The following is a 55,019-nucleotide window of genomic DNA, read 5'->3' as shown; positions in this document are numbered from 1 at the left end:
GATCCGGATGTTCCCGTTCCCAGGGCTGAGACGACGGCGGCCCGCCGCCCCGTCGGGAGGGGTCGGCGGGCCGCGTCCGCGGAGGTGCCGGTCAGACCGGGTAGGCCTCGACGACCTGCACGTCTTCCTCTGTGATCTCGCCGTCCACGATGCGGAACGAGCGGAACTGGTACGGGTCGTCCTCGCCCTCGCCCTCGGCGGTGGAGACCAGGACGTAGTGGGCGAACGGCTCGGAGGCGTAACTCACGTCGGTGCGCGAGGGGTAGGCCTCGGTGGCGGTGTGCGAGTGGTAGACGATCACTGGCTCCTCGTCCCGGTCGTCCATCTCGCGGTAGAGCTTGAGCAGGTCGCCCGAGTCGAACTCGTAGAAGGTGGGCGAGCGGGCGGCGTTGAGCATCGGGACGAACCGCTCGGGCCGGCCGCTGCCGGCCGGTCCGGCGACCACGCCGCAGGCCTCGTCCGGGTGGTCGGCGCGGGCGTGGGCCACGATCCGGTCGCGGAGTTCTCGGGTGATGGTCAGCATGCGGGCCAGGATAGCCACGCCCCGGCGGCTGTCCGCCGGGGCGTCCGAGGCGCGGTCGGTCGGTGTCCACGTCCGGCCGGCGGGTGTCCGCGTCCGGGTGGTGGGTGTCCGCTTCCGGTCCGTGGCGCCGGGGCCGGGGCCGGGCCGTGGCGTCCGGGCCCGGTCAGCGGGCGTCCAGGCTCCCGTCGCCGGCGGGCAGGTTGCCGTCGCCGGCGGGCTGCCGGTCCGCGGCGACGTCGTGGAGGGCCCGCGGGTCGCGGCGCTTGAGCACCTGGTAGCCGACCACCAGCAGCACGGCCCAGCACGGGAAGACGAACAGCGAGATCCGGTTGTCCCGGTCCAGGCCGATCAGCACCACGACCAGGGCGAGGAAGGCGAGCGCGGCCCAACTGACCCAGGCGCCGCCGGGTGCCTTGAAGGTGGGCGCCGGCAGGTGGCCGGCCCGCCAGGCCCGGCGGTAGCGGATCTGGGAGATCAGGATCATCGCCCAGGTCCACAGGCCGCAGACCGTGGCGACCGAGGTGATGTACTCGAACGCCCGCGCCGGGACGACGCCGTTGAGCACCACGCCGATCCCCATCAGCAGACAGGAGACGGTGATCGCGAAGGCCGGGGTGCGGCGGGAGTTGAGCCTGGTGAGCCGTCCCGGGGCCTGGCCGCGCAGCGCGAGGTCGCGCAGCATGCGGCCGGTGGAGTACATCCCGGAGTTGCAGGAGGAGAGCGCGGCGGTGAGCACCACGAAGTTGATGATGCCGGCCGCCGCCGGGATGCCGATCTTGCCGAAGGCGGCGACGAACGGGCTGACTCCGGGCCGGAATTCGGTCCACGGCACGAGCGAGAGGATGACCACCAGCGCGCCGATGTAGAACAGCATGATCCGCCAGGGCAGGGTGTTGATGGCCCGCGGCAGGGTCTTCTCGGGGTTCTCGCTCTCGCCCGCGGTGACGCCGACGAGTTCGACGCCCAGGTAGGCGAACATGACGATCTGAAGGGTCATCACGGTGGAGCCGATGCCCTGGGGGAAGAAGCCGCCGTCCTGCCAGAGGTGGCCGAGCGACGCGGTGTCACCGGCCTTGCTGAAGCCGAGGGTCAGCACCCCGACGCCGATCAGGATCATGCCGATGATGGCGGTGACCTTGACCATGGAGAACCAGAACTCGATCTCGCCGAACAGCTTCACCGAGATCAGGTTGGCCGCGTAGAGCAGGACCAGGAAGGTCAGCGCACTGACCCACTGCGGTATGTCGGGCGCCCAGAACCGCACGTAGACGGCGGCGGCGGTGGTCTCCGCCATGCCGGTGACGACCCAGAACAGCCAGTACGTCCAGCCGGTCACGTAGCCGGCGAAGGGGCCGAGGAACTCCCGGGCGTACTCGGCGAAGCTGCCGGAGACCGGTCGGTAGGTGAGCAGTTCGCCGAGCGCCCGCATGATCACGAAGATCACCAGGCCGGCGACGGCGTAGGAGAGGATCAGGCTCGGGCCGGAGCGGGAGATCGCGGTGCCGGCGCCGAGGAACAGGCCGGTGCCGATCGCTCCGCCGATCGCGATCATCTGGATCTGGCGGCTGCCGAGCCCGCGCTCGTAGCCTTCGCCATCCGCCGCGCTGTCGACCCTTTCGTCGTACAACTTCTCGGCCACTGTGCACCGTCCTGGTCGGTCTCGGGGGTGGAGAAGTCGTACCACGCGAAGTTCGGACAGCGGTGTCCATCTGAGCGTTATTTGAGCATGACCTGGTATGGTTTGCCCGATTTTCATAAGAAATGCCCCGGCCAATCGTCCACATTCTGGACGAAACGGCCGGGGCTTGCCCGGAATCGGGCAGGATCGCTCTCCCGAGGGGCGGTTCCGCTCGGACTCAGTCCGCCATGGCCTCCAGCAGCGACTCCTGCAGAGCCCCCAGCCACAGGTACGCCATCACCAGCGGCTTGCGCTCGTCGCCGTCCGGCAACTCGTAGAGGCCGTCCTCGTCGTCCTCGGTGACCTCCAGCCGGACGCCGACGGCCAGCCGCAGGTCGTTCAGCGCGCCCAGCCAGCGCTGACAGTCGGGCACCGCCAGCTTGAGCACCCCGCCGTCGCCGAGGCCGTCCAGCGCCCGGACCACGAACAGCGCGTCGTCCCGCTTGCGGGCCCGCAGGTCCAGCTCGGTGAAGCGGCGGAACTCGCCGGACGCGACCCTGGCCTCCTCGTCCTCCGGCTTCCCCGGGTCGCCGTAGGCGTCCGGGAAGAGCCGGGCCAGCGCCGGGTCGGCGGGAGCCTCGGTCGGACCCTCGGCGAACAGCGCGGCCAAGGGGTCGCCACCCTCCCCGCCCGGGCCGGGGCCGATCAGCTCCAGCAACTGCACTTCCAGCGAGCGCAGGATGGAGGCCTCCCACTCGTCCAGCGCGATCGCCGCGCCGCCACCGCCGGCACTCTCGAACAACCCAGCCATCTGTATCGGTCAGCCCGTCTTCGTCGTCTTCGGTCGTACGGCCGGCGGTCCGGCACCCGTCGGGCCGGCCCCGGCCGCCTGTGCACCGGTCGCGCCGGCGCCCGTACCGCCGGCGCCGGTCGGTCCGGCGTCAGTCGTGCTGCAGCGTCGCCCAGAGGCCGTAGCCGTGCATCGCCTGGACGTCGCGCTCCATCTCCTCGCGGGAGCCGCTGGAGACCACCGCCCGGCCCTTGGTGTGGACGTCCATCATCAGCTTCCGGGCCTTGTCCTTCGGATAGCCGAAGTAGGCCTGGAAGACGTACTGGACGTAGCTCATCAGATTGACCGGGTCGTTGTGCACGATGGTCACCCAGGGCGTGTCCGGCTCGGTCACCGGCACCCCCTCGACCTCCGGGCGCTCGATCTCCACGGGCGCGACGCTCAAGCCGGGTCCTCCTCGCTGCACAGTCGTCCGTAACCCCTCATGCCCCATGCTGCCATCCGGGGGACACCCCGGCGATTCCGGCCCGGCACGCTCGCCGAGAAATCGTCACTCTGACGCTAAGTGGTAGTAGCATCATCCGTATGGACGCCACTTCCGTGCGCGCGGCCGGCTCGACCGCGCTGCTCACCGACCGCTATGAGCTCACCATGCTGCAGGCCGCCCTGCGCAGCGGGGCCGCGCACCGCCGCTCCGTCTTCGAGGTCTTCACCCGCCGCCTGCCGAGCGGCCGCCGATACGGCGTCATGGCCGGCACCGGTCGGGTCCTGGACGCCGTCGAGAACTTCCGCTTCACCACCCCCCAGCTGGACTGGCTCGCCGACCAGGACGTGGTCGACGAGACCACCCTGCGCTTCCTCGCCGACTACCGCTTCCGCGGCGACATCCACGGCTACCCCGAGGGCGAGGTCTACTTCCCCGGCTCGCCGCTGCTCACCGTCGAGGGCAGCTTCGCCGAGGCCGTGATCCTGGAGACGGTGATCCTCTCGATCCTCAACCACGACTCGGCCATCGCCGCCGCCGCCTCCCGGATGACCGCCGCCGCCGGCGGCCGCCCGGTGATCGAGATGGGCGCCCGCCGCGCCCACGAGCACGCCGCCGTCGCCGCCGCCCGAGCGGCCTACGTGGCCGGCTTCGCCGCCACCTCCGACCTGGAGGCCGGCTACACCCACGGCATCCCGACCACCGGCACCGCCGCCCACGCCTTCACCCTGGTGCACGACAGCGAACGGGACGCCTTCACGGCGCAGATCGCCTCCATGGGCAAGGGCACCACGCTGCTGGTCGACACCTTCGACCTGCGCGAGGCCGTGCGCACCGCCGTCGAGGTGGCCGGCCCCGAACTGGGCGCCGTCCGGATCGACTCCGGCGACCTCACCCTGCTGGCCCACCGGGTCCGCCGCCAGCTGGACGAGCTCGGCGCCGACCGGACCAGGATCATCGTCACCTCCGACCTCGACGAGTACGCGATCGCCGCCCTGGCCGCCGCACCGGTGGACGGCTACGGCGTCGGCACCAGCCTGGTCACCGGCAGCGGCCACCCGACCTGCGCGATGGTCTACAAGCTGGTCGCCCGCGCCGAGACCGAGGGCGGGCCGATGGTGCCGGTCGCCAAGCGCGCGGCCGGCGGCAAGACCAGCATCGGCGGCCGCAAGTGGGCGGCCCGCCGGCCCGACGCCGACGGCGTCGCCGAGGCCGAGGTGGTCGGCACCGGACCCGTCCCGGACGGGCTGCGCCCCCACCTGGTGCAGGTGCCGCTGGTGCTGGACGGCGAGACCGTCGGCCGGGAGCCGCTGAGCGCCGCCCGCGAGCGGCACGTGCGCGCCCGCGCCGCCCTGCCGCTGTCGGCCACCCAACTGTCCAAGGGCGACCCGGTGCTGCCGACCGAACTGGTCCTGCCCGCCGGGCCGGCCCACTGACCGGAGCCCGGGGCCGGGACCGGCCCACCGGACCGGCCCCGGGGACTTCCGCCCCCGCGCGCCACTCCCTACAGTCAACCGTAGAGTTCCCCGAGTTCCCCCGGAGCTCCCCGAGTACCCCCCGCGCCCGCCGCGGCCGGGCCGCGTACTCCCGAGGGCTCCCCCCACCGGGGCGCCGCCTCCCGCGGGCCCCCGAGATCCGAGGATGCGAGCCATGCACCGGGCACTGATCGTCGTCGACGTGCAGAACGACTTCTGCGAGGGCGGCAGCCTGGCCGTCGCCGGCGGCGCCGAGGTGGCCGCCGCCATCACCGACCTGATCGCCGAGTCCTCCCCCGGCTACCACCACATCCTCGCCACCCGCGACCACCACATCGACCCGGGCGACCACTTCTCCGCCGAGCCGGACTACGTCGACAGCTGGCCGCCGCACTGCGTGGCCGGCACCGAGGGCGTGGGCTTCCACCCCAACTTCGCACCCGCCGTCATCTCCGGCGCGGTCGAGGCGGTCTTCGACAAGGGCGCCCACTCGGCGGCGTACAGCGGCTTCGAGGGGCTGGACGAGAACAACCGCGGTCCGGTGGAGTGGCTGCGCGAGCGGCAGGTCGACCAGATCGACGTGGTCGGCATCGCCACCGACCACTGCGTCCGGGCGACCGCGCTGGACGCGGCCCGGGCGGGCTTCACCACCCGGGTACTGCTGGACCTCACCGCCGGGGTCGCCGCGGAGACCACCGCCGCCGCGCTGGCGGAGCTGCGGGCGGCCGGGGTCGAGCTGGTCGGCACACCGCTGGTCCGTCCGTAGCGGCTCGCGGGGGTGCTCGCGGGGGTGCTCGCGGGGGTGCTCACCGGGGGGTGTGTTCGCGGGGTCGTGCCCGCCGGGGCGTTCCCGCGGGGCCGCTCAGACCACCAGCAGCTCCACCACGTCCGTCCCGCCGGCCCGGTACGCCTCGCGCAGTTCGCCGCCGACCACGTCCGGGTCGGCGGCCAGCCGGGCCCCGCAGACGTACACCACGCGGACGCCCAGGTACTCCATCCGGTGCTGGCCGCCGCGCACCCAGGCGGCCTCGCCCTCGCTCACGCAGCGCAGCTCCGAGTCCACCTCCACCGCGACGCCCCGCTCCGGCCAGTAGAGGTCCGGGACGGCGATGTACGTACCGCCGCGCATCCGCAGCTCGGGGGCGCTCAGCGGCGCCGGCAGCAGCCACTCGTCCACCAGGCCCCCCAGCCGTTCCAACACCAAATCCCGCTCGGTGGCCAGCAGTTCGTCCAGCGCGGCACGCACCCGCGGCTCGCAGGTCAGACCGGAGTCGGTCAGCTCGGCCACCAACTCCCGCACCGTGCAGTGGTTCCCGGGCAGAGCGAGGGCCTCCCTCAGCACCTCGCGCACCGGGGCCGGGCCGCCCGACGGCTCCGCCGTCCACTCGACCAGCGCGTCGGCCACCGCCCGGGCCACCGGCGCACAGGCCAGCCCGTGCACCGAGCGGGCCACCAACTCCCGTTCGGTGCGCCGGATCCGGACCTCACCGACGTCCTTCAGCCGGCGCTGCCGGGGCACCAGGACGTCCACCCCCGTCACGGCGGGCAGCCGGGGCACGACGGTGAAGCCGTACAGCGCCAGCGCGGCCGTGCCGGTGATCACCGCACCCTCCCGGCGGCCCTCCTCGCGACCGTTCTGCGCGGCGTACAGCAGCGCGGCCCACATCCGCTGCTCGGGGGTGGGCTCGGCGGCCTGCAGCAGGTAGACCCTGGGCAGCATCCGCTGCCAGGGTCCACCCCGACGGCAGTGCTCGGTGATGATCCGGGCCGGCACGCCCCGGGCGCGCAACTGGCTCGCGGTGACGACGTTCTGCTGACGCTTCGCCAGCTCCTCCAGGGACGGCGGCGGCATCGGAATCCGGTAGCTCATGCCGACACCATCCCCAACCCCCCGGACCCGCGACCGGTACCCTGACGCACTGTTACCCAACCGTCGCGAAACCGGGATCAGCCCGCACTAAAGTCCTCATACCCTCACTCATTTGGAGTAATTGACGCTCATCAGGTTGTCATATGTGATCGAAAACGATCGTCGACCTGGTCGCCTGACCCAGAGTGACCAAAGGCATACGGCGAGGGATGCCCAAGGCGTCAATCCCGCCCCGGGGATTGCCTAGGCTTACGTCATGTCACGTGACGAGACCGCCGGCCTCCGCGCGGCCCAGCTCCGCCTCGGCCGCCTGCCCGGATACGTCCGCCGCCCGGACCCCGCCCGCCGCAGCGGCGAAAAGGGCCATACGTACAAGAAGGGCTGGGAGGTCCGCTTCACCGCCCGCAGTGAAGCCGAGATAGCAGAGATCCGCGACCTCGTGGTCGCCGCCGGGTTCGCCCCGGCCAGGCCCTTCTTCAAGGGCCATCAGCTCATCCAGCCCGTCTACGGCATGGCCGCCGTACAGGCCTACCTGGCCGCTAGACAGGCCGCCGAGGAACACGCCGCCCGGGCCGCCCTCGGCCGCCGACGACGGGCCCCGGGGCAGCCCGCCGGGGAGCACGCCCCCGGAGCCGTCACGGGCGGCGGGCACACCCCGGGGACGCACACCCCGGGGACGCACGGCTCCGGGGCGCTCTCCGCCGGTCCGCACGCCTCCGGGTCGCTCTCCGTCGGTCCGCACGCCTCCGCAGCGCACGCCTCTGCAGCGCACGGCTCCGGGGCGCACGCCGCAGGCGCCGCGCACCGGCGCGAGCGCGAGGAGGCCGCCGCCGGAGCAGCCGCGGCGGCTGCGGCCGCGGCCGCCGCAGTGGCACAGGCGGCCCGGCGACGGGCCGTCGAAGCCTTCCCGACCCAGGTCGAGCGGGACACCGCCGTCGACCGGATCACCCCCACGGAGGCCCGTACGACCTCCTGACCGGCGGCCGCTCCGCCCGCCCTCCCGCCCCGGCCGGTCCCGTTCAGGCCGGTTCCGTTCAGGCCGGTCCCGTTCAGGCCGCCGGGGCGCGGTCGATGTGCCCGGCGGCGCCCGGCCGCCACGGAACCGCCCCGACGCGCGGCGCGTGCCCGGCCCACCGCATCGGCCGTCCACCGCTTCCGCAGCGCGCCCAGTCCGCGCACTCCGTCAACGCCGTCAACGCCGTCAACGCCACGCGCACGACCGTCACCGTGATGACGACCGTGCCCCCGTCCGTGGTGATCTCCGCGACGATCGTGAGTGCGGTTGTGCGGGTGGTTGTGCGGGCGCAGGTTCGCGCCCTGAGCGTGGACGCCAGCCTCCTCAGGCCCTACGGTGTCACATCAACTGCCTTGCAGCCACAGCCGTCCTAAACGCTCTGACCAGCTGCGACACGCTCGCACCTACGAGTCCCCCGCCACTGCGCAGTACTGCCCCGCCGGCCCTCGCCGGCCACCTTCCCGGCCGTCCCGCCGCCGCGCCGCACCCGGCCGCCACCGGAACCGGCCTGGCGGCGGCGGGTTCCGGGCATTCCATCGGATTGGTCACCCAGCGCACCGAGGGCCTACCGTAGAGTGAGCACAGATGATCGACCGTCAGAAACCCATCTCCCTTTCCGAGAAGCCGAGATGACCAACCGTCACGAGAGTTCCGCCGAGCCGCCCCCGGGGCCCGGCGAGCCGGCGGACGTACCACTGGAGTTCACCGCGTTCTGCGAACTCCACCGCCCCCGGTACCTCAGCTATGCGCGCGTGTGGCTGACCGAGCACGCCGCCGCGGCCATCGCCGTCCAGCAGGCCTTCGCGGAAATCGCGGTGCACTGGCGGGAGTTGATGGGCAGCTCCAACCCGACCGCGCACGCCTGGGAAATCCTGCGCGGCACCGTCGCCGAACACACCCGCCGGGTGACCGCCGACCCGGACCGGCACCCGGCCGAGGACGACCTGGCGATCCTGCACTACGTCGTCGGCCTCGCCGCCCCCGAGATCGCCGACGTCATCGGCACCGACGCCGCCAGCGTGGCCGGACGGCTGCGCCGCACCATGCTGCGCGAGGCCTCCGGCTGGTGACCCCGCGCCCCCGCCGCCGCCCCCGGCCCGGCCTCAGACCCGTTCGCCCGTCACGTCGAACAGATGGTGCACCGGGTCGTGGATCAGGTACCGGGCGAACGACTCGACCGTGAACCGCGCCCCGTCGCTGCGGTTCCCGGTCCGCCCCCACTGCTCGCCGGCCACCCGCTCGAAGGCCCCTGCGAGCCTCTCCGCGGCCTCCGCCAGCTCCCCGGCCACCACCTTCGGGTCCTGCTCCCCGTAGCGCTCTGCGACGGCCGTGTCGTCCTGGTCCCAGTTCGGGAACAGCGGGTCCTCCAGGTCCAGCATCAGGCCCAGCCGGACCTCGAACAGCCGGAAGACGTCCCGGACGTGGCACGCGTACTCCAGGTCCGACCACACCCCCGCGGCGGGCCTGCGGCGCAGTCCGTCCGCCTCCCCCGCCAGCACCGCCAGCCAGCCCTCCGCATTGGCCCGGACCATCCCGGCAACGTCCTCCCGGACCACCCGCGGAGTGTCCAACCCGCAGTCGGGACACGGGCGTTCCAACACCCAGGTCCAGTCCTTGGTGTCCGGGACGATCCCGGCGTCGGTGCTGTCGGTGGCGGCGATCGACATGCTCTCGACCGGCATGCTCTCAGAAGTGCTCATGGGCCCAGCATCTCCACCACCCGACAAGCCCCACCAGTGGCAATGACGCCAGCGATCGCCGAAATGCTGCCACCCCCGGCGCACTCACCGGCGCATTCCCCCATCACGCGCCCACATCCCCGCGCGCACTCCAGCCCGGTGCGCACCCGCACGACGGGATCAAATACGTGGACGAACCGGAACCCGGCCCGCCATCCTGGACGCCATGACCGCCGACACCACCAACCCCGCCGACCTCGCCGCCCTCGCCGTGAAACCCACCCTGCACGGCCCCACCATCCGGCTCGTCCCCCTCGACGAACGGCACACCGACCCGATGTGGGAACTCTGCACCGACAAGACGACCAACCGGCTCACCGGCACCCGCACCGCCTTCACCCGCGACCGGATCCACCAATGGTGCGCCACCCGCCCCGACCAGCCCGACCGCCTCGACCTCGCCGTCGAGGACCCCACCACCGGCCGCTTCCTCGGCGAAACCGCCCTCACCGACGTCGACCCCGACAACTCCTCCGCCAGCTTCCGGATCGCCCTCACCCCGGACAGCACCGGCCGCGGCATCGGCACCGAGACCACCCTCCTGGTCCTGCGCCACGCCTTCGAGACCATCCGCCTCAACCGCGTCCACCTCGAAGTCTTCGAGTACAACGAACGCGCCGCCCACGCCTACCGCAAATCCGGCTTCACCCTCGAAGGCCGCTCCCGCCAGGCCCACCACTGGGACAACCGCTACTGGGACATCCTCCAGATGGCCGCCCTACGCGACGAATGGCTCGCCACTCACTGATACGACCCCCCACCAGCCGCCCCCCGCCGCCGCGCCCGCACCACCAGCGCCACGACGCCACCGACCACCAACACCAAACCCCCGGCCGCCACCCCCACCACGACCCCCACCCCGCTCCCGCCGCTCCCGCCACCATCCGCCCCCGGGGCGACAGCCTCCTCCGAAACCCCATCCGTCGGATCGTCCACCGGCGGCGCCCCCTGCGACTCCTTCCGCCCCACCAACGGATTCTCCCGAGGCCCGTTGTCCACGGCAGGATTCGCCTCCAACGCCTTCGCCGGCGCCAGAACCCCGAACCCGTACCGGTCACTCGGCACCGCCGAACCGTCCGCCGGAGGAGTGGCCGTCTTGATCATCCGATTGACCACCTGCCCCGCAGACAGGTTCGGGTACTTCGCCCTGATCAACGCCGCAGTGGCGGACACGTAGGCGGTCGAGTCCGAGGTGCCGTTGCCAACCCCGTACCCTGCCGAGGACTTCGCGCTAGCCCGGTAGATCTCCGCCCCGGGAGCCGTCAGCGTGGTCTCCGGTCCGTATGTGGACTTCTCCCACAGATGTCCCAGCCGGTCCACCGCTCCAACTGCCAGCACACCCGGAAAGGCGGCCGGGTACTCAACCGGCGCACCCTGTTGTCCGCTGTTCCCGTTCGACGCGACGAGGACCACGTCGTGGTCGACGGCGTACTTCACCGCTGTCCTGGTCTCCTGGTCGGTCCCCGAATAACCGCCGATCGACATGTTGATCACCTTGGCACCGCGGTCCACCGCGAACCGGATTCCCTTTGCCAAGCCACTCTGCGCCACGGTGTCATTGGGGGTCCAGCTCACCCGCACTGGAAGGATCTCGACCTTGGGTGCCAGTCCCATGATTCCCGCATTGTCGCCGTGCCCGTGGCCCGCGATGAGGCTGGCCATCCCGGTGCCGTGACCATCCTTGTCGACCGTGCCATCGCTGCCTTCTCCGGAGAAATCAGCACCGGACAGGACCTGTCCGGTCAGATCCTGATGATCCTTCATGACACCGCTGTCGATGACAGCTACGGTCACACCGCTGCCCTGCGATACCGGCCAGAGCGCACTGTCTGCTCGGTAGCTGGCCAGCACCCATTGCGCGTCACGGGTGCTGTCCGCACAGGCCGGCCCTGCCCCCATCACGGCGACCAGGCCGCCAACTGCCAGCGCAGCCGCCCCACGCCGAAGCCGCCAGTCTCCCAAGGCCGGTCACCCCACTCAGCACAGCGGTAGCCCTGTGGTCCGCGAACCACGAGGGCTCCGATCGAATTACCTGGTCTCCAGAAGAACCAGGGTCATTTCACCACGTTCGTGTTGGTGGACTCCCCTGACGCCCAGGTCTCCTCGTCCTCCACCAGGTAGTCCGGCCGCTTTCTGGCCTTCTCCTTGTCCTTGGCAGGCCCGTGCGGCCCACCGAATGGAACTGCGGACCCCGAGGATGCTCCAGAGGTACCTGTCGACTCCGCCCGAATCCGGTTGCGCTGCCCCAGACCGGAACCGCCCTCGGTGAAAGCCTTCTTGCCCCCCGGGGTCGCTTCACCCACAGATCCCTTGCCGCCTGGTAGCGCTCGTCCACCGTCGCCGACCACAGTGCCGCCCGTTCGGCCGGCTCCGGGGCCGACCAGGCCGGGAGTGCCTCCGTGAATGCCCTCAGCGCTCCGTGCGGCGCCACCACGAACGTCGGCCGGCCCGCCCCGCTGGTCATTCCGGCCGATCGTTCCCCGTTCGGCGGGTGTCTGCTTCTCTCGTCCGCCGTCGAACATGCCGGGCGCCGGTTCTCCCTTTCCGGGGCCGAGCCACGTGGGACCGGCACCGGTCTGTGCTCCAGCCGCGGTGGGGGTCGGCATACCCGTAACACCGACCGGCGACGGCGCAGCCGCCGTGGGCTTCGAAACGGTGTTCACGCCATTGACGGCGGTTCCCGCTCCATAGTTGGCCTCTCCGGGCTTTCCCGGGGCCTTGGCCGTTCCGCCCTTGATCCCTGGTTCCGGGGCGATCGGAGTGCTTCCTGAGGCCGTCGCCGGCTTAGAAGCAGCACCGCCACTGCTCACGTTGCGGTTCTGGGGAGCCGTCGAGGCATTCGCGGACTTACCGGCGGTCCCCCCAACCGAATGCAGGTTGCCGGCACCCATACCGGTCATCAAACCGCCCGCCGCAACAAGTGCGCTCTGATCGCTGGCAGTCTGGTCGGAAAAGTCGTCCCGTCCCCCGGGATTCACCGGCGGCCTCTTCGCATCCAGTGGCGGCGGGGGCTTCAGGGCCGGGGTGGCGATGCGGTAGTGCATGGCGAGGGTTTGCATGATGGCGGCCGCTTCGGCCTTCTTGCGGTCGGCGAGGGGGAGGTGTTCGTCGTCGTCGCCGAAGAGGGCGTCGCCGACGGTGTCCTTGACCTTGTCCCAGTTGCCGGGTTCCTCGGGCATGTCGCGCTTGGCCTTGGCCATGGCTTCGGAGGCGGTGTGGAGGATGTTGGCGGCGTCGTTGGCGTAGGCGGCGGCGTTGTTGATGCTGGCGGCCAGGGTGAGCATGCGGGTGTGGAAGGCGTCGCTGGTGGTGCCTTCCCAGGAGGTGGCGGCTTCGGTGCTGGCTTTGGTGAGGGTCTGGCGGATCTGTTTGAGGGTGTCGGCGGCCTTGCGCCAGGGGTCTCCGGCGGCCATCACCGCGCCGGGGTCGAGGGCCTGTGCCATGGTGCGGAGCTGGGCGTGGCTGTACTTGGTGAAGTCGGTGTAGACCACGGGCGGTCGGCCTCCGTTCGGTCCGGGCGGGCGGCGGTCAGACGGTGGCGTTGCCGCGGGTGGACGGGGTGAGGTTCTGCTGGGCCGCGGCCTGGCTGCCGGCGGAGGGGTGGGCGACGGACCAGCCGTCGTCGCCGAGTTTGAGTTTCGCGGCGGCGTGCTGGTCCTGCTCCTCGTAGTTGGTGGCGGTGAGGTCGGCCTTCTGCTGGGCCTCGTTCACGGCTTCCTGGAGCTGGTTGAGGACGTCGCGCAGCGCGTCCCGCATGGTGCCGTAGCGGCCGTGGATCTCGGTGGCTTCGGCGAAGGTGCCGAAGGCGTTCTTGCCGATGCCGCTGCGGCCGTGGGTGTCGCTGCCGTCGGCGTGTTTCTGGAAGTCGGCGAGCAGCAGCCGTACTTGGCCGGCGAAGGCGCGGAGTTGTTCGACTTCGATGCGGTAGCCCTGTCCGGCTCCGCCGGTCGATCCGGTTCCGGTGGTCCCTGATCCCATTTCGGCGCCTCCCCCGTGCGTCCGTCCCTGGCGGTCGGGGCCGGGCCCCGGTGTCTCATGTCTAACACACCGGGCCCGAATCCCGCCCGGGGCTTGGTCAGTTCGCGGTCGTCCCGGTCCGTCGGGCGTCGGTGAGGGCGCGTCGGCAGAGCGAGTCGGCGTGCCGGGTGGTTTCGGGGAGGCGGTAGTGGCGGGCGAGTTGGAGGGTGGTGCGGACGGCGGTGTCGAGGCCGGTGCGGTGGCCGACGGAGACGAAGACGGGTTTCACGCCTTCCCTGGTGCGGACGGCGCGGCCGACCTCCTCGCCGGTGGCGGGGTCGGTGAGCGGGGTCCAGGAGCCGCGGGGCGCGTCGGGTTCGTGGTGGTCGAAGGTGAAGGGGGTCTTGGCGACGCCGAGGGTGCGCAGTCCGGTGAGGACGCCGAGGTGGCTGGCGAGGCCGAGGCGGCGGGGGTGGGCGAGGCCGTAGCCGTCGCAGACGACGAGGTCGGGGGTGCGGGTGAGTGCGGCCAGTGCGTCGAGGACGGCGGGGAGTTCGCGGAAGGCGAGGAGTCCGGGGACGTACGGGAAGGCGATCCGGCCGACGGCGGTGGCCTGTTCGACGACGGCGAGGGTGTCGGGGTCGAGCAGGACGGCTGCGGCGGCGACGAGGTCGTGGTCGTCGTCGTAGGCGACGTCCACGCCGGCGACGAGCGCGTCGGGGCCCGGGTCGCCGGGGGCCGGGTCGCCGGGGCCCTTGTCGTCGTGGGCCTGGACGAGCGGGCGCAGCCGCTCCTGTTCGGCGAGTGCCTCGGCCTCGGTGGTGGGCCAGTCGGCGGGGATGGGCATGGTCGGTTCCCCCGGGTGCGGTGGTGTGCGGCGGTGCGTGGTGTCGACGGGTTTCGCCTCACCGTACCGACCGGGCCGGACGACCCCGGGGTGAGCCCGTGCGCCCCCTGTGCCCCCGCGTTCGGGGGCTAGCCTGGACGTACCCGTCTCCCCGCGGGGTAGGACCGCTGGAACCCGGCACCATTCCCGCCCGTTTCCCCCGACGTGCGAAGGACCTCCGCCATGCCGCGCCCCTCCGTCGCCCAGGTCTGCCTCGGCTCGTTCACCGTCGTCGCCACCACGGTGGTGCTGCTGGCCGTTTCGGGTGCTTCGGGCGTCCTGGCGGTCGCGGTGCTGGTGGGGTTCGCGCTGGTGCTCGGCACCGTGGTGACGGTGCTTTCGATGTCCGCCGCCACCGCGAGGGCCGCCACCGCGGGGGCCGCGACTGTGGGGGACGCGACCGTGGAGGCGGGCGCCGCGGACCCGGCGCGGGCGCCCCGCCCCGCTGCGGCCGCCACCGGGCACGCGTACGCCCGGCAGCGCTGATCCGCCGCCGGGCGCCGGTGTGTCCTGCGCCGCCGCTCAGACCTCCGTGGTGACCACCACGGTCTTCGCGGCCTTGTCGTGCAGGCATTGCCGGTAGGGCTTGTCGAAGACGCCGAAGAACCCGTCGATGATCCACCAGAGCGCGGCGCAGCAGAGCACGGCCGGGAGGATGAAGACGGCTGCGCGGGTCCAGGCGGCGGCCGGGGTCGGTTTGTTCCCGTCGACGAGCATGGCGACGCGGACCTTCGTCGCCTTCTTGCCGAGGGTCTGGCCGTCCCGGCTGAGCATCAGGGCGTCGTAGACGAGGTAGATGGCGCAACCGAGCCAGAACGCCTCGGTGGAGCCGTTGCGCGTGCCGAGGTCGACGAAGGGTCCCACGATGATCACGGCGACGGCCTGCACCAGGAGGTAGTCGATCAGCCGGGCGAGGATCCGTTTGGGCCAGGTGCCGAGCGGCGGCATGCCGGGGACGGGGCCGGCGCCGGGGGTGCCGTACGCGCCGGGGCCGTAGCCGTGGCCGTACCCGGGCGGCGTCCGGTCGTACGGGGGTTGGCCGTACGGGGCTTGGCCGTACGGGCTCTGACCGGGGGTCGGCTCGCCGTACGGGCTTCCTCCGTAGGTGCCCTGGTAGGCGCCGGGGCCGCCGGACGGCTCGTGGGGCGGCTCGGGCGGCTCGTGGGACGGGGTCGGGCCCGACGGCTCGCCTTCCGGCGTGCCGCCGCCCGACTGCGGGGGCTGCTTGTCGAAGGAGGGCTTGCCGCCCCCCTCCGGCTGGGGGCCTGAGGGGTCGTGGGTGCTCATGACCCCGAGTAGAACATCACACATTCTCGATGTTTGGGACATTTTGTCCGTTTTGCACTGGGCCTACCGGCCCTCAGCCGCGCACCACCCGGGTGCGGGCCGCGCGGTCCTGCCACCCCCGCCGCGCCGTCCGGTCGAACACCGGCCAGACCAGGCCGAGCAGCAGCACCGTGCCGAGTTGCCGCACCGCCCACCGGAGGAGCGAGCGGCCGAGGCTCAGTCTGGTCCGGCCGGCCGGAGCGGCGGTGTCCACCACGCGGATCCGGGCCAGCCGCTTGCCGAAGGTCTGGCCGGTACGGGCGACCGGCAGCACCTCGTAGAGCAGGCTGACGAACAGCAGGATGCCGATCAGGACGGCGATCTTGCCCAGCACCACGTCGTCCACCAGCCAGACCTGGATCTGACGCCGACTGAGGGCGCTGGCCATCCGGGCCTGGTCGACCTTCTGCTGGAGGTGGTCGGTCACCGAGCGGCCGAGCGGAATGCCGGCGGCGACCGCGACCACCAGCAGCACGGCGGTGTCCACCGTCCGCGCCGCCAGGCGACGGCCGAGGCCGGCCGGCACGGCGACCCGGGCGGTGCGGGCCGTCCGGGCGGTGCGGGTGACGCCGGCCGCCCGGGAAGGCGCGGTGGCGGCGGGGGCGGCGGCGGACGGGCGGGGCTGGACGGCGGTCTCCCGCACCGTCCGTACGGCCGGCAGCGGGGCGGCGGCGGCCGCCATGGCCCCGGCGGTCGCGGCGACCGCAGTCACCGGCTTCGGGGCGACCGCAGCCGGGGCCGGGGCCTGGACCAGGGCCGGAATCGCCTTCTCGCCGACCATCGGCACCGGGCCCGAGGCCAGAACGGCCGGCACCGGCGTCTCCCGCACGGTCACCGCCGCGGCGGGAGCGCCGGCCGCGGCCAGTTCGACGGCAGCCGGAGCACGCCCGGGCTCCGCACACCCCTCCTCCGCATCGAGCGCCTCCGGAAGCACCCCCCAGGAGACCCAACGCGGCGCGTCGCCCGTCTCCATCAGGCCCGGCTGCGCCCGGGGATCGGCCTGCCACCCGGACTCCCCGACCACGGGCACCGGGGCCGGCCCCGAACCCAGGGCCGCGCCCGCCCCCTGGACCGCCTCGGGCACCGCACCGACGGCCACCGGCCCCTCCAGGGGCCCGGGCAGCCCGGCACCGGCGAAGCCCGACGGGGCCACCGGCAAAACCCCCGGCGAAACGCCCGATGAAACGCCCGGCCCGTCGACCGTCCGGAACACCGGCCCGCCGATCACCTCCGCCACCCGCGGCCCGAGCACGAAGGACGCCCCACCCGAGGTCTGGTCGAAGTACACCGGCCCGGTGTCACCCCCACCCGCGGGCGGCCCGACCCGTACCTCCGCCACCGCCCCCGGCACCACCGGCTCCGGGGCCATCCGCTCCGGAGCCACCGGCTCCGGCGCCGCTGCCGCCTCCGGGACCCCGGCCGGCTCCGGCACCACCATCGGCACCACCGGCGGCCGCACCGCCGCACCCCCCGGGGCGGGCCGCCGCGTCGCGTACCGGGGCGGCTGCAGCACCTCGCCGCCGGCGGGCGCGGGCCGGCTGGTGCCGGGCACCCAGGCCGAGCCGCCCCAGTACCGGACGAAGCCTGGGATGGAGGGGTCGGGGTAGTAGCCGGGCTCGGGTGCGACGGCCGGGTCGCCGTCGGCGGCGAAGGGGCGGTCCGTCATGGGGGTCTTCTTTCCTGGCAGGTCCTGACGAGGACGGCGCGGGCCGACCGGGCCCGACCACCGCAGACGCGTCCACGCGCGCGCACGACCCGGCGCGCGCCCTGCGCTCGGCGCGCGTGGGGGCGCCACCGATGGGCGGACAGTCGCCGGACAGTCACAAAGGGTAGTACCTCACCGAAGCCGTGACGGAAAGTTCGCGATTCCCCGGACAGCAGGGGGTAGCTCAAGGTAGGGAACCCAGCGCACGACGTTTGCTCGCGCGCCGTGCCACCCGCCGTTCACCACCCTCACCAAACTTCCCGAAGAAATCCCGGAAACGTGTGTAAGAGCCGGTGCGGACCGCCCTCTCAAAGGTCACAGGGGCCCGGAACCGGGCACCGCCCGAAGGCAGAGAGGAAGACGATCATGGAGCGTCCCGTCAGCGTCGTCGAGCACGAGCTGGAGCTCAACCTGGTGCTCTCGCCGGAGCACAGCGTCCCCGTCCCGGCCCGGCTGTCCTACGGCAGCCACGACCCGTACGCGGTGTACATCACCTTCCACCTGGACACCGGTTCGCCGGTGACCTGGGTGTTCGCCCGCGAGCTGCTGGTCGAGGGCACCTTCCGCCCGTGCGGCCAGGGTGACGTGCGGATCTGGCCGACCCGTTCGGGCCGGCGCAGCGTGCTCTGTCTGGCGCTGAGCTCGCCCGCCGGGGACGCCCTGCTGGAGGCCCCGCTGCCGGCCGTCGCGGCCTGGCTGGAGCGGGCGCACCGGCTGGTTCCGCCGGGCAGCGAGCTGGCCGCGCTGGACATGGACGGCTCGCTCGCCGAACTGCTCGCCTAGGCATGCGCCGCAGCGTGCACCGGCTCGTACACCAGCACCAGCACCAGCACCCGAACCAGCAGCACCAGCATCAGCACCCGGACGAACACCCCCAGGAACGCGACCACGCCCGCAAGGACCAGCGGCGGCAACGGGAGCGGGGAAGCAGGAGCGGTGCCCCCGCCGGCTCAGCGGGCCGCGGGGGCCTGCTGACGACCGCGGGCGGTGTCCGGCCCTCCGGCGTCCCGCTGTCCGGGCAGCCGGACCAGCGGCGCGCCGGCCGAACGCCGTCGGGCCCTTATCCGGACGGCGGCGGCGAGCAGGAAGCAGAGTCCGACCCACGGATAGACCGAGGTCGGCAGCTGGCGCCACGGTGACATGTCGAGGACGGCCAGGCCGACCGGCTTCGCGGCCCACATCGCGAAGGACAGGAACGCGACCAGCGTGGCCCAGAAGACGACCCGCCAGCGCAGCCGGCGGACGCCGGACGGGCGGGCGTGCTCGACCGAGGCCTCGGCGGCGAGCAGGACGAGCATCGGCACGCACCAGACCCAGTGGTGGGTCCAGCTGATCGGCGAGATCAGGACGGCGGTGACGGCCGCGCAGCAGACGCCCCAGGCCTCGGCCCGGGGCAGCCAGCGGCCGCTGCGCGCGGCCCAGGCGGAGACCGCGAGGCCCGCCAGCGCGATCAGGCCGGCCCCGAGGGTGGCGACGGTGCCGGGGTCGGCGCTGTGCAGCAGGCGGGCGAAGGCGCCGCGCATCGACTGGTTGTCGACGATCCAGGTCTTGCCGACCCGGGAGGAGTCGTAGAGGTACTTGGTCCAGAAGCCCCAGGTGGCGTCCGGCAGGACCAGGGCGCCGAGCAGGAAGGTGCCGAGGAAGGTGAGGCCCGCCACGAAGGCGGCCCGGATCCGACCGGTGATCAGCAGGTAGACCGCGAACAGGCCGGGGGTGAGCTTGATACCGGCGGCGATGCCGATCGCCACGCCCTTGCTCCGCCGCCCGTCCGCACGGGTGAGGTCCCAGAGGATCAGGCAGGCCAGCGCGAGGTTGATCTGGCCGTAGCGGAGCGTGGTGAAGACCGGTTCGAGCCAGACCCCGAGGCCGGTCGCCAGGATCACGCCGATCGGCCGCAGCTCGCGGCGCGGCCAGCCGACCAGTTTGAAGGACAGGTGGGTCAGCAGGGCGAGCAGCCCGACGTTGCCGAGAGTGATCGCCACCCGGAGGAAGGGCACCGGGAACCAGGTGGTCGGGACGAACAGCATCGCCGCGAACGGCGGGTACGTCGCGGGCAGGTTCCACTCGGTGACGCGCAGCGCGTACAGGTCGGTGCCGTTGGCCACGGCGGCGCCCTCGGCCCGGTAGACGATCATGTCCACCATCGAGGTGTGGACGAAGTGGCGGACCACCGCGTACACCAGCAGGGACAGCAGCGCCACGGCGGAGGCCGCCAGCAGCGGACGCCGGGGGGCCTCGCGCAGCGCCCGGACGGGGGCTCCGAGGGCCCGGCGCAGCCGGTCCGACAGGGGGGCGGGCGAGGGGTCGGGTGCGGTCCGCACCGGGCTGCGCTCGTCTTGCACCGCTGTCACTGTCCACTCCGTCCACGGCTCGGCCAACCAGCGACGATACCGGATGCCGTCCGAACGGAACCGGACACAATCAACTACTCAGCGTGACAAAGTGGCTCTGACCGGCCGCACTCCGTCGCGGGCGGAGCGCGAACGGCCGGAACCGGGACAACCTGAACCCGGACGGCCGAAACCAAGACGGCCGAAACCTGGACAGCCGGAACCCGGACGGCCGGAACTTGGACGGCGGTCGCCCCCTCACCTCTGGAACAGCGCGCCCCGGCTCCGCCGCCGTCCGCCCCGCGCGGGCTCCGCCTCCTGGGGCCCGGTGCGCAGCCGCAGCCGGGTCTCGGCGCCGCCGAGCACCGCGGAGCGGCCGAGCGCGACGTCCCCGCCGGTGGACTCGGCGAGCTTGCGGACGATGTCCAGGCCGAGGCCGGTGGAGCCCTCGCCGCCGTGCCCCTCGCCGCGCTTGAGGGCGGCCGCCGGGTCGCTGTACCCCGGTCCGGCGTCGCCGACCAGCACGATCACCGAGCAGTCGGTGGCGAGCACGTCCACCGAGAAGGCGGTCCCGACGGAGGTGTGCCGGAAGACGTTGCCGAGCAGCGCGTCGACGGCGGCCGCGAGGTCCCCGCGCTGGACGGGCACCGGCGCCGCCCGCTCGGCGCCGGCCAGCTGCCAGCGGCGCCCCTCGTCCTCGGCCAGCGCCGACCAGAAGGCGACCCGTTCCCGGATCACCTCGGCGGCGTCGCAGCCGACGGCGACGGCGGGCGCGTCCTCGGGGGCGCGGCGGGCCGAGCGGATGATCTGGTCGACCTCGCGCTCCAGCTGGGCGACCGCGTGCCGGGTGGCGTCGGCCGCGTCGCCCTCGCCGAGCGAGGCGGCGTTGAGCCGCAGCACGGTCAGCGGGGTGCGCAGCCGGTGCGACAGGTCGGCGGCCAGTTCCCGTTCTGCGGCGAGGAGTTGGACCACCCGGTCGGCCATGGTGTTGAACGCGTGGCCGGCCTCGCGCAGTTCCTCGGGGCTGCCCTCGACCTGCTTGCCCTCCACCGGGACCCGCACGGAGAGGTTCCCGGCGCCGAGCGAGCGGGCGGCGGTGGCGAGCTTGCGCGCGGAGGCGACGATGCGGCTGCCCATCCGGTCGGCGACCAGCACCGAGATGGCGACCAGGCCGAGTGCCACGGCGGAGAGCACCTGCCAGGCCGTGGCGACGCCCCGGGTGAGGTCGCTCTCGGCCACGAACACCTCGACCACCGCGGTCCGCCCGGTGTCCACCGCGACGGGCTGGAGCAGGGCGTACCCGCCGGGCACCTTCACGGTGAAGGAGCGGCCCTGCCCGCCGGCCGTGGCGACGTCGGCCGTGGTGGCGCGTCCCTCCCCCAGCATCGGGCCCCCGGGCTCGCCGGTCCCGGCGGCTACCGTCCCGGGGCCGCCTCCGCCCGGCCCGGCTCCGTCGCCCTCGACGGCGTGGACCGCGTCGCCGCCGCCTCCGCTCCCGCCGGTGGTTCCGCTCCCGCCACCGGCTGCCGCGCCGCCGGCTCCAATTCCTCCGCCCGCTCCGCTTCCCCCACCGGCCGCCGCGCCGCCGTGGAGCTCGCCGCCGCCGCCCGCCCCGGCGGGCTGCCCGGCCGCCGGAAGGTGCACCGCCATCCGCCCCTGCCCGCCGGCGTCCGTACTGGCCAGCGCCCGGGTGATCGCGTCCTCGTCGGTGGTGATCGCCAGGGCCGGCCCGAGCGCCGCGGCCTGCCGCTCGGCGGCGGTGAAGGCCCGGTCCCGTGCGGTCTGCTGGACCATCAGTCCGAGCGGGATCAGGAAGGCCAGCGCGACCATGGTGGTCCCGGCGACGGCGGCCTTGATCAGGGCCCAGCGCAGCGAGCGCCCGAAGCGCCTCATGTCCGGTGCTCCGCCACGCCCCCGACGGCTTCCAGCCGGACCCCGACGCCCCGGACGGTGTGCAGGTAGCGGGGGTTGGAGGCGGTCTCGCCGAGCTTGCGGCGCAGCCAGGAGAGGTGGACGTCGATGGTCTGGTCGCCGCCGTAGGTCTGCTGCCAGACCTCGGCGAGGATCTCCTTGCGGGGCACCACCACGCCGGGCCGGGCCGCCAGGAAGGCCAGCAGGTCGAACTCACGGCGGGTCAGGTCGAGCGGGCTCCCGTCCAGCGCGGCCTCCCGCCGCTGGAGGTCGATGGCCAGTCCGCCGACCCGCAGCACCTGGGCGACGGGCGCCGCGCCGCTGCCGAAGCGGCGCAGCACGGCGGTCATCCGGGCGCTGAGGTGCTCCCCGGAGAAAGGTTTCACCAAGTAGTCGTCGGCGCCGTCGTTGAGCAGCCGGATGATCTCGGCCTCGTCGTCCCGGGCGGTGGAGATGATCACCGGCACATTGGTCAGGCCCCGGATCATCTTGAGCGCCTCGCTGCCGTCCAGGTCGGGCAGTCCGAGGTCGAGGATCACCAGGTCGCAGCCGACCTGGGCGACCTCCCGCAGCGCCTCCAGAGCCGTGCCCACGCTGCGGACCGCGTGACCGGTGTCGGTCAGGTGGCGGATGAGGGCGGAGCGTACGAAGGGGTCGTCCTCGACCACGAGCACTGTTGCCATGGGCCTGCACGGTACGCCATCGCCGATCAGTGGTCTGTACCTCGGGGGTGGGTCCGGACATTGTGCAACTGCCCTGCCGAATACCGGGGGTGCCGGTCTCCATCCGTTTGGAAATACGGCAGGATGTGCGGACGATGCGGAACGGACTGGTACAGCTCGGCGCCTGGGCGGCGGCCACCGGGGCGGCGGTGGCGCTGTCCTGGCTCGGCGTGCACGCGGTGCTGACCGGCGCCGCGTTCGAGCAGCCCACGGCGATCGCGCTGCCCTCCCCGAAGGCCGAGGGCACGCCGCACTCCGCGCCCGCCACGCCGGACCAGCCGCGCTCCACCGCACCGTCCACGACCCCTTCCCCGGCGGCCTCCCCGACCACCACCGCCGCCACCGCCCCGCACGGCCCGGCTCCCGCCACCACCGCCGCGTCGCCCGGCCGCCGGCCCGCCCCCACCGCCACCGCGACGTCCACGGTGAAGAGCTACCCGATCCCCGGCGGCAAGGTCGCACTGGACCTGAAGCCGGACCGGGCCACCCTGGTGTCCGCCGCCCCGGACCCGGGCTGGCAGATGCAGGTGTGGACCGACGGACAGTGGCTGCGGGTCGACTTCACCCGCGGCGACGAGGCCAACTCGGTCTTCGCCTCCTGGAACGGCCACGCGCCGATCGTGGAGACGGTGGTCCGCTGACGCGCGGACCCCGACAGCCCGTCACCCCGTCAGGCGACGGGCGGCGGCACCGCCGGCCGTCGCACCGCGAGCGGTCGGACAGCGGACGGTCGCACGGCGGGCGCCGTCAGAAGCCGTCGCACGGCACGTACCCCGGCAGGTACGGCCCCACGTACCCCGCCCGGTCCACCAGCGTGTGCCTGGTCCCGCCCGGCACGCCGATGGTGGCCAGCACCACCGCGCCGTAGTCGTCCCGCGCCTCGTAGGGCTCGGTCAGCGACAGCGCGCCCCGGTCCACCGCGTAGTCGTAGGCGTAGTAGACGTCCGGCACGCTCACCGTGAGGTCCAGCACCCCGTCCCCGTACCGGTCGAGGTACGCGGTCAGCTCCCGGCCACGCGGGCCGGTGGTCCGCACCGGGGAGGTGAGCACGATCCGCGTCCCCGGCGCGGCGAGCACGTACGAGAGGGTTTCCGGGTCCCCGGTCCGCGGCCCGGCGTACGCGGTACAGCGCAGCCCGAGCGCGGCGCAGTAGCGGCGGGCCGCCCGCTCGGCGTCGGCGACCGCGAAGACCACCGCGTCGGCGCGGCCCATCGGCAGCGGCCCCTCCTCCGCGGGGTCCGGTACGAGGCCGGCCCCGAACAGGACGGGTTCGGCGGCGGTGTCGGTCATGACTGCCCTCCCGGTATGCGTACGGACCATCCTGGCCGTCCCGGGCACCGGGGGTGGGGCCCTGCGCACGGGGGTGTGGCTGGAGGGTGGCGCCGGTCCGACCTGCGCGCAACTGTTCCGTTTCCTCCTGGTCAAGCTGTGCCCCGGAACGGGAGAATCGGCCGCGCCGCTGTACAGAATGCCCACCACAGGACGGTGCCGTCGATGCCCCCCGCTCACGTCCCGAGCTCCCCCGGCTCGCCCAACTCCGCCGCTCCGCAGGGATCTTCCTCCGCTCCGCAGGGGTCTTCCGCCGCCGCGCAAGGCCCGTCCGCCGCCCCGGCGGGCAGCACCAACGACACCATCGACCTCCTGGACGGCCGGCTGATCCGGCTGCTCGCCGAGGAGCCCCGGATCGGGGTGCTGGAGTGCTCGCGCCGGCTGCAGGTCGCCCGGGGCACCGTGCAGGCCCGGCTGGACCGGCTCCAGGCCAAGGGCGTGATCGGCGGTTTCGGCCCGGAGGTGGACCCGGCGGCGATCGGCTACCCGGTGACGGCCTTCGCCACGCTGGAGATCTCCCAGGGCCAGGGCGCGGACGTGCGGGCGCACCTGGCGAGCGTGCCGGAGGTGCTGGAACTGCACACCATCACCGGGATCGGGGACATGCTGGTGCGGATCGTGGCCCGGTCCAACGCCGATCTGCAGCGGGTGATCGACCGGGTGCTGGGCTTCGACGGGATCGTCCGCTCGTCCACGGCGATCGTGCTGGAGAACCCGGTGCCGTACCGGATCCTGCCGCTGGTCGACCAGGCCGCCGCCGAGTAGGCGGATCGGATCGGTCCGACGCGCCGATTCGGGCATATGCGTGAGGCGCCGACGGCCCCAAGATTTCTATATGAACGTTCTACTACCTCTCGCGCCGCCCTCCGGTCCGCTGATACCCGCGGCAGCCGCGCCCCGCGCCGGGTCGGCCCCGGCATGACGAACGCGGTCGCGGCCGTCGGTACCGCCCCCACCCTCATCGCCTCCGCCCAGCGCGCCCTGCGCCTGCTGGAGGCGGCCGCCCGCTACCCCAAGGGCGCCACCGCCAAGCAGCTCGCCCGGGACACCGATCTCGCCCTGGGCACCGCCTACCACCTGCTGCGCACCCTGGTGCACGACCACTACCTGGAACGCCGCAGCGGGCTCTACCGGACCGGCCCCGCGGTCGCCGGGCTGATCCGGGACGACGGCCCGGCGACCGGCCGGGCCCGGCTCCGGACGCTGCTGGGCGTGCTCGCCGACGAACTGTCCGCCGCCGTCTACTTCACCTGGTACCGGCACGGCGAGGTGGAACTGGTCGAGGCCGCCGAGGCCCCCGGCGCGCCGCTGGTCGACCGGCACGACTTCCGGGCCGGCGCGCACGCCCACGCGGCCGGCAAGACCCTGCTGGCCCTGATGACGGCCGAGGAGCGCCGGGCCCACCTGGCCCGCTACCCGATGGTGCCGTTCACCCCGTTCACCCTGCGGGACCCGGCCTGCCTGCCGCTGCTGCCGCGCCAGGGCCCGCGGCGGGCCGTCCCGATCACCCAGTTCCAGGAGTACGCGCTCGGCACGGCGGGTGCGGCGGTGCCGGTCGTCGCGGGCACCGGCATCGGCGCGATCTCGGTCTCCCTGCCGATGGCCCAGGCCCACCGGCTGGCCGGGATCGCCGCCCGGCTGAGCACCCGGGTGGGCGAGGACTTCGCCGAGATGGCCTTCGGGGTCTGACCCCGCCGACCGGGCCGGCCCCGTGCGGGAGGGGCGGCGCCCGGTCAGCAGGAGGGGACGCTGCCGCCGCTCCTCAGCGCCTGGAGGGCGGAGACCGACTCGGCGAGGGTGCCGACCGGCACCAGGCGCAGCGACGCCGGGGTGTTCACCTTGGCGTCCGCGCACTCGTCCTTGGGCAGCAGGAACACCGTCGCGCCGTCCCGGGCGGCCGCCTGCGTCTTCAGGGGGACGCCGCCGACCGGGCCGACGGTGCCGTCCTTGTCGATGGTGCCGGTGCCGGCGACGGTGAGCCCGCCGGTGAGGTCGCCGCCCTTGCCGTCGCCGGCCAGCTTGTCGACGATGCCCAGCGCCAGCATCTGGCCGGCGCTCGGCCCGCCGACCTCGCCCAGGTCGACCTTGACCTTCACCTGGTCCGGCGACAGGTGGAGGTAGCCCAGCGCGGCCGCGGTGGCGGCGTCCTGCGACTCGGCCATCTGCTGGGCCGTCGCCTCGTCGGCCTTCACCGGGTTGCTCTCCGGGTAGACCGTCTCGGTCGGGCGCACCGCCTCCTCGGGGTCGAACCACGCCTGCAGCGAGCGCCAGAAGGTGTTCTTCTGCCCCGCGTTGGTCGCCGTGATGGTGACCATCCGCAGCTCGCCCTCGGTGGTGCGCAGCGGCGCCCCGGTGATGGTGAGCACCGGCTTGCCCTGGAACGAGCCCAGCGTGTCCGCGGTCAGGCCCGGCCAGGTGAGGGTGTACGGCAGCGGAACGAAGGCGGCCACGCCGAACAGCGCGGCGACCAGCACCCCGCACAGCGCGAGCGCGCGGGTCCGCGGGGTGGTGAGGGCCTTGGGGAGCTTGGTGTCGGACACAAGGGGAATCCAAACACACCCGACACCGTGTGCGGGCGCTACCTCAGGGCGTCGGCCACCTCGGTCGCCGCCTCGACCACCCGGGGGCCGACCCGTTCGGGCACCATGCCGTTCAGCATCACCACGCCGACGCTGCCCTCGATGCCGCTCAGCCCGACCAGTGCGGCGGCCGCCCCGCTCGCCCCGGACTGCTCCTCCGCACGGGTGATGACGAAGCCCTGCTCGGGCCTGCGCTGGCTGGGGAAGGTGCGCGCCTCCAGGATCGCCCGGCCGGCCGCGCTCTCGGTGAGCGGGTGGCGCAGGCCCGTCCGGTAGGCGACGTGGAAGTCGGTCCAGCTGGGCTCGACCACGGCGACGGCCAGCGCCTCGTTGCCGTCCACCAGGGTCAGGTGGGCGGTGGCGCCGAGGTCCTCGGCGAGGCTGCGCAGGGCCGGCAGCGCGGCCTCGCGCAGCAGCGGGTGCACCCGGTGCGCGAGGCGCAGCACGCCGAGGCCCACCCGGGCGCGCCCGCCGATGTCCCGGCGGACCAGGCCGTGCTGTTCCAGGGTGGCCAGCAGCCGGTAGACCACCGTCCGGTTGACGGCCAGCCGGGCGGCCAGCTCGGTCACGGTGAGCCCTCGCTCGGAGTCGGCGAGGAGCTTGAGGACCCGGACGCCGCGGTCCAGGGTCTGGGAGGTCTCGGCAGTCACGACGGGCAATCCTTTCCGCGGCGCTCGCAGGGCGGGCGGCGCCGTTCCAAGGTCGGTGTCGCGCGCAGGTGGGGGTGGCCGCGCTCGGGCCGCACGGCGTCGTCCTTGACGCGCACGGCCCCGCGACGCCGTCCCGCGGGGGTTGCCCGGCGGAAGAGCGTGGGGGAAAGGTAGTGAAGGAAATGACGCGACGGAAGTGGTTGTCCAAAATTCGGGCGTGATCAACTTCAACACTGGCTCAAATTCCGGACAAACCCCCGCGATTCGCCGGGTGCGTCGGGGTGCGGGAGCGCCCCCGGTCCGATGACCGGACGCGCCCCCGGTCCGCCGGCCGGGCGCGCTCGCGGCTCCGCTACTTGGCCCACTCCCGGATCTTCGCGATCCGCGCGTTGAGCTGGTTGACGGTGGCCTGCGCGGTGAGCGGCCCGCCGCACTGGCGGCGCAGCTCGTTGTGGATGGTGCCGTGCGGCTGGCTGGTGCGGTGGTGCCAGGCGGCGACCAGTGCGTTCAGCTCCTTGCGCAGCTCCCGCAGTTCCTGGTGGGTGACCACCGGCCGCTGCTCGGCCGGCAGCTCCAGCAGGTCGGCCTCCTCGGCGGGCTTGGTCTTGCTGCGCTGGATCTGCCGGTGCTGGCGCTTCTGGAGCAGCATCTGCACCTGGTCCGGCTCCAGCAGGCCCGGGATGCCGAGGTAGTCCTCCTCCTCCTCGCTCCCCGGGTGGGCCTGCATGCCGAACTCCATGGCGTTGTACAGCACCCGGTCGAAGACCGCGTCGGAGCCCAGCGCCTCGTAGGAGAACTCCTCGCCGCCGGCGCCGTCCGGCCCGTCGTTGGCCCGTTCGGCCTCGGCGAGCAGCCGGTCCTCCTCGTCGAAGAGGCCCTCGCCCTCCTTCTTCGGCCGGTCCAGCACGTGGTCGCGCTGGAGCTCCATCTCGTTGGCGAAGCCCAGCAGCAGCGGGATGGTCGGCAGGAACACGGAGGCGGTCTCGCCGCGCTTGCGGGCGCGCACGAAGCGGCCGACGGCCTGGGCGAAGAACAGCGGGGTGGAGATCGAGGTCGCGTACACCCCGACGCTGAGCCGGGGCACGTCGACGCCCTCGGACACCATGCGGACGGCGACCATCCAGCGCGAGGTCCCCTCCGCGAAGTCGGAGATCCGCTTGGACGCCTCGGCCTCGTCCGAGAGCACCAGGGTGACCTTCTCCCCGCTGATCTCGCGCAGCATCTTGGCGTAGGCCCGGGCCACGTTCTGGTCGGTGGCGATGACCAGCCCGCCGGCGTCCGGGATCGCCTTGCGGACCTCGGTGAGGCGCCGGTCGGCGGCCTGGAGCACGGCCGGGATCCACTCGCCCTGCGGGGACAGCGCGGTGCGCCAGGCCTGGGCGATCAGGTCCTTGGTCATCGGCTCGCCGAGTCGGGCCTCCAGCTCGTCGCCGGACTTGGTGCGCCAGCGCATGTTGCCGCTGTAGCTGAGGAAGATGACCGGGCGGACGACGTGGTCGGCCAGCGCGTGCCCGTAGCCGTAGGTGTAGTCGGCGACGGACTTGCGGATGCCGTCGCCGCCCGCCTCGTACGCCACGAACGGGATCGGGTTGGTGTCGGAGCGGAACGGCGTACCGGTCAGCGCCAGTCGGCGGGTGGCCGGCTCGAAGGCCTCGAAGCAGGCCTCGCCCCAGGACTTGGAGTCACCGGCGTGGTGGATCTCGTCCATGATCACGAGGGTCTTGCGGGCCTCGGTCCGGTTGCGGTGCAGCATCGGGTTGACCCCGACGCCCGCGTAGGTGACCACGATGCCGTGGTACTCCCGGGACAGCGGCCCGGAGGAGTACGCCGGGTCCAGCTTGATGCCTATCCGCGCGGCGGCCTCGGCCCACTGCTTCTTCAGGTGCTCGGTCGGCGCGACGACGGTCACCTGCTGCACCAGGTGGTTGTGCAGCAGGTACGAGGCCAGGGTGAGCGCGAAGGTGGTCTTGCCTGCGCCCGGGGTGGCGACCGCGAGGAAGTCGCGCGGCTGCGTCTCGATGTACTTGTCCAGCGCGCCCTGCTGCCAGGCCCGCAGCCTGCCCGCGGTGCCCCACGGGGCGCGGCCGGGGAAGGCCGGGGAGAGGTGGTGCGAACCGGCGGGCGCGCCATGGCCGGCGGATCGGGCGGGCGCCTGCGACTCCGGTGCGTCGGAGAACAGCGGCATCGAGGAGGCGGCGGCAGTACTCACGGTCTCCGAGGGGGGATCATCGCAGGTCAGAGGCGGTTTAGCGGCCTCGCCCCGCGGTCGGGCGGCGATCGGGCAACCCGCCCAGCGTACCGGGTCCGGCGCCGTTCGGGCCTCCGGGCGAGGCGCCGCGCCCGGCCCGCGCGGCCGGAAATCGATGTGACCCGGATCACATCCGATATCTCGTGAAACCCGGTAATCGCCACCCGTCCCGGGACTCTCACCAGGGTGAGGCCGCACCGACCCCACCTGCCGCACCGCGGCCTCGCACCGAACCGAAGGGACCCACCCGTGCGCACCGTCGAAGAGCCCGTCCAGGCCCGTCTGATCCTCTCCCCCCACCGCTCGGTCCGGCTGCGGGTGGTGCTCTCCTACCTGCCGGAGGACCCGCTGGCCGTCCGGATGGCCTTCCCCGCCGAGTTCTCGCTGGACGAGCCCGCCGAACGCCGGGGCTCCGAGGACATCGTCTGGATCTTCGCGCGCCAGCTGCTCTCGGCCGGCATCGAGCTGCCGGCCGGCGTCGGCGACGTCCACGTCCGGCCCGCGGTCGGCCGGCGCACCATGGTCGAGCTGCGGGCCCCCGAGGGCACCGCGCTGCTCCAGTTCGACACGACCGACCTGCGCCGCTTCCTGTGGCGCAGCCGGCTGCTCGTCCCCGAGGGCGAGGAGCACCTGCACCTGGACGCCGACCGCGCGCTCGCCCAGCTGCTCGGCTGACGGGCGGCGGCGTCCGGAAGCGCCCCCGCGCTTCCGGCCACCCGCGTCCGTCGGCGGCAACCCGGGTCCGGGGCCCGGGAAGCCCGTGCGGTCGCCCGCCCGCCCCGGGGCGGATCAGCTCGAGAGCTTGCGCATCAGCCGGACGCCCTGGGCCGCCGTCAGGTGCGGCAGGTACGCCTTGCCGATCGCCCGGGTGATGCCGGGCAGCGCGGCCGGGTCGGGGTACGCCATGTACATCGGCCGGTACTCCGGCTGGAACTTCGCCTTGAAGGCCAGCAGCGAGCGGAAGCCGTACACCGGCTCCAGCACCTTGCCCATCCAGTCCAGCATCCGCTGCAGCCCGGTGGGCTCCTCGTCCTGCCCGGTGCGGGCCAGCGGCGCGCCCGACAGCGACAGGAAGCGCGCGCCCTCCTCCTTGAAGCCGAGCGCGGCCGAGGCGATCAGGAACTCGCTGACGCCGCGGAAGCCGTCCGAGCGCCGGCGCATGAAGTCCAGCGTCCAGCCGACCGGCACGCCGTCCTCGTACACCGGCATCCAGCTGGTCAGCCCGTGCAGCACCCGCTGCTCGTCCACCGCGATCAGCACCCGCACGTCCGGGTCGTCCAGCTCCGCCAGCCCGCCGAGCGTGAAGCCCATCTCCGGCAGGCCCTTCTCGGAGACCCACTCCTCGGAGATCGCCCGGATCTGCTCCCGCAGGGCGAGCGGCGCCTCGTGGTACGCCCACCACTCCGCGGAGATGCCCTGCTTGCCGGCCTTGTTGAGGGCGGTGCGGATGTCCTGCCACTTGCGGCCGGTGAAGGCCAGCTCGGGCAGCGGCACCACGGTGTCCTCGGCGACCTGCAGCGAGCGCCAGCCGAGCTGCGCGGCGGCGTCCCTGGTCTCGCCGCAGACGCTGTAGAAGCACGGCGTCCAGCCGCGCGCGTCGCAGTACCGGGCGAAGCCGGCCACCGCCCCGGCGCGGTCCTCCGGCGCGCCGAACGGGTCGCCGGTGGTCAGCGCGACGGTGCCCACCACCCGGTAGGCGACGGCCGCCCGGCCCTGCTCGTCGAACCAGTAGTGGTTGCCGTCCCAGGTGGCGATGAACGAGAGCGTCCCGCCGCCGTGCTCGGTCAGCAGCGCCCGCGCCCGGCCGGCCGCCGCCGCGTCGGTGTGCAGCACCGGACGGCGGAAGACGGAGAGCAGCACGGCCAGCGCGACCGCCCAGAACGCCAGCCCGCAGTACGTCTCCAGGAAGCGCGCCACCGGCCCGACCGCGATCGGGTAGTCCGGCAGCAGGTCGTTGTACGCGGGCGGCAGGAACTGGGCCGGCAGCCCGGCCACCAGCCGGCGGGCGGTCGCCCCCGGCTCGAACTCCCCGGCCGCCAGCCGCCCGACCCCCACGTAGGTGGCCGCGGAGGCGAGCGCCGCGCCGCCGAGCACCAGGGCCAGCCGGCGCACCGAGCTGCCGGACAGCCGCAGCGGGAAGCGCTTGCGGGTGGCCACCAGCAGGGCGGTGGTCAGCAGCGGCAGCAGCAGCGCCTCGACGAAGTACTGCACCACGTCCCGGCTCACCGGCCCGGCGTCCAGGTACAGCCAGCACAGCAGCGCCGCCCAGAGCAGCTCGGTGGCCACGGTGACCAGCCAGGCCAGCCGCAGCCCCCGGCGCAGCCCCTCGGCGAGCACCAGCAGCAGCGCCGGGAAGAGCGCGGCCATCATCCGGCCCGGGGTGTCGAAGATCCGGACGACGGCGTGCGCGCGGGCGCAGTCGTGCGCCGACAGCGCGCAGAAGTCGGCGACCTCGTCCGGGCTGAGCCGGTGCGAGAAGTACAGCTCGGAGAAGGTGTTGAACGGTCCGCTGGCGTTGTCGTACAGCGAGGCGAGCAGCGGCCCGAAGGCGGCGGCGACCAGGCAGAGCGCGACCAGCACCCGGGTCTCGGAGTGCGAGGAGCGGTGCGTGCGCAGGTGCGGGCGGCCCCGGCTGACCAGCGCGCCCAGGCCGAGCCCGGCCAGCGCCGCGGCGCACCGCTGGACGCTCTGCAGGTGGCCCACGTACAGCGTCATCACCAGCGGGACGAGCAGCACCAGCAGGTGCAGCCGGCGGCGCCAGAGCACGGTGAGCCGGTACCCGAGCACCCCCGCCAGCGCGAACACGCCGACGCCGGGGCCGACCGAGATCTGGTCGGCCACCGAGGCGGTCCACTGCTCCCCCGCCGAGGAGCCGAAGGCGACCAGCCCGGTGCCCAGCAGGGTGCCGACGACCTGCCCGCCGACCAGCACCGCGAGGGTGCGCGGCCGCCCGAGCCGGTGCTCGGCGGCCGGACCGACCAGGAGCAGCAGCAGGCTGGTGAACACGTACGAGCCGCTGCCGGAGCACCAGAACATCGAGGTGACCGGCGTCCACCAGTGGCCCTCGGCCAGCGTGGGCAGGCCGATCCCGGCCCGGTCCAGCAGCCGCTCGGACGGGCCGTGGCCCAGGCTCCCGGTGGCCGCGCCGAGCAGCCAGAGCCCGGCCAGCAGGGTCAGCGTCAGCGGCGCCGAGCGCAGCCGGGAGCCGAGCGCCCTGGCCGCCCGCCGGACCCGCTGCGGGCGCGGCTCCGCGGTGCGGGTGACCGGGGCCCGGTCGGTGCCGCGCTCGGCCGTGCGCTCCGCGTCCGGCCCCGGCTTGCGCTGCTCGCCGACGGTGGCCAGCGCGGTCCCCGCCCCGGTCACCGCGTCAGCCCGGTCTGCTGGGCGAGCCACGGGAGCTGCTGGACGATGCCGGGGCGGAAGACGACCCAGCCGTGGCCGCCCGGCATCAGGTCGAACTTGGACTTCATTCCGGCCGCCTGCGCGGCCCGGTAGACCTTCTCCATCTGCGGTCTGAACTCCTCGTCGGTCTCGCCGACGACCAACGCGACGTTGGTGTCCGGGAATTTCCTGCGGGCCATCACCTGGAGCGGATCGACCGCGTCGAACTTCTTCTCGTCACCGCCGAAGGCGGCCTTGACGGTCTGTTCCCGGCTGCCCAGGGTCGGTTCCTCCTGCCCGGACATGTCGAGGACGGTGCCGTACACGTCGGACGCGTTGACGCCGAGCTGGAGCGCGCAGGTGCCGCCCATCGAGGCGCCCCCGATCGCCCACGCGGTGCGGCCGGTCGCGGCCTGGAGGTTCTGGTGGACCCAGTCCGGCACGTCCACGGCCAGGTACGTCTGGGTCTTGGCGATCTTGGAGTCGAGGCAGAGCGTGTTGGCCCAGGTGGAGCCGAGCTGATCGGGCATCACCACGATCGGCGCGAGGCCGCCGTGGTCCGCGGCGAAGGCGTCCAGCGCCTCGTTGATCTGCGCGGAGAGCACCCAGTCCCCCGGAACGCCGGGCTGGCCGGTGATCATCACGACCACCGGCAGCAGCGGCCGCGGGGTGGCCTGGTAGGCGGGCGGGAGGTAGACGTACGCGTCGCGGGCCTTGAAGCCCGACTTGGTGCCGGGGATCGGCACCACCGAGACGGTGCCCTTCTCGGGCAGGTCCGCCGGGGGCTTCCAGACCTCCTCCAGCGACTTGCCGGGCGGGGCGCTCATGGTCTGGCCCGCCTTGGTGGCGACCAGCCCGTCGGTCCTGGTCAGCCAGGGCGCCAGCATCACGCGCCCGCTCGGGAACTGGCCGAAGCCGATGTTGACCTCGGAGGAGGACATCAGCAGCACCAGGCCGCTCAGGCCCAGCGCGAGCCCCCGGCGCCGCCAGGTGAGCCGGCGCAGCCGGTAGCCGACCAGGCAGAGCCCGAGCAGGGCGACGGCTATCCACCAGGTGACGTACCGGGGAGTGCCCTCGGGGAAGGGGTGCCACCAGCCGTCGACCACCACGTCCAGCAGCCAGCTGAGCGCGGCCGCGGTGAACAGTGCGGCGGGTAGGCGGACCCGCCACCAGCTGCGGCCGCGGCCGATGGCTAGCGCGAACAGCGCAGCCCAGCCTGCCGCCAGCACGGCGTGCGGGATCAGGCCCTCGGTGAGCGGCCAGTCGATCGGGTTCCAGCGGGAGGCAAGGGTCAGCGTGGTCATGCGGCTTTGCCCGGCGGGGTGGTGTCGGCCAGGAAACCGTAGGCGACGACGTTGCCGTCGTAGCCGTGTTCCTCACTGTACGAACCGCCGCAGGTGATGACCCGCAGCTGTGCGTCAGCGGCCTGACGATAGACCCGGTCGTCCGGGAAGTCCTTTCGGTCGTGCACTTCGATGGCGTAGAGCTGGTAGACGGCGGTGGCGCCGTCCGCCCGGGCGATCTCGATCCGGTCCCCCCGACGGAGCGCGCCCAGATGATAGAAGACCGCGGGGCCGGCCTTGTTGTCGACGTGTCCTGCCAGGATCGCGGTGCCGCGCTGGCCGGGGCTGGCCCCGCCGCGGTACCAGCCCGCCAGGTTGCGGTCCGCCTCGGGCGGGGTCTGGAGACGGCCGGCGCCGTCCAGCCCGAGCGCGGTGACCGGGGCGTCCAGCCGCACCGCCGGGATGCGGATCCGGGTCGGCGCGGACGGGCCGAGCGGCGGCACGATCGAGACCGGCGCGATCCCGGCCTGGGCCTGACCGGCCCCCGGCGCGGGCGGCAGCGACGAGCCTCCGTCGTGCAGCAGCCAGGCACCGAGGACCAGCGCGGCGCCGGCCGCCAGGGTGCCCGGCCACGGGCCCCTGCTCTGCTGGACGCCCATGGGCGCTCCCCTCTGCCGACGGAACCCCGCTTCCTGGGAGTTTCCTGGGAACAATTCAACCGGAACGGACTGTAAGGCACGTCCATACGACGGTCGTACTGGCACCCGCCGATCGGCAGGGCGGACGGCCTCTTTTCTGCGCCGCGTGGGCGCCCGGTCGCGGAGCGCGACGACCGCCCCCCGCGCACGATCGCCGCGGGTGCACGCCCGACACGAGCTACCGACGGTTCAACGGACCCGATCGGTTGCGTCGTTCGAGCGATCACTCACGAGCTCGCGCTGCGCCTCTTCGACCGGCCCCGCCCTCGTGCCATGCTGACCCGGTTACGGGTTGTATCACCCACTTGTCCGACCGGACTCCGCACTCCCGCACGCCGCCCGCCCGCCCCACGAACGGAGTGACCATGGAAGCCCTCTCACGCCGCACCCTGCTGACGGCCGGCGCCGCCACCGCCGCCACCCTGGCGGCCGGGTGCGGCAGCAACCACGCCACCGGCGAGGAGCGGGCGACCGGCAGCACCGCGCCGGCCACCGGAGCGGCCGACGAGCAGGGCGCCACTCCGGCCCCGGCCCCGCTCCCCCGGCCGCAGCCGGTCCTGATCGGTGACGGCTCCACCTCGGACACCGGCGCCCAGCCGCACCAGCCCGTCCCCGACCGGCTGCAGCCCGGCCAGCGCCCGCCGCAGTTCGTGGTCTTCTCCTGGGACGGCGCCGGCGAGCTCGACAACGGCCTGTTCGCCCGCTTCCGCCGGCTGGCCCGGGATCACGACGCGAAGATGACCTTCTTCCTCAGCGGCCTCTACCTGCTGCCCGAGTCCAAGAAGGACCTCTACCGCCCGCCGCAGCACAAGGTCGGCGCCTCCGACATCGGCTACCTGAGCGACCAGCACATCCGCGACACCCTGGAGAACGTGCACGCGGCCTGGCTGGAGGGCCACGAGATCGGGACCCACTTCAACGGCCACTTCTGCGGCTCCACGGGCGTCGGCGCGTGGTCCCCGGAGGAGTGGGACAGCGAGATCCAGCAGGCGATGGACTTCGTGACGAACTGGCGCACCAACACCGGCTTCACCGACCTGCCCGCGCTGCCCTTCGACTACCGCAAGGAACTGATCGGCAGCCGCACCCCCTGCCTGGAGGGCCAGCGCAACCTGCTGCCCACCGCGGTCAGGCGCGGCTGGCGCTACGACAGCAGCGGCAACGGCACCCAGGTGTGGCCGCAGAAGATCCAGGGCGGCGCGCTGTGGGACCTCCCGCTGCAGTCCATCCCGTTCCCCGGGCACACCTTCCAGGTGCTCTCGATGGACTACAACATCATGTACAACCAGTGCGGCCCCAACACCAAGGCCGACCCGGCGCTCCACCCCGGCTTCCAGACCCAGGCCCGCGACGCCTACCTGATGGGGTTCGACCGCACCTACAACGGCAACCGGGCGCCGTACGTCATCGGCAACCACTTCGAGGAGTGGAACGGCGGCATCTACATGAACGCCGTCGAGGACGTCCTCAGGACCATCGCGGACAAGCCGGAGGTCCGGCTGGTCTCCTTCCGGCAGCTGGTCGACTGGCTGGACGCCCAGGACCCGGCGGTGCTGCGCAAGCTCCAGACCCTCGCCCCGGGGCAGTCCCCGGCCGGCGGCTGGGAGGCCTTCCTCGGCGCCCCGGCGGGGGCCGGGGCCCCCGCCACGGCCCCCGCCGGCGCCACCGCCGGCTGACCGTCAGGCCTTCGTCCGCACCCGGCCGGAGAGCACCGCGCCGAGCAGCGCCACCCCGGCCATCGACAGCAGGATCACCGCGAAGGCGCCGGGCGAGCCGGCCTCCCCACCGCCCCCGTGGGCGGCGGCGAGCGAGCCGCCGCCCAGCGCCGCGAACATCACCCCGGCCAGACCGGTCAGCAGCACATTGCCCAGCGCGTCGCTCATCTGGAGCGCGGCCGAGTTGGCCCCGGCGTCCTCCGGCGTGGAGAGCTTCATCATCAGCACGCTGACGCTCGCGATGGCCATCCCCATCCCGACGCCGCCGACGCCCCAGGCCACCGACGCGGCCCAGGCCGGCACCGCCGGGAACAGCACCAGCGCGGCGCCCGAGATCGCCACCGCGGTCAGCACGAAGCCGCCCCGGATCATCACCGTGCGGTAGCGCTCCGCCCCGGGCCGGCCCTGGAGCCAGGAGCCGAGCGCCCAGGTGAGACCGCCGCTGGTCAGGGTCAGGCCGGCCAGCGTCGGCGAGAGCCCACGCTGGGTGGTCATCATCAGCGGGATGAAGGCCTCGGCCGCGAAGAACGCCCCCGCGGCCAGCCCGCGCAGCAGGATCACGGCCGGCAGTCCCCGGCCGGCCCGCAGGGTCCGCGCCGGCAGCAGGCCGAGGACCGCCGGCACCAGCAGCGCCGCCCCGGCGATCCCGGGGACCAGCCCGATCAGGTCGCGCCGCTGGCCCGCGTACTGCAGCAGGCCGGCGCCGACCGCCGCCATCGCGGCCAGCAGGGTGCGACGGCGGTCGAAGGCCGCGCCCCTGGCCACCGGGTGCTCCCGCTCGGTGCGGGCCAGTGCCGGGCCCATCACGGCCAGCGGCAGCAGGATCAGCACCGGCACGGCCAGGAACACCCAGCGCCACCCCAGGTGCTGGGTGACGGCCCCGGAGACCAGCGGACCGATGATCGAGGGCAGCACCCAGGCCGAGGAGAAGGCCGCGAACACCGCGGGCCGCAGCCGCTCCGGGTAGGCCCGGCCGACCACCACGTACAGGGCGACGATCACCAGCCCGCCGCCGAGGCCCTGGATGGCCCGCCCGGCCACGAACACCCACATCCCGGGTGCCGTCCCGGCCACCACCAGCCCCACGCCGAACACCGCGATGCCGCTGAACAGCGGCCGCAGCGGGCCGCTCCGGTCGCACCACTGGCCGGAGACGACCAGGGCGAACAGGGTGGTGGTGAAGTAGCCGGAGAAGGCGAACGCGTACAGCCCGAGCCCGTTCAGCTCGCGGGCCGCGGTCGGCATCGCGGTGTTGACGGCCGTCGCCTCGAAGGCGATCACCAGGACCACCGAGACGATCCCCAGCGTCAGCGCACGGTAGCGGCCGCCGAGGACCCCACCGCCGGGGTCGTCGTCGAGGGGTATCGGTACGGGGTCGACCGAGGTGGGGGAGGCAGTGGTCATACGTAACATCGTAAGAGCCGTCTGCCCCGATGACCCCTGACCCCGGTCGGTGATCTCCTCGGCCGCAGGGCCTAGGACGGGCCCCGGGACCCAGGACGGGCCCCGGCCGGGACCGCGGCGGAGGTCAGTGCAGCACCTTGAGGCCCACCACGCCGGAGACGATCAGCAGCAGGCAGGCGATCCGGGCCATGGTCACCGGATCCCCCAGGACGGCCATGCCGTAGACCGCGGTGCCGACCGCTCCGATGCCCACCCAGACGGCGTAGCCGGTGCCGATCGGAATGGTGCGCATCGCGTACGCCAGGCCGCCCATGCTGAACAGCAGTGCGATGCCGAAGACGAGGCTGGGAACGAGGCGGGTGAAGCCCTTGGACGATTCCAGGGCGACCGCCCAAATGGTCTCCAGGACACCCGAGACGATCAGAACGAGCCAGGCCATGACGGTGCTACCTCCGCAGTCCACAGCGGCCGGATTGCCGCTGAACTGCGCCGTCTTGTCGTCACCGGGTACGACGCGCTCGTCCGGGGTGGCGGAAATACCGCCACCTGTCCCCGACGGTAGCACACCTTGCCATACAGAATTTACAAAAGGGCATTGACCCCTCTCCCCCGGATCGGCCACTATGAATTCACTGGCCGTGTGCCCGAGTGGCCTAGGGAACCGTCTGCAAAGCGGTGCACGCGGGTTCGATTCCCGCCATGGCCTCACCGGAAAAGGAAATTGCCGGTCGACTCCGAAAGTCGACCGGCAATTTCCTTTCCCTGCTTTCCGCCTTTTCCGGGAGCTCCCGGTCCGTCCCGGGAGCTCCCGGTCAGGCGGTGACGGCGTCCTCGGCCCGGATCGGCAGCCGGCCGACCGGCAGGCCGGTGGCGGCACGCACGGCCGCGGCGACGGCCGCCGGGGCGACCACCGCGGGCACGGCTCCGACCGCCTTCGCGCCGAACGGGGCCACCACGTCGCGCTCCTCCAGCAGCGCGGCGATCCGCACCTCCGGAGTGTCCAGCGCGGTGGGCAGCCGGTAGCCGGTGAGCGAGGGGTTCAACAGCACCCCGCCCTCCGTCCGCAGGTCCTCCAGCAGCGCCAGGCCCACTCCCTGGGCCACCCCCGCCTCGATCCGGTCCTCGATCTGGCGCGGGTTCAGCGCCCGGCCGACGTCCTGGGCGACCGTCATCTCGACCACCCGCACGGCGCCCAGCTCGATGTCCACGTCCACCACCGCACGCATCGCGCAGAACGAGATGGAGACGAAGGCGTCGCCCTGCCCGGCCTCGTCCAGCGGCTCGGTGGGGTGCGGGCGGCACTGCGCGGTGGCCCAGAGCTCCTTGCCCTCCAGCGCCTCGGCGACGGGCATGCCGAGCACCCCGTCGTACGAGGTGATCTTGCCGTCGGCGATCTGGAGCAGCTCCGCCGACATCCCGAAGTTCGCCGCGATCGGCTGCAGCAGCTGGTGGCGGACCATCAGCGCGGCCCGCTCGACGGCGCCGCCGGAGACCCAGGTGTGCCTGCCGCGGGCGGACGGCCCGGCGATCGACTGGTCGCTGTCGGCCGGGGCGATGTAGACCTCGCTGACGCCCAGCACGGTCTGCACGATCTGCCGGGCCAGCGTGGCGAAGCCCTGCCCGGCGTCGACCGCCGCGCAGATCACCGTGGCGTGGTCCCCGCTGACCCGCACGGTCGCCGTGGAGACCTCGTCCTCGCCCTCGGCGCCCAGCATGTGCACCATGCCGACGGCGTAGCCGATCCCGCGCCGCACCGCCGCCGGGTCGCCCGCGCCGCCGGGCCCGCCGGGCAGCAGCCACTCGGCGTCCGGGTCGTCCACCGGCAGGGCCGGCAGCGGCTCGGCGGCGACCGCGTCCAGCAGGGCGCGCACCGGCGCCGGGCAGGTGACGGCCTGACCGGTGGGCAGCGGGTCGCCGGTGGACATCGCGTTGCGGCGGCGGATCTCCACCGGGTCCACGCCGATCCGGGCGGCCAGCTGGTCCAGCTGCGACTCGTACGCGAAGCAGGCCTGCAGGGCGCCCTCGCCGCGCATCCGGCCGGCCGGCGGGTTGTTGGTGCGCACCGCCCAGGCGTCCACGAAGACGTTCGGGCAGACGTACGGACCGGCCGAGAAGGCCGTCGCGGCGGCCAGCGCCTCGGCGGAGACGTCCGCGTAGGCGCCGCCGTCCAGCAGGATCTGCGCCTCGACCTTCACCAGCGTGCCCTCGGCGTCGGCGTGGTGGCGGTAGCGCAGGAGCGCGGGGTGGCGCGAGGTGTGGGTGTGGAAGGACTCCTCGCGGGTGAGCGTCATCTTCACCGGCCGGCCGGTGCGCAGCGCCAGCAGGGCCAGGGTGACCTGGAACGAGAGGTCCTCGCGGTCGGTGGTGGCGCCGGGCACGCCGGTGACCACCAGCCGGACCCGGTCCGGCTCCAGGCCCAGGCAGGCGGCGGTGCGGTCGCGGTCGCCGTGCGGGTCGGTGGAGGACAGGTGCAGCTCGACGCCGCCGTCCGGGCGCGGTACGGCCAGCCCGGCCTCGGCGCCGAGCGGGGCCGGGTCCTGCCGGCCGACCTGGTAGAGGCCCTCGACGACGATCTCGCCGACCGCGTCCGGGTCCCCGGTGCGCAGCGGCAGGTGGCGGAACAGGTTGCCGTCCGGGTGCAGCGGCGGCGCGGTGAAGGCCTGCTCCGGGTCGGTGACGGCCTCCAGCGGCTCGTAGTCGACCGCGATCAGGCCGACCGCCAGCCGGGCGGTGTCCGGGTGGTCGGCGGCCACCGCGGCGATCGGCTCGCCGTGGTGGCGCACCACGCCGGCGGCCAGCACCGGCCGGTCGGCGACGATCGGCCCGGCCGGGGCGCCGTCGGGGGTGCCGTCCGGTCCGGGCGGCAGGTCGGCGGCGGTGACCACGGCGTGCACGCCGGGCAGCGCCAGCGCGGCCGAGGTGTCGATGCCCCGGATCCGGGCGTGCGGGTGCGGCGAGCGCAGCACCGCGCCCCACAGCAGCCCCTCGGCCCACAGGTCGGCCGCGTACGGGTAGATGCCGAGCGCCTTGGGCAGCGCGTCGCTGCGCAGCGGGGAGCTGCCCAGGCCGATCGGCTCCGGTGCGCCGCCCTCGCCGCCGTCCTGCTGGAGTGCTGCGCCGATGTCGGTAGGCGACGTCATGATGCGTGGTCGTCCTCGGGGAGCCGGATGCCGTGGGCGGGGGTGGCACCGTACGGGACACCGGCCGGGGCGCCGCCCTCGGCCGGGGCACCGTGCGGGTGCGGGGCGGCGTACGGGGTGCCGTGCGGCGGCGTGCCGTCGTAGACGGAGCCGGGCAGCGGGGTCCCGTGCGCGGGGGTGGGCTCGTAGACCGGGGCGTCGTACCCGGTGTCGTAGCCGTTCTGCTGCTGGTGGCCGTCCGGGTAGGGCACGTAGGTGCCGTGCGCGGGGGTGGCCTGGTACGGCTGCTCGGGGTAGCCCTGCGGCGGGTAGTACACCTGGTCGTCGGCGGCCTGGGCGGGGATCCGGGCGGGGATGTCGTCCCGGATCGGGGCCAGCACGGTGGTGTCGTACACGCCGGTGTCGTAGCCGCCCTGGGGGTCGCCGTACGGCAGCCCGGCCGGGGCCTGCTCGACGGCGTGCTGTTCCACGGCGTGCTGTTCCACGGCGGGCTGCTCCGGGTGGTACGGCTCCGCGGGGTGGGCGACCGGGTGGGCCTCGACGGGCTGCTGCGGGACGTGCTCGATCCAGGCGTCGGCGTCGGCGTAGACCGGCGGCTCGACGGCCTGCCCGGGTTCGACCGGCGCGTCCACCGGCACGTCGGCGGGCGGTTCGGCGACCGGCTCGGCCGGCCCCCCGGGAGCGGGCCCGGCGGCCTGCGCGGCGGCCTCCTCCGCCTCCTCGGCCTCCGCCGCGCGGGCGTCCGCGACGGTCTGGACGGCGGCCAGCACGCCCCGGTAGCCGGTGCAGCGGCAGAGGTTGCCGCACAGCGCCTGACGGGCCTCCACCTCGGTGGGCCGGTGGTTGCGCTGGAGCAGGTCGTGCACCGCCATCGCCATGCCGGGGGTGCAGTAGCCGCACTGGACGGCGCCGGAGGCGGCCAGCGCCTGCTGGACGGCGCTCGCGCCGCCGGCGGCGGACAGGCCCTCGACGGTGCTGATCTCGCTGTCCGCGGCCAGGGCGGCGGGCACCAGGCAGCCGGCCACCAGCTGGCCGTCCACCTGCACCGAGCAGGCCCCGCACTCGCCCTGCTCGCAGCCGTCCTTGGCGCCGGCCAGGCCGAGCCGCTCGCGCAGCACGTAGAGCAGGCTCTCGCCGATCCACGCGTCGGTGACGGGCCGTTCGAAACCGTTGACCCGCAGCGTGTACGAGGCGCACGGGCGCAGCTCGCGGCTGACCTGCGGGGAGAGGCCGAGCGGGTCGGCGTCCAGGGTCTCGATGGGGTCTGTGGTCACTTCAGCGCCCTTCCCAGTGCCCGTCGGGCCAGCACCGATACGGTACGCCGCAACCGAACCGCGGCCGCGGTCGGCCCCTCGGTCACGGCCTCCCAGGCGCCCTCGGCGCCGTAGTTGTCGGGGACGCAGGCGGCGGCCACGTACTCGCCGAAGGCGGCGGTCGCGGCCGGGTCGATCTCCCGGCTGCCGTCCCAGTCGATGCAGCCGGCCACCCAGGCCTCGGCCTCCAGCGGGCGCAGCGGCACCGGCGCGACGGCCCCGACGGCGCAGCGCACCGAGCGCCGGGCCGGGTCGAGGACCAGGGCGACGGAGGCGGTGGCGCGGGCCGGTCCGCTGCGGCCGGTGGCCTTGAGGAAGACCTGCGGGGCGTGCAGCAGCGGGACGCGCACCCAGGTGAGCAGTTCGCCGGGGCGCACCGGGTCGAGCCCGGTGAGCAGGTGACTGACCGGCACCTCGCGGGTGCCCCCGGCCCGGGCCAGGGTGACGCTGGCCTCCAGTGCGGTGAGCACCGGGAGGGTGTCGCCGGCCGGGGCGGCGGTGACGATGTTCCCGCCGAGGGTGCCGACGTTGCGGACCTGCGGCGGGCCGGCGGTGCGGGCGGCGTCGGCGAGCGCGGGGATGAGCGCCGCGAAGTCGGGGCGGTCCATCCGGGCGTGGGTGAGTCCGGCGCCGAGCACGGCGGTGCCGCCGTCCTCGTAGCGCCAGCCGCGCAGTTCGGTGATCCGGCCGAGGCCGACCAGGGCGGCGGGGCGCAGTCGGCCGGCGTTGACGGCCTCCATCAGGTCGGTGGCTCCGGCCACCGGTACCGCGGCCGGGGCGGCGGCCAGCGCGTCGACGGCCTCGTCGAGGGAGGCCGGCAGCATGATCGTCCGGTTCACCTGGGTCCCACCGTGCTCCACTTGCTCATCGATCGCCTGCCGCCCGCCGGCCTTCGGCCGTACTGTCCTGCGTCAGCAGCCCGGCCTGGCCCGTAGGGTACGGGCGATCGGGCCGGGTTGGGCAACTCTGGCACACAATGCTCGATGATCATTTCGGGACCGGTGAACGGGACTGCCCGATTGGGACTGATACCGGGCGGTATCTGCCCCGACCCGCTCCGGGCCAGGGCAGATGTTCATCAGTTCTTGACGTCGGACGACCGCTCAGAAGTTCCCCACGGGTAGGACCGGGGCGTTTCCCGCGGGTCTTCGCCCGGTCCGGCAGGCCCCGCGGGACACCCCCTACCGCACCGGCGGCGGGCCCTCGATCGGCCGGCCGAGCACCCCGGGGCGGCGCTGCCACGGGTGCGGACCGTCGGCCGGGCGGTACTCGACGCCGAGCGCGTCCAGCGCCCTCAGGTGCGTCGTCAGCCGCTGCTCGAAACCGGCGAAGTCCCGCTCGGCCGGCTCGGCGGGCAGCTCCGACCAGGCGACCTCGGCGAAGGCGACCAGCCGGGGGAAGGCCCGGTAGTCGATGTCCCGGGCGCTGTCCATGAACTCGCTCCACAGGTTGGCCTGGGTGCCGATCACGTGCCGGGCGGCGGCCTCGTCCAGCTGCTCGGGGACCGGCTCGAACCGGTAGACGTCCTCCAGCGTGCGCACGAATCCGACCGGGATCGGCTCGTCCGGTCCGTCCGCCTGCCGGTGGTCGAAGTAGACGTGCTGCTCGGGGCACATCACCACGTCGTGCCCGGCCTTCGCGGCGGCGACCCCGCCGCCGAAGCCGCGCCAGGAGGAGACGGCGGCGCCCGGCGCGAGCCCGCCCTCCAGGATCTCGTCCCAGCCGATCAGCCGGCGGCCGCGGTCGGCCAGCCAGCCGTCGAAGTGCCGGATGAGGTGGCTCTGCAGTTCGTCCTCGTTGGCCAGGCCCAGCTCGCGTATCCGGGCCTGCGCGGCGGCGCTGTCCTTCCACTGCTCCTTGGGGCACTCGTCGCCGCCGAGGTGGATGAACTCGGACGGGAAGAGCTCCAGGACCTCCTCCAGCACGCCCTCGAAGAAGCGCAGGGTCTCCTCGGAGGCGTTGAGCACGTTGTGGCTCACCCCCCAGTCGGTCCAGACCCCGAGCGCGGCGGTGTCCACCACGTCGGTGTTGCCCAGCTCGGGGTAGGCGGACACGGCGGCCTGGGTGTGGCCGGGCAGGTCGATCTCCGGGACGACGGTGACCCCGCGGGCGGCCGCGTAGGCGACGATCTCGCGCAGGTCGTCCTGGGTGTAGTAGCCGCCGTGCGGGCGGTCGTCGCGGCGCTGCCCGGCCCGGTAGCCGACCATCGAGCGCTCCCGCCAGGCGCCGCGCCCGGTCAGCCTCGGGTAGCGCTTGATCTCCACCCGCCAGCCCTGGTCGTCGGTCAGGTGCAGGTGCAGCACGTTGAGCTTGTGCGCGGCCAGCAGGTCGACGAAGCGCAGCACGTCCGACTTGGGCAGGAAGTGCCGGGCGACGTCGAGCAGCGCGCCGCGCCAGCCGAACCGGGGGGCGTCCGCGATGTCGGCGCCGGGCAGGACCCAGCCCTCGCGGCGCAGCGGCGAGCGGCGGTAGGCGTCCGGCCCGAGCAGCTGCCGCAGGGTCTGCGCGCCCCACAGCGCTCCGGCCGGGCCGCCCGCGGCGAGCAGGGCGTGGCCGGGGCGCACCGTGATCCGGTACGCCTCGGCGGCGAGCGTCCGGTCCTCGACCAGCTCGATGCCCGAACCCGGCCGGCCCGGGCCGAGCGGCAGCCCGGTGGCGGCGGACAGTGTGGTCCGCAGCCAGCGCTCGGCGTCGGCCAGCGCGGGGGGTGCGGTCAGCGTGGTGGCGGCGTCGAGCGGGTAGTCCTCGTCCGGGCGGCGAACGGCACTCGACGGTGCGGGAATGAGGTCCATTCCGACATCCTGCCCACGCCCCGACGATTGGCATAGACCACCGGGGAAACCCTGGTGCTATGCAAAACGGCGTTGTGCGCGGCGCCGCGGACTACTTGTTGTCGCCGTCGCCGCCCTGCGGCTTGCCGATGCCGTCGTAGATCTCCTTGCACATGGGGCAGACCGGGTACTTCTTCGGGTCGCGCCCGGGCACCCACACCTTGCCGCAGAGCGCCACCACGGGAGACCCGGAGAGGGCACTCTCCATGATCTTGTCCTTCTGGACGTAGTGCGCGAAGCGCTCGTGGTCGCCGTCCCCGTGGGACACCTGTGGGACGGGCTCGACCAGGGTGCCGGTGCCGAGGCCGCGCTCGGGCTCAAGAGTGCTCATGGGTGCCAAGTCTATGGGGGCCTCCGGAAACCCGGCCAGTGTCGCGGCGCGGGGCCGGTCGGCTCAGTTCATCGTGGGGTCGTCCGGGTAGGTCGCCAGCAGGGCGAGCGGGCCGCGCTGGCGGCGCAGGACCGCGCGCCACAGCCGTTCCGGCTCGGGGCTGGAGACGTCCCCCGGCTCGCAGTCCACCAGGTACCAGGCGCCGCTCTCCAGCTCCGCCTCCAGCTGTCCCGGCGACCAGCCGGCGTACCCGGCGAAGATCCGCAGGCTGCCCAGCTCCCCGGCCAGCACCTCGGGCGGCGCCTCCAGGTCCACCAGGCCGATCGCGCCGTGCACCCGGCGCCAGCCGAGCGGCTCGCCGGTGCCCGGCTCCCCCGGTGCCACCGCGAGGCCGAGCGCCGAGTCCAGCGCCACCGGGCCGCCCTGGAACACCACGGCCGGCTGTCCGACGAGTCTGTTCCAACCGTCCAGCACGCTTCCCACCTCGACCGGCGTCGGCCGGTTGAGGACCACGCCGAGCGCCCCCTCGACGTCGTGGTCGAGGAGCAGCACCACCGCCCGCGCGAAGTTCGGGTCGGTGAGCAGGGGCGTCGCGACGAGCAGACAGCCGGTGTGGGACCGGCCTCCGTGCGAATGGGCCGCCGTCATGCCCACATGATCCCGCAGAACGGCACCGCTCGGACACCGCAACACCCGGAAACGCCCACGCCGGACGAACACCCGTACGGCCGCACCGGGGGGCGGGCGCGGGCCCGGAGAGAGCACCATCACGGGAGAGGCTCACGGGAACCAACGGAGCGCCTACTACCATCTACGTCTGGTGGACGCCTATACGGTGCCGACTCGGTTTCGCCGGGGGCCCGAACGCGCCCGTACGAACGGTCCACCACCGGCTCTCTCCCGGAGCCGCCCTTTCCGACTCCTCTGGCACCCCGGATTGCGAGAACGATGACCGACGACGTCCTGCTGGTCCATGGCGGAAATCCGCTCGAAGGCGAGATCCGCGTCCGCGGTGCGAAGAACCTGGTGCCCAAGGCCATGGTCGCCGCCCTCCTCGGGCAGGGCCCCAGCAGACTGCGCAACGTCCCGGACATCCGCGACGTCAAGGTGGTCCGCGGCCTGCTGCAGCTGCACGGCGTGACCGTGCGCACCGGTGACGAGGACGGCGAGCTGATCCTCGACCCCTCGCACGTCGAGAGCGCCAACGTCGCCGACATCGACGCGCACGCCGGCTCCTCGCGGATCCCGATCCTGTTCTGCGGCCCGCTGCTGCACCGCCTCGGCCACGCCTTCATCCCCGGCCTCGGCGGCTGCGACATCGGCGGCCGCCCCGTCGACTTCCACTTCGAGGTGCTGCGCCAGTTCGGCGCCACCATCGAGAAGCACCCGCAGGGCACCTACCTGGTCGCCGCGCAGCGGCTGCGCGGCACCAAGATCGAGCTGCCCTACCCCTCGGTCGGCGCGACCGAGCAGGTGCTGCTCACCGCCGTCCTCGCCGAGGGCGTCACCGAGCTGCGCAACGCGGCCATCGAGCCGGAGATCGTCGACCTGATCTGCGTGCTGCAGAAGATGGGCGCGATCATCACGCTGGGCACCGACCGGACGATCCTGATCACCGGCGTGGACGAGCTGAACGGCTACAACCACCGCGCGCTGCCGGACCGCCTGGAGGCGGCCTCCTGGGCCTGCGCGGCGCTGGCCACCAAGGGCGACATCTACGTCCGCGGCGCCCGCCAGCTGGAGATGATGACCTTCCTGAACACCTTCCGGAAGGTCGGCGGCGCCTTCGAGGTGGACGACGAGGGCATCCGCTTCTGGCACCCGGGCGGCGAGCTCAAGGCGATCGCCCTGGAGACCGACGTGCACCCGGGCTTCCAGACCGACTGGCAGCAGCCGCTGGTGGTCGCGCTGACCCAGGCCACCGGCCTGTCCATCGTCCACGAGACGGTGTACGAGTCGCGGCTCGGCTTCACCGGCGCGCTGAACCAGATGGGCGCGCACATCCAGCTCTACCGCGAGTGCCTGGGCGGCACCCCGTGCCGCTTCGGCGCCCGCAACTTCCTGCACTCCGCGGTCGTCTCCGGCCCGTCCAAGCTGATCGGCTCCGAGCTGGTCATCCCGGACCTGCGCGGTGGCTTCTCGTACCTGATCGCGGCGCTGGCGGCCGAGGGCACCTCGACCGTGCACGGCATCGACCTGATCAACCGCGGCTACGAGAACTTCATGGACAAGCTGCGCGACCTGGGCGCCCACGTCGAGCTGCCCAGTGAGCAGCTGGTCGACGCCTGACGGTCCGGTCCCAACGGCGAGAGGCCGGGCTCCCCAGCGGGGAGCCCGGCCTCTCGGGCGTTCAAGGGGTGGCTCAGGCAGCGCCCTTGGCGGCTTCCTTCAGCTTCGAGCCGGCGCTCACCTTGGCGCTGTAGCCCGCGGCGATCTGGATCGGCTCGCCGGTCTGCGGGTTGCGGGCGGTGCGGGCAGCGCGGTGGGTGCGCTCGAAGGTCAGGAAACCGGGGATGGTGACCTTCTCGTCGCCCTTGGCGACGACCTCGCCGACGATCTCGGCGAAGGCGGCCAGAACGGCGTCGGCGTCCTTGCGGGTCACCTCGGCGCGCTCGGACAGCGCGGCCACCAGCTCACTGCGGTTCATGTGTACTCCTGTGGTCTGTTCGCTTGCGGTGCGCGGGGGCCCATCGGTGCTCCCACCGGGGGGCACCCGGATGGGCCGCAGGTCCGCACACTGTGCTCATGCAGGCAATGCGTGGTCGCAGGCCGGGTCCGTACCCGATGCCGCGCGCCGGAGCCGTCGAAGGCCCACCCGCCCGCCTGGATACGAATCCTGCCCCGACCGGCCCCGAGAAAGCCAATCGGGCCCCGGGCGAGCCACCCGAACATCGCCCGCTCGTTGGAGGTGTGACGCTCCGTCGGCTCCGGCGGACCGGGCGCGGGCGGCGGTCGGGACGACACGCCGGAAGACCAGGGGGACGTTCCGTACTTGTCGGACACGCCTGCCCCGTGCAGGGCTACGGTACGCCCTAGGACTGACAAGCCCAAACACGCCCCTCGCCCTTGTGTCGCAAGGGTTCGGGGCGGGCTGGGCGGGTATGGCCCTTATTCGTACATTTGAGCGATCTGCGACACGTCGCCCGACCCGGTCGTCAGAGCTTGACGACGGGGAACGCGGCGGTGTCCAGGGTGCCGACGATGCCGGGGGTCGGACGGGCCGGCGCGGGGTCCTCCTGGGCCCCCGCCAGGGCCGCCTCGCGCACCGCGGAGGCGACGGTCTTGGCGACGTCCTTGTGGAACACGCTCGGGATGATGTAGTTGGCGTTCAGCTCGTCGTCCGCCACGGTGGTGGCCAGCGCCCGGGCGGCGGCGATCATCATCTCGGTGTTGACGGTGCGGCTCTGGGCGTCCAGCAGGCCGCGGAAGACGCCCGGGAAGACCAGCACGTTGTTGATCTGGTTCGGGAAGTCGCTGCGGCCGGTGGCGACCACGGCGGCGGTCTGCCGGGCGATGGCCGGGTCGACCTCCGGGTCCGGGTTGGCCAGCGCGAAGACGATCGAGTCCTCCGCCATGGTGGCCAGGTCGTCGCCGTCCAGGACGTTCGGGGCCGAGACGCCGATGAAGACGTCGGCGCCCGCCACGGCCTCCTTGAGGCTGCCGGTACGGCCCGAGCGGTTGGTGTGCTCGGCGATCCAGCGCAGGTTCTCGTTGAGGTCCCCGCGGCCCAGGTGGACCACGCCGTGCACGTCCGCCACGGTGGCGTGCTCGACGCCGGCCGCCATCAGCAGCTTGAGGATCGCGGTGCCGGCGGCGCCGGCGCCCGACATCACCACGCGGATGTCGGCGATCCGCTTGCCGACCACCTTCAGCGCGTTGGTGAGGGCGGCCAGCACCACGATCGCGGTGCCGTGCTGGTCGTCGTGGAAGACCGGGATGTCCAGGGCCTCGCGCAGCCGGGCCTCGATCTCGAAGCAGCGCGGCGCGGAGATGTCCTCCAGGTTGATCCCGGCGAAGCCCGGGGCGATCGCCCTGACGATGGCGACGATCTCGTCGGTGTCCTGGGTGTCCAGGCAGATCGGCCAGGCGTCGATCCCGGCGAAGCGCTTGAACAGGGCCGCCTTGCCCTCCATGACCGGCAGCGCGGCCTCGGGGCCGATGTTGCCCAGGCCCAGCACCGCCGAGCCGTCGGTGACCACGGCGACGCTGTTGCGCTTGATGGTCAGGCGGCGCGCGTCCTCGGGGTTCTCCGCGATCGCCATGCAGACCCGGGCGACGCCGGGGGTGTAGATCATGCTGAGGTCGTCACGGTTGCGGATCGGCAGCTTCGAGGACATCTCGATCTTGCCGCCGAGGTGCATCAGGAAGGTGCGGTCCGAGACCTTGCCGATCGACACGCCGTCGATCGCGCGCAGCTTCTCGACGATCTCCTCGCCGTGCGCGACCGAGGAGGCCGCCACCGTGACGTCGATCCGCAGCGCCTCCAGGCCGGAGGCGGTGACGTCGAGACCGGTCACCGACCCGCCGGAGGACTCCACGGCCGTGGTGATCGCACTGACGGCGTTGCCCCGGGCCGGGACCTCCAGCCGTACCGTGATCGAGTTGGAGACACTGGGCACCGTCGCCATCGACGCTTCCTTCTTCCGTCTGTCCCGCAGGCTCAACATTTTGTTGAAGGCATCGCCCGCGCATGCTAGACCTCGATCGTCGCACCTTCCAAGGGGTAGCCAGAAATAACGTTCATTGAGTGTGCGGACCCGACAATCCCACCCAATGGCCGCCGCTCCCCCGCCGCTCACTCCTTGCCTCTCCCGGCCGATGCGTTACATTGGACGGGACACCGGCTCGATCCAAGCCCCCGGGCCCAACCTTCGTCCCTTCGAGGGACCACTTGCCGCGAGGCGAGCATGGCGGGTCGGTGTCGTAAACGTCTGAAGGCCCCTCACCGTCCGGTGAGGGGCCTTCTTCCGTCGGGTCCCGACGAATCCCGTCGGGACCCGACGGGCCGTCAGCCGTGCAGCAGTGCGGGCACGCCGTCCGCGTCCGGCAGGTCGTCCGGACCGGAGAGCACGGTCAGCCGCTGGGTCGCGCGGGTCAGCGCCACGTACAGCACCCGCAGCCCGGCCTCCGACTCGCCGGCGATGCCGGTCGGGTCGGCCACCACGGTCGCGTCGTACTCCAGGCCCTTGGCCTCCAGACTGCCCAGCGCCACCACGCGCCCGCCCAGGCCCTCGGCCCAGCCGGCCGCCTCGTCCCGGCGGTCCATCGGCACCACGATCGCCACGGTGCCGTCCACCTCGGCCAGCAGCCGCTCCAGCTCGGCCCGGGCGGCCTTGCCGAAGGCCTCCGGCGAGGGGTCGGTGGTGGCCGCGAAGCGCGGCTCCACGCCGACGCGGCGCACCGCGGTCGGCGACGGGGTGCCCGGCGCGGCCAGCGCCAGCACCTTCGCCGCGACCTCGGCGATCTCGGCCGGGTTGCGGTAGTTCACGGTCAGCGTGAAGCGGCGGCGCGGCTTGCCGGAGAGCACCTCGTCCAGTGCGGCCTGGGCCTCCTGCGGGAACGGCCAGGAGGACTGCGCCGGGTCGCCGACGATCGTCCAGGTGGCCATCCGGGCCCGGCGGCCGATCATCCGCCACTGCATCGGGGTGAGGTCCTGCGCCTCGTCCACGATGATGTGCGCGTACTCCCTGCGCTCGACCGGCTGGCGGTCGCGCTGGCGGGTGGAGCGGTCGGCGAAGGTGGTGACCTCCTCCAGGCCGCTCAGCAGGTCCACCGCGTCCACCTCGCGGACCTTCGGGCGGGCCGGCTCGCCCAGCAGCACCTGGAGCTCGTCGATCAGCGCGACGTCGTGCGCGGACAGCGCGCCCGCGCCCTCCGCGGACAGGTGGCGCCAGGAGGCGGCCAGCAGCCTGGCCTCGTCCGGGGTGACGGCGCGGCGGGCGATCCGGTTGGTGTGCCGGTGCTGCCGCAGCGTGCCGAGCACCCGGCGCGGGCTCAGCGCCGGCCACCAGGCGTCCAGGAAGTCCAGGAACGAGGCCTCGTCCGAGACGTACTCGTCGAAGGACTCCTTCTCCTCCTGGCGCTGCTCGCGGGCGTAGTGGTCGGCGGGCTTCGGCAGGTCCCTGGTGGCCTGCTGCCAGAGGGCGTCCAGCAGCAGCCGGCGGGCCCGCGGGCGCAGCAGGTTCAGCGGGGTGCCGCCGGAGCCCACCACGTTGCCGCGCACGGCCTTCAGCCGGGAGGCGTCCAGCTTCAGCACCTCGCCGCGGGCGACGACCTTCAGCTCCTGCGGCGCGCCCAGCTCCAGCGCCGCGCGGGCGGCCCGGCGCAGCAGCTGCACCATCCGGCCCGAGCCCTTGACCCGGGCCGCCTCGGGAGTGTCGTAGGTGCCCGCCTCGATGCCGTCCACCAGCGAGCCGACCGCTCGGATGGCGACCTGGCCCTCCTCGCCCAGCGCGGGCAGCACGCCCTCGGTGTAGGACACCAGCAGCGGGGTCGGCGAGACCACCAGGATGCCCCCGGCGTAGCGGCGGCGGTCCTGGTAGAGCAGGTAGGCGGCGCGGTGCAGGGCGACGGCGGTCTTGCCGGTGCCGGGGCCGCCGGTGACCAGGGTGGCGCCCGCGGCGGCGGCGCGGATCACCTCGTCCTGCTCCTTCTGGATGGAGGAGACGATGTCGCGCATCGAGTGGCTGCGGGCGCGGCCCAGCGAGGCCATCAGCGCACCGTCGCCGACCACGGCCAGCTCCTCGCCGTCCAGGGTCGGGGCGAGGTCCGGACGCAGCAGGTCGTCCTCGACGCCGATCACCTTGCGGCCCTTGGAGCGGATCACCCGGCGACGGATCACCCGGCCCGGTTCGACCGGGGTGGCGCGGTAGAACGGGGCGGCGGCGGGCGCGCGCCAGTCGATCACCAGCGGGCCGTACTCGGCGTCCAGCACGCCCAGTCGGCCGATGTGGAGGGTCTCGGCGACGGCCGGGTCGGCCGGGTCGAGCGGGGTGTCCGACGGGATCCCGTGCTCCTCCGGGGCGTCCGCCCGCTGGAGGTCGATCCGGCCGAACAGGAAGTCCTCGAACTCGCTGTTCAGTCGGTGGAGGTGGGCGCCGGCCCGGTAGACCTGGGCGTCGCGTTCGGCGAGCGCGCCGGGGGTGCCGACCTGGACCCGCTTGGCGGCGTCCTCCAGGATGTACTCGGCCTCGGCGAGCTTCTCCTCCAACCGGTGGTAGACGGTGTCGAGGTGCTGCTGCTCACCGGCGATCTCGCGCGCGCGGACGGTCTCGTGGTCGGTGGCGGGGGTGGTGGGCGTGTTGCTCTGCATGGCCTCGGTGGTTGCGGCGGAATCCCGCTCCGGAAAACGAGCGGACGGATGATCCTACGCCGCCACCCCCGGGCCGCGCTGCTCCGGAACGTACAAAAATCGAAGGGCCGCCCTCCGCGGAGCGGAGGGCGGCCCTTCGAGTCAACATGGGGTGGTGGAGATGCCGGGAATCGAACCCGGGTCCAGTGGAGTTAATTCAGGGCTTCTCCGAGCGCAGTCCGCTGTGCTTTTCTCGGCCCTGGCGGTCACACGGACAAGCCGCCAACAGGCCCAGCTGCTGTTTGATTTCCCATCCACCCTCGCAGCCCGGGCGGACGGTTGAGTTCCCTAGATTATGCCAGGGTCCGGGTCGGGAACTCCCCGGTCTGACACCCAAGCGCTATCGGTGCTTATTAGGCAGCGAGAGCGAACTGCTGGGAATCGCGCTTAGAGTTGGCGATTATTTTTTTGCGACACGTGGTTAACGAGATCATTGCCGCGTTCCTCGGCTCGCTTCCCCTGTTTCAACATCCCCTGTCGAAACCGATCATCCCCATGTTTTGTTGAGAAACAGCGCGGACGGTGACCGTCCTTGTTGCTGGCGCCATACTACGCGAGGCGACCAGCGGGGGTCCAGCCGATTAACTCTGGCGTCGCCGGGCCGCCGCCACGGCGCGGGCCGTCTCGCGGGTGTCCTGCTTCTCGCGCAGGGTCTGCCGCTTGTCGTAGAGCTTCTTGCCGACCGCGAGGGCCAGTTCGAGCTTCACCCGGCCGTCCTTGAAGTACAGCGAGAGCGGGACCAGGGTGTGGCCCGCGTCGCGGACCTTGGTCTCGATCTTCTGGATCTCCATCCTGTGCAGCAGCAGCTTGCGCTTGCGCCGGGCCGCGTGGTTGGTCCACGTCCCCTGGGTGTACTCGGGGATGAAGACGTTGTCGATCCACGCCTCGTGGTTCTGGATGTACGCGTAGCCGTCGACCAGGTTGGCCCGCCCCTCGCGCAGCGACTTGACCTCGGTGCCGGTGAGCACCAGGCCGCACTCGTAGGTGTCGAGGATCGTGTACTCGTGTCGCGCCTTCTTGTTCTGCGCGATCAGCTTCTGTCCGGTTTCCTTTGCCATAACCCGGTCATTCTCGCACTTCGGGGCCGGATGGGGCAGCTGCTTTAGGCACGGGTGCCGAGCCCCGCGAGGACCCGCAGGGCGAGCTCGTCGGCCTCCTCGCCCGAACCGGCCGGGACGTCGGGGGTCAGGCCGGTACCGTCCGGGGAGCGTCCGGCCGGGGTGTAGTAGCGGCCGACGGTCAGCTCCAGCACGGCGCCGTCGGCGAGCCGGCTGGGCCGCTGGACGGTGCCCTTGCCGAAGGTCCGCGAGCCCACCACCACGGCGCGGCTGCGGTCCTGGAGGGCCCCGGCGAGCAGTTCGGCGGCGCTCATCGTGCCGCCGTCCACCAGCAGCACCAGCGGGGTGCGCTGGTCGCCGCCGGGCGGGGCGGTCAACTCCCTGGTCTCGCCGCGCTCCTGGTACGAGCCGACCGTTCCGCCGTCCAGGAAGATCCCGGCGGTGCCGGCCGCCTCGTCGACCAACCCGCCGGAGTTGCCGCGCAGATCGAGCACCACGCCGGTGTGCGGGGCGCGCAGCGCGGCGCGCACCTGATCGGCCACGCCGCTGGTGAAGGCGCGCACGGTCACCCGCAGCACGCCCTTGCCGAGCTGCTCCGCGGTGACCTGCCGACTGTCCAGGAGCACGCGCCGCAGCCGCAGTTCGCGCTCCTCCGCCCCGCCGCGCCGGACCGCCAGGGTGACCTCGGAGCCGGCCCGGCGCTCCTCGCCCCGGCCGCGCAGCCGCGCGACCACCTCGGTGACCGGCAGGTGGTCGGCCTGGTCCTGACCGATCCGCACGAGCCGGTCGCCGGGGGCGATCCCGGCCGCGGCGGCCGGGCCGCCGGGGGCGACCTGGGAGACCTCGGTGACGCCGTCCTGGCCGCGGCCGACCGAGAGGCCGACACCCGGGTAGCGGCCGTCCAGGCCCTGGCTGAACTCCGCGTACTCCTGGGCGCTGTAGTACGCGCCCCAGCGGTCGCCGCCGGCCGCCAGCAGGTGCTCGGCCTGCTGCTCCGACAGGGTGGCGCCGGCCGGGTCCGCCGGGAGCCCGCCGGTGGCCCGGGCGGTGTCGGCGGAGGACCGGTGCGGCGGGTCGCCCGGGTCGCCCCAGGCGCCGGTGGCCGCGCCGGCCAGCAGCACGGCGCCGAACACCAGGCTGAGCACGGTCACCTGGCGGGCCCTGCGCGGAGTTTGCAGCATGGCACCGGAGTGTAGACACCGCCGCGCGCGGGACGAACCGCAACGGTGGACCGCGGAACGCCGACGGCCCCGTACGGCGCAGCTTGGGTTCTAGGGATCGTTGCAACACCCCAGTTCAAGGGGTGCGATGGACTTCGAGATCCGCAAGGACCGGACCGGGCGGGGACGACGGAAAC

At 73.3% G+C, this 55,019-nt stretch carries 48 protein-coding genes, 1 tRNA gene, 1 other RNA gene and 1 riboswitch; of the genes, 14 read left to right on the top strand and 36 right to left on the bottom strand.

The annotated features are described in order from the left end of the window. Positions 1–91 precede the first annotated feature (91 nt). The 4 genes from ACFWJ4_RS19930 to clpS form a co-directional block, all read right to left on the bottom strand. Entirely contained in the window at positions 92–523 is a 432-nt protein-coding gene (locus ACFWJ4_RS19930) for a M67 family metallopeptidase (RefSeq protein WP_359904141.1), read from the bottom strand. Between the two features lie 163 nt (positions 524–686). Further along, positions 687–2,075, bottom strand: a complete 1,389-nt coding sequence (locus ACFWJ4_RS19925; protein WP_380545626.1) for an amino acid permease — start codon at positions 2,073–2,075, stop codon at positions 687–689. Positions 2,076–2,379: 304 nt separating this feature from the next. Then, the gene (locus tag ACFWJ4_RS19920; protein WP_380545617.1) at positions 2,380–2,952 is read right to left on the bottom strand and encodes a DUF2017 domain-containing protein; all 573 of its coding nucleotides are present in this window, start codon (positions 2,950–2,952) and stop codon (positions 2,380–2,382) included. A gap of 130 nt (positions 2,953–3,082) precedes the next feature. After that, a complete protein-coding gene (clpS, locus tag ACFWJ4_RS19915; RefSeq protein ID WP_049654313.1) occupies positions 3,083–3,376 on the bottom strand; it encodes an ATP-dependent Clp protease adapter ClpS in 294 nt (97 codons plus the stop codon). Between the two features lie 140 nt (positions 3,377–3,516). On the opposite strand from clpS, the gene ACFWJ4_RS19910 reads away from it, so the two are divergent. Together ACFWJ4_RS19910 and ACFWJ4_RS19905 are read left to right on the top strand one after the other, a co-directional pair. Next, positions 3,517–4,851, top strand: coding sequence for a nicotinate phosphoribosyltransferase (locus ACFWJ4_RS19910; RefSeq protein WP_380545615.1), 1,335 nt, complete (start codon positions 3,517–3,519; stop codon positions 4,849–4,851). Between the two features lie 214 nt (positions 4,852–5,065). Next, a complete protein-coding gene (locus ACFWJ4_RS19905) occupies positions 5,066–5,656 on the top strand; it encodes an isochorismatase family protein (protein WP_380545613.1) in 591 nt (196 codons plus the stop codon). Positions 5,657–5,752: 96 nt separating this feature from the next. Here ACFWJ4_RS19905 and ACFWJ4_RS19900 read toward each other — a convergent pair whose 3' ends face one another. Next, the gene (locus ACFWJ4_RS19900) at positions 5,753–6,760 is read right to left on the bottom strand and encodes a hypothetical protein (RefSeq protein ID WP_380545611.1); all 1,008 of its coding nucleotides are present in this window, start codon (positions 6,758–6,760) and stop codon (positions 5,753–5,755) included. A gap of 256 nt (positions 6,761–7,016) precedes the next feature. Between ACFWJ4_RS19900 and ACFWJ4_RS19895 the strand changes: the two genes are divergently transcribed. After that, positions 7,017–7,736: a hypothetical protein gene (locus ACFWJ4_RS19895; protein ID WP_380545609.1), complete on the top strand. Its 720-nt coding sequence runs from the start codon at positions 7,017–7,019 to the stop codon at positions 7,734–7,736. Positions 7,737–8,404: 668 nt separating this feature from the next. Next, complete coding sequence (locus ACFWJ4_RS19890) at positions 8,405–8,845, top strand: hypothetical protein (protein WP_380545607.1); 441 nt, start codon at positions 8,405–8,407, stop codon at positions 8,843–8,845. 33 nt (positions 8,846–8,878) lie between these two features. Here the strand turns inward: ACFWJ4_RS19890 and ACFWJ4_RS19885 are convergent, their stop codons facing one another. After that, the gene (locus ACFWJ4_RS19885) at positions 8,879–9,475 is read right to left on the bottom strand and encodes a DinB family protein (RefSeq protein ID WP_380545605.1); all 597 of its coding nucleotides are present in this window, start codon (positions 9,473–9,475) and stop codon (positions 8,879–8,881) included. 205 nt (positions 9,476–9,680) lie between these two features. Here ACFWJ4_RS19885 and ACFWJ4_RS19880 point away from each other — a divergent pair, with 205 nt between their 5' ends. Beyond that, on the top strand, positions 9,681–10,262 hold the full coding sequence (locus ACFWJ4_RS19880; protein WP_380545603.1) for a GNAT family N-acetyltransferase: 582 nt from the start codon (positions 9,681–9,683) through the stop codon (positions 10,260–10,262). Here the strand turns inward: ACFWJ4_RS19880 and mycP are convergent. From mycP to ACFWJ4_RS19860, 4 genes are all read right to left on the bottom strand, one after another. Continuing rightward, positions 10,256–11,365, bottom strand: a complete 1,110-nt coding sequence (gene mycP / locus ACFWJ4_RS19875) for a type VII secretion-associated serine protease mycosin (protein ID WP_380545601.1) — start codon at positions 11,363–11,365, stop codon at positions 10,256–10,258. The two genes, ACFWJ4_RS19880 and mycP, sit on opposite strands and share 7 nt — an antisense overlap. 203 nt (positions 11,366–11,568) lie before the next feature. Then, positions 11,569–13,005: a hypothetical protein gene (locus tag ACFWJ4_RS19870; protein WP_380545599.1), complete on the bottom strand. Its 1,437-nt coding sequence runs from the start codon at positions 13,003–13,005 to the stop codon at positions 11,569–11,571. 37 nt (positions 13,006–13,042) lie between these two features. After that, positions 13,043–13,492, bottom strand: a complete 450-nt coding sequence (locus tag ACFWJ4_RS19865; RefSeq protein ID WP_380545597.1) for a hypothetical protein — start codon at positions 13,490–13,492, stop codon at positions 13,043–13,045. Positions 13,493–13,589: 97 nt separating this feature from the next. Next, positions 13,590–14,318: an endonuclease V gene (locus ACFWJ4_RS19860; RefSeq protein ID WP_380545595.1), complete on the bottom strand. Its 729-nt coding sequence runs from the start codon at positions 14,316–14,318 to the stop codon at positions 13,590–13,592. Positions 14,319–14,540: 222 nt separating this feature from the next. On the opposite strand from ACFWJ4_RS19860, the gene ACFWJ4_RS19855 reads away from it, so the two are divergent. Beyond that, a complete protein-coding gene (locus ACFWJ4_RS19855) occupies positions 14,541–14,843 on the top strand; it encodes a hypothetical protein (protein WP_380545594.1) in 303 nt (100 codons plus the stop codon). Positions 14,844–14,879: 36 nt separating this feature from the next. On the opposite strand, the gene ACFWJ4_RS19850 is transcribed toward ACFWJ4_RS19855, so the two are convergent. Together ACFWJ4_RS19850 and ACFWJ4_RS19845 are read right to left on the bottom strand one after the other, a co-directional pair. Further along, entirely contained in the window at positions 14,880–15,644 is a 765-nt protein-coding gene (locus ACFWJ4_RS19850; protein ID WP_380545592.1) for an RDD family protein, read from the bottom strand. A gap of 73 nt (positions 15,645–15,717) precedes the next feature. Next, positions 15,718–17,349, bottom strand: coding sequence for an RDD family protein (locus tag ACFWJ4_RS19845; RefSeq protein WP_380545590.1), 1,632 nt, complete (start codon positions 17,347–17,349; stop codon positions 15,718–15,720). A gap of 405 nt (positions 17,350–17,754) precedes the next feature. On the opposite strand from ACFWJ4_RS19845, the gene ACFWJ4_RS19840 reads away from it, so the two are divergent. Then, complete coding sequence (locus ACFWJ4_RS19840; RefSeq protein WP_097237712.1) at positions 17,755–18,171, top strand: SsgA family sporulation/cell division regulator; 417 nt, start codon at positions 17,755–17,757, stop codon at positions 18,169–18,171. A gap of 167 nt (positions 18,172–18,338) precedes the next feature. On the opposite strand, the gene ACFWJ4_RS19835 is transcribed toward ACFWJ4_RS19840, so the two are convergent. The 3 genes from ACFWJ4_RS19835 to ACFWJ4_RS19825 all read right to left on the bottom strand — a co-directional run bounded on the left by ACFWJ4_RS19835 (position 18,339) and on the right by ACFWJ4_RS19825 (position 22,312). Further along, positions 18,339–19,739 carry a glycosyltransferase 87 family protein gene (locus tag ACFWJ4_RS19835; protein ID WP_380545588.1) on the bottom strand — a complete coding sequence of 467 codons (1,401 nt, stop codon included), beginning with the start codon at positions 19,737–19,739 and terminating at the stop codon, positions 18,339–18,341. A 237-nt stretch (positions 19,740–19,976) separates the two neighbouring features. Then, complete coding sequence (locus tag ACFWJ4_RS19830; protein WP_380545624.1) at positions 19,977–21,548, bottom strand: sensor histidine kinase; 1,572 nt, start codon at positions 21,546–21,548, stop codon at positions 19,977–19,979. 59 nt (positions 21,549–21,607) lie between these two features. After that, on the bottom strand, positions 21,608–22,312 hold the full coding sequence (locus ACFWJ4_RS19825) for a response regulator transcription factor (protein ID WP_380545586.1): 705 nt from the start codon (positions 22,310–22,312) through the stop codon (positions 21,608–21,610). A gap of 134 nt (positions 22,313–22,446) precedes the next feature. Between ACFWJ4_RS19825 and ACFWJ4_RS19820 the strand changes: the two genes are divergently transcribed. Further along, positions 22,447–22,992, top strand: coding sequence for a hypothetical protein (locus ACFWJ4_RS19820; protein WP_380545584.1), 546 nt, complete (start codon positions 22,447–22,449; stop codon positions 22,990–22,992). A gap of 106 nt (positions 22,993–23,098) precedes the next feature. Here ACFWJ4_RS19820 and ACFWJ4_RS19815 read toward each other — a convergent pair whose 3' ends face one another. Further along, complete coding sequence (locus ACFWJ4_RS19815) at positions 23,099–23,641, bottom strand: VOC family protein (RefSeq protein ID WP_380351918.1); 543 nt, start codon at positions 23,639–23,641, stop codon at positions 23,099–23,101. Between the two features lie 342 nt (positions 23,642–23,983). Between ACFWJ4_RS19815 and ACFWJ4_RS19810 the strand changes: the two genes are divergently transcribed. Both ACFWJ4_RS19810 and ACFWJ4_RS19805 read left to right on the top strand, forming a co-directional pair. Beyond that, complete coding sequence (locus ACFWJ4_RS19810; RefSeq protein WP_359904275.1) at positions 23,984–24,445, top strand: Lrp/AsnC family transcriptional regulator; 462 nt, start codon at positions 23,984–23,986, stop codon at positions 24,443–24,445. 153 nt (positions 24,446–24,598) lie between these two features. Beyond that, positions 24,599–25,369: a helix-turn-helix domain-containing protein gene (locus ACFWJ4_RS19805; RefSeq protein WP_380545582.1), complete on the top strand. Its 771-nt coding sequence runs from the start codon at positions 24,599–24,601 to the stop codon at positions 25,367–25,369. A 44-nt stretch (positions 25,370–25,413) separates the two neighbouring features. On the opposite strand, the gene ACFWJ4_RS19800 is transcribed toward ACFWJ4_RS19805, so the two are convergent. From ACFWJ4_RS19800 to ACFWJ4_RS19790, 3 genes are all read right to left on the bottom strand, one after another. Next, the gene (locus ACFWJ4_RS19800; protein ID WP_380545580.1) at positions 25,414–26,220 is read right to left on the bottom strand and encodes a S16 family serine protease; all 807 of its coding nucleotides are present in this window, start codon (positions 26,218–26,220) and stop codon (positions 25,414–25,416) included. 38 nt (positions 26,221–26,258) lie between these two features. Then, the gene (locus tag ACFWJ4_RS19795) at positions 26,259–26,909 is read right to left on the bottom strand and encodes an IclR family transcriptional regulator (RefSeq protein WP_049654777.1); all 651 of its coding nucleotides are present in this window, start codon (positions 26,907–26,909) and stop codon (positions 26,259–26,261) included. A 352-nt stretch (positions 26,910–27,261) separates the two neighbouring features. After that, positions 27,262–29,094 (bottom strand): DEAD/DEAH box helicase, encoded by a 1,833-nt coding sequence (locus tag ACFWJ4_RS19790; RefSeq protein ID WP_380545623.1) that lies wholly within the window; start codon positions 29,092–29,094, stop codon positions 27,262–27,264. A 312-nt stretch (positions 29,095–29,406) separates the two neighbouring features. Here ACFWJ4_RS19790 and ACFWJ4_RS19785 point away from each other — a divergent pair, with 312 nt between their 5' ends. After that, complete coding sequence (locus ACFWJ4_RS19785; RefSeq protein ID WP_380545578.1) at positions 29,407–29,832, top strand: SsgA family sporulation/cell division regulator; 426 nt, start codon at positions 29,407–29,409, stop codon at positions 29,830–29,832. Between the two features lie 114 nt (positions 29,833–29,946). Here ACFWJ4_RS19785 and ACFWJ4_RS19780 read toward each other — a convergent pair whose 3' ends face one another. Genes ACFWJ4_RS19780 through ACFWJ4_RS19770 form a run of 3 tightly spaced genes read right to left on the bottom strand, consistent with a single transcriptional unit; the run spans position 29,947 to position 34,480 of the window. Continuing rightward, on the bottom strand, positions 29,947–32,550 hold the full coding sequence (locus ACFWJ4_RS19780; protein WP_380545576.1) for a rhomboid family intramembrane serine protease: 2,604 nt from the start codon (positions 32,548–32,550) through the stop codon (positions 29,947–29,949). Further along, a complete protein-coding gene (locus ACFWJ4_RS19775; RefSeq protein ID WP_380545574.1) occupies positions 32,517–33,842 on the bottom strand; it encodes an alpha/beta hydrolase in 1,326 nt (441 codons plus the stop codon). Before ACFWJ4_RS19775 ends, ACFWJ4_RS19780 begins: the two co-directional genes overlap by 34 nt. Next, a complete protein-coding gene (locus ACFWJ4_RS19770; RefSeq protein ID WP_380351913.1) occupies positions 33,839–34,480 on the bottom strand; it encodes a class F sortase in 642 nt (213 codons plus the stop codon). The genes ACFWJ4_RS19775 and ACFWJ4_RS19770 overlap by 4 nt, the downstream gene beginning before the upstream one ends. A gap of 404 nt (positions 34,481–34,884) precedes the next feature. Here ACFWJ4_RS19770 and ACFWJ4_RS19765 point away from each other — a divergent pair, with 404 nt between their 5' ends. After that, positions 34,885–36,195 carry a hypothetical protein gene (locus ACFWJ4_RS19765; protein WP_380545572.1) on the top strand — a complete coding sequence of 437 codons (1,311 nt, stop codon included), beginning with the start codon at positions 34,885–34,887 and terminating at the stop codon, positions 36,193–36,195. A gap of 3 nt (positions 36,196–36,198) precedes the next feature. On the opposite strand, the gene ACFWJ4_RS19760 is transcribed toward ACFWJ4_RS19765, so the two are convergent. Next, entirely contained in the window at positions 36,199–37,638 is a 1,440-nt protein-coding gene (locus tag ACFWJ4_RS19760; protein WP_380545570.1) for an MFS transporter, read from the bottom strand. A gap of 124 nt (positions 37,639–37,762) precedes the next feature. Continuing rightward, positions 37,763–38,077, bottom strand: coding sequence for a DMT family transporter (locus tag ACFWJ4_RS19755; protein ID WP_380545568.1), 315 nt, complete (start codon positions 38,075–38,077; stop codon positions 37,763–37,765). Positions 38,078–38,121: 44 nt separating this feature from the next. Further along, positions 38,122–38,187: riboswitch (guanidine-III (ykkC-III) riboswitch) on the bottom strand. Positions 38,188–38,272: 85 nt separating this feature from the next. Between ACFWJ4_RS19755 and ACFWJ4_RS19750 the strand changes: the two genes are divergently transcribed. Then, a tRNA-Cys gene (locus ACFWJ4_RS19750) sits at positions 38,273–38,344 on the top strand. 106 nt (positions 38,345–38,450) lie between these two features. Here ACFWJ4_RS19750 and ACFWJ4_RS19745 read toward each other — a convergent pair. From ACFWJ4_RS19745 to ACFWJ4_RS19720, 6 genes are all read right to left on the bottom strand, one after another. Further along, positions 38,451–40,778, bottom strand: coding sequence for a xanthine dehydrogenase family protein molybdopterin-binding subunit (locus ACFWJ4_RS19745; RefSeq protein ID WP_380545566.1), 2,328 nt, complete (start codon positions 40,776–40,778; stop codon positions 38,451–38,453). Beyond that, complete coding sequence (locus ACFWJ4_RS19740) at positions 40,775–42,052, bottom strand: 2Fe-2S iron-sulfur cluster-binding protein (protein WP_380545564.1); 1,278 nt, start codon at positions 42,050–42,052, stop codon at positions 40,775–40,777. The genes ACFWJ4_RS19745 and ACFWJ4_RS19740 overlap by 4 nt, the downstream gene beginning before the upstream one ends. Next, on the bottom strand, positions 42,049–42,915 hold the full coding sequence (locus ACFWJ4_RS19735; RefSeq protein ID WP_355265826.1) for an FAD binding domain-containing protein: 867 nt from the start codon (positions 42,913–42,915) through the stop codon (positions 42,049–42,051). The genes ACFWJ4_RS19740 and ACFWJ4_RS19735 overlap by 4 nt, the downstream gene beginning before the upstream one ends. Before the next feature lie 357 nt (positions 42,916–43,272). Then, positions 43,273–44,883, bottom strand: a complete 1,611-nt coding sequence (locus ACFWJ4_RS19730) for a beta-N-acetylhexosaminidase (RefSeq protein ID WP_380545562.1) — start codon at positions 44,881–44,883, stop codon at positions 43,273–43,275. A 91-nt stretch (positions 44,884–44,974) separates the two neighbouring features. After that, positions 44,975–45,253 carry a DUF3039 domain-containing protein gene (locus ACFWJ4_RS19725; protein ID WP_359904233.1) on the bottom strand — a complete coding sequence of 93 codons (279 nt, stop codon included), beginning with the start codon at positions 45,251–45,253 and terminating at the stop codon, positions 44,975–44,977. Between the two features lie 63 nt (positions 45,254–45,316). Then, complete coding sequence (locus tag ACFWJ4_RS19720) at positions 45,317–45,901, bottom strand: YqgE/AlgH family protein (protein WP_359904235.1); 585 nt, start codon at positions 45,899–45,901, stop codon at positions 45,317–45,319. A gap of 300 nt (positions 45,902–46,201) precedes the next feature. Between ACFWJ4_RS19720 and murA the strand changes: the two genes are divergently transcribed. After that, entirely contained in the window at positions 46,202–47,542 is a 1,341-nt protein-coding gene (gene murA, locus ACFWJ4_RS19715; RefSeq protein WP_359904238.1) for a UDP-N-acetylglucosamine 1-carboxyvinyltransferase, read from the top strand. 73 nt (positions 47,543–47,615) lie between these two features. Here murA and ACFWJ4_RS19710 read toward each other — a convergent pair whose 3' ends face one another. The 6 genes from ACFWJ4_RS19710 to ACFWJ4_RS19685 all read right to left on the bottom strand — a co-directional run bounded on the left by ACFWJ4_RS19710 (position 47,616) and on the right by ACFWJ4_RS19685 (position 54,843). Beyond that, a complete protein-coding gene (locus tag ACFWJ4_RS19710) occupies positions 47,616–47,900 on the bottom strand; it encodes an HU family DNA-binding protein (RefSeq protein WP_030242980.1) in 285 nt (94 codons plus the stop codon). Positions 47,901–48,408: 508 nt separating this feature from the next. Beyond that, positions 48,409–49,881, bottom strand: coding sequence for an NAD-dependent malic enzyme (locus ACFWJ4_RS19705; protein ID WP_359904241.1), 1,473 nt, complete (start codon positions 49,879–49,881; stop codon positions 48,409–48,411). Between the two features lie 380 nt (positions 49,882–50,261). Then, entirely contained in the window at positions 50,262–52,565 is a 2,304-nt protein-coding gene (locus tag ACFWJ4_RS19700; RefSeq protein ID WP_380545560.1) for a HelD family protein, read from the bottom strand. A 152-nt stretch (positions 52,566–52,717) separates the two neighbouring features. Beyond that, positions 52,718–53,099, bottom strand: a transfer-messenger RNA (tmRNA) gene (gene ssrA / locus ACFWJ4_RS19695). An 86-nt stretch (positions 53,100–53,185) separates the two neighbouring features. Further along, positions 53,186–53,662 carry an SsrA-binding protein SmpB gene (gene smpB, locus ACFWJ4_RS19690; protein ID WP_359904247.1) on the bottom strand — a complete coding sequence of 159 codons (477 nt, stop codon included), beginning with the start codon at positions 53,660–53,662 and terminating at the stop codon, positions 53,186–53,188. Positions 53,663–53,706: 44 nt separating this feature from the next. Next, positions 53,707–54,843 (bottom strand): S41 family peptidase, encoded by a 1,137-nt coding sequence (locus tag ACFWJ4_RS19685; protein ID WP_380545558.1) that lies wholly within the window; start codon positions 54,841–54,843, stop codon positions 53,707–53,709. Between the last annotated feature and the right edge of the window lie 176 nt (positions 54,844–55,019).

Source organism: Kitasatospora sp. NPDC127067 (assembly GCF_042724755.1).
In the GTDB taxonomy this organism is placed as follows: Bacteria; Actinomycetota; Actinomycetes; order Streptomycetales; family Streptomycetaceae; genus Kitasatospora; species Kitasatospora lactacystinica.
The sequence above is the reverse complement of the archived record's forward strand: the minus strand, read 5'-3'. Positions and strand labels throughout refer to the sequence as shown.

Coding starts and splice junctions, on each gene's coding strand:
- ACFWJ4_RS19930 (WP_359904141.1), bottom strand. CDS start 523: ATGCTGACCATCACCCGAGAACTCCGCGACCGGATCGTGGCCCACGCC.
- ACFWJ4_RS19925 (WP_380545626.1), bottom strand. CDS start 2,075: ATGATCGCGATCGGCGGAGCGATCGGCACCGGCCTGTTCCTCGGCGCC.
- ACFWJ4_RS19920 (WP_380545617.1), bottom strand. CDS start 2,952: ATGGCTGGGTTGTTCGAGAGTGCCGGCGGTGGCGGCGCGGCGATCGCG.
- ACFWJ4_RS19910 (WP_380545615.1), top strand. CDS start 3,517: ATGGACGCCACTTCCGTGCGCGCGGCCGGCTCGACCGCGCTGCTCACC.
- ACFWJ4_RS19905 (WP_380545613.1), top strand. CDS start 5,066: ATGCACCGGGCACTGATCGTCGTCGACGTGCAGAACGACTTCTGCGAG.
- ACFWJ4_RS19900 (WP_380545611.1), bottom strand. CDS start 6,760: ATGAGCTACCGGATTCCGATGCCGCCGCCGTCCCTGGAGGAGCTGGCG.
- ACFWJ4_RS19895 (WP_380545609.1), top strand. CDS start 7,017: ATGTCACGTGACGAGACCGCCGGCCTCCGCGCGGCCCAGCTCCGCCTC.
- ACFWJ4_RS19890 (WP_380545607.1), top strand. CDS start 8,405: ATGACCAACCGTCACGAGAGTTCCGCCGAGCCGCCCCCGGGGCCCGGC.
- ACFWJ4_RS19885 (WP_380545605.1), bottom strand. CDS start 9,475: ATGAGCACTTCTGAGAGCATGCCGGTCGAGAGCATGTCGATCGCCGCC.
- ACFWJ4_RS19880 (WP_380545603.1), top strand. CDS start 9,681: ATGACCGCCGACACCACCAACCCCGCCGACCTCGCCGCCCTCGCCGTG.
- ACFWJ4_RS19865 (WP_380545597.1), bottom strand. CDS start 13,492: ATGGGATCAGGGACCACCGGAACCGGATCGACCGGCGGAGCCGGACAG.
- ACFWJ4_RS19860 (WP_380545595.1), bottom strand. CDS start 14,318: ATGCCCATCCCCGCCGACTGGCCCACCACCGAGGCCGAGGCACTCGCC.
- ACFWJ4_RS19855 (WP_380545594.1), top strand. CDS start 14,541: ATGCCGCGCCCCTCCGTCGCCCAGGTCTGCCTCGGCTCGTTCACCGTC.
- ACFWJ4_RS19850 (WP_380545592.1), bottom strand. CDS start 15,644: ATGAGCACCCACGACCCCTCAGGCCCCCAGCCGGAGGGGGGCGGCAAG.
- ACFWJ4_RS19845 (WP_380545590.1), bottom strand. CDS start 17,349: ATGACGGACCGCCCCTTCGCCGCCGACGGCGACCCGGCCGTCGCACCC.
- ACFWJ4_RS19840 (WP_097237712.1), top strand. CDS start 17,755: ATGGAGCGTCCCGTCAGCGTCGTCGAGCACGAGCTGGAGCTCAACCTG.
- ACFWJ4_RS19830 (WP_380545624.1), bottom strand. CDS start 21,548: ATGGTCGCGCTGGCCTTCCTGATCCCGCTCGGACTGATGGTCCAGCAG.
- ACFWJ4_RS19825 (WP_380545586.1), bottom strand. CDS start 22,312: ATGGCAACAGTGCTCGTGGTCGAGGACGACCCCTTCGTACGCTCCGCC.
- ACFWJ4_RS19820 (WP_380545584.1), top strand. CDS start 22,447: ATGCGGAACGGACTGGTACAGCTCGGCGCCTGGGCGGCGGCCACCGGG.
- ACFWJ4_RS19815 (WP_380351918.1), bottom strand. CDS start 23,641: ATGACCGACACCGCCGCCGAACCCGTCCTGTTCGGGGCCGGCCTCGTA.
- ACFWJ4_RS19805 (WP_380545582.1), top strand. CDS start 24,599: ATGACGAACGCGGTCGCGGCCGTCGGTACCGCCCCCACCCTCATCGCC.
- ACFWJ4_RS19790 (WP_380545623.1), bottom strand. CDS start 29,094: ATGCCGCTGTTCTCCGACGCACCGGAGTCGCAGGCGCCCGCCCGATCC.
- ACFWJ4_RS19775 (WP_380545574.1), bottom strand. CDS start 33,842: ATGACCACGCTGACCCTTGCCTCCCGCTGGAACCCGATCGACTGGCCG.
- ACFWJ4_RS19770 (WP_380351913.1), bottom strand. CDS start 34,480: ATGGGCGTCCAGCAGAGCAGGGGCCCGTGGCCGGGCACCCTGGCGGCC.
- ACFWJ4_RS19765 (WP_380545572.1), top strand. CDS start 34,885: ATGGAAGCCCTCTCACGCCGCACCCTGCTGACGGCCGGCGCCGCCACC.
- ACFWJ4_RS19760 (WP_380545570.1), bottom strand. CDS start 37,638: ATGACCACTGCCTCCCCCACCTCGGTCGACCCCGTACCGATACCCCTC.
- ACFWJ4_RS19755 (WP_380545568.1), bottom strand. CDS start 38,077: ATGGCCTGGCTCGTTCTGATCGTCTCGGGTGTCCTGGAGACCATTTGG.
- ACFWJ4_RS19745 (WP_380545566.1), bottom strand. CDS start 40,778: ATGACGTCGCCTACCGACATCGGCGCAGCACTCCAGCAGGACGGCGGC.
- ACFWJ4_RS19735 (WP_355265826.1), bottom strand. CDS start 42,915: ATGCTGCCGGCCTCCCTCGACGAGGCCGTCGACGCGCTGGCCGCCGCC.
- ACFWJ4_RS19730 (WP_380545562.1), bottom strand. CDS start 44,883: ATGGACCTCATTCCCGCACCGTCGAGTGCCGTTCGCCGCCCGGACGAG.
- ACFWJ4_RS19725 (WP_359904233.1), bottom strand. CDS start 45,253: ATGAGCACTCTTGAGCCCGAGCGCGGCCTCGGCACCGGCACCCTGGTC.
- ACFWJ4_RS19720 (WP_359904235.1), bottom strand. CDS start 45,901: ATGACGGCGGCCCATTCGCACGGAGGCCGGTCCCACACCGGCTGTCTG.
- murA (WP_359904238.1), top strand. CDS start 46,202: ATGACCGACGACGTCCTGCTGGTCCATGGCGGAAATCCGCTCGAAGGC.
- ACFWJ4_RS19710 (WP_030242980.1), bottom strand. CDS start 47,900: ATGAACCGCAGTGAGCTGGTGGCCGCGCTGTCCGAGCGCGCCGAGGTG.
- ACFWJ4_RS19705 (WP_359904241.1), bottom strand. CDS start 49,881: ATGGCGACGGTGCCCAGTGTCTCCAACTCGATCACGGTACGGCTGGAG.
- ACFWJ4_RS19700 (WP_380545560.1), bottom strand. CDS start 52,565: ATGCAGAGCAACACGCCCACCACCCCCGCCACCGACCACGAGACCGTC.
- smpB (WP_359904247.1), bottom strand. CDS start 53,662: ATGGCAAAGGAAACCGGACAGAAGCTGATCGCGCAGAACAAGAAGGCG.
- ACFWJ4_RS19685 (WP_380545558.1), bottom strand. CDS start 54,843: ATGCTGCAAACTCCGCGCAGGGCCCGCCAGGTGACCGTGCTCAGCCTG.